Below are 57,671 nucleotides of genomic sequence, written 5' to 3' on the forward strand. Positions count from 1 at the left end.
GACTGCGACTGGGGGCGAGAATCATGCCGGGCCTGGCTGGCCAAAGCCCCAATTATCGGGGCGTGAAGATAGTAACGGGGGCGGCGTGGTTCGTATCCACCGAGCGCCGGTGGAGCCAGGTCGCGTTGGCCGTGTATGCGCGTCCCGCCTAATCGCGAAACGGCCGCGGACTGGATCGATCGACCCGGGAACCGCGTGCCGCCGAAGCTCGCGTGAGCAGGGTGGTGCGGCCGGGCGCGTTGCCGGCCGCCGCGACGCGTCAGTGCGACGCGCTGGGTACGTCGAGAATCAGGATGATCGTCCAGTCGGCATCGCCGTCGTGGTGATACTGGCGTTCAGCGACGATGAACGGTTGCTGCTTGCCTTGCGGGCCGAGGAAAAGCACGTCGCCCTCCATCGGCAGGCACTCGATCGGCGGCAGCGCGAGGAAGGCGTCCTCCGAGCCGCGCGGCATCAGTTGTTTGATCTTGCGAGTGGCTGCTTCGGTCCACTCGATGTCGAGTTGAATGTTGCTCATGCTGTCCTCCGCACCGGGGTGCGCACGGGTGGAAAATTTCGGTGCGCGACTTTAGCACAGCGCGCGGGCGCCGCAACCAAAAAAGCCGAACCCGGTTGCCCGGATTCGGCTTTTTCGCTTGTGCGGTGCCGCCGAACTTACTGGCTGGCAGCGTCTGCCGGAGCGGCCTTGGCGGCCTTCTTGCCAGCCTTCTTCGCTGCCTTGTGGTGAGCAGCCTTCTTGCCGTGGTGTTGCTCTTCCTGCGCCGCCGGCTGTGTGGCCTCGGCTGCTTGTTGCTGTTGCAGTGCCTGTGCGCGCTGCTCGATCTCGGCGATCTTGGCCGGGTCGGTGATGGTCTGGATTTGCGTGCTCTCTTGCGCATACGCTGCGCCAGTCAGCGCCGACATCGCGACCAGAATAGCCAGGGACGTCTTCTTCATTGCTTTACCTCCGCTAAGTGGTGATGAACCCGAATGTTGCCGTTTCGTCTGGCGACTGCAATCGAGTGCGTGTCGAGTGTAACAAAAGTGACGGATCAATGTGCATCGGATCGCGGCGCAGCGCAAGGCCCCGTTGAAGTCGCGCAACACTTCGGGCATTCCGTCATGTGCATGCCATCCCGGGCGGTTTCGTCGTTTTCGCCTTCGGCGCACGCATTGCCATCAAAACCAGCCGAGCCATCGATAGACGTGGAATTGCGCGATGCCGATCAGCTCGTGCAACGCCTGATCTGCGTCTTCCAGATTGCGCCAACGGGGTAGCCAGCCCGTTTGCGCGCGCCGGCGGTTCGAATAAACGGGTTGCGGATCGATGCCGAAACGGCGGAAATCGAGCAATGCGCGGCGCATCTGATAGGACGACGCGACGAGAATGCGCGTGTCGTCATGTTGTGAGCGTAGTATAGATGCAGTGAATTTCGCATTTTCGTAGGTGGTACGGCTGTTCGGCTCGAGAACGAGGTCGCCGCAAGTGACGCCCTCCGCGACCAGCCGGCGCCCGTAGACGGCCGCCTCGGTTTCGCCGTGATGTTGCGGGTCGCCGCCCGACATCACCACGGTGCAGCGGGTGGCCTGCTGCCGGCACGTGCGGTAGAGCGCCGCGGTCGTGCGGATGCGTGCTTCCCCGTCGGGAGGCGCTCGCAGGCCGGTGTCGCTGCGCCGCGTGCCGGCGCCGATGATGATCAGCGTGGTCCGGCCGTGCATGTCGGGCTGCTCGACCGGTGTCACGCCTGCCTCGGTCCACGCGATGAGCGGCGCGGCGAGCCAGCCTGTCGCGAGCAGCCAGAACAGCGCAATGCTCGCGATCGCGATGAGTCGCCGCCGCTTGCGGCAGAGCATGAAACCGATGAAGAGAAGTACAAATGAATCGAACAGAATCAATTTGATTGGGGTATGGTGTCTTTTTATGGACGGCTGACGATCCGGCCCTGACGCGACGCCGAACGTCGGCCTCCAGAATCGGTGGCGGTATCGGCGGGCGGAGCTCCCGCCCGGCGCGCCGCTTCGCATTGTCGCTGCACTTTAAGAAAGAATCGAGATGGCCACGTATTCCAACGAAGCGGTGCTCGACGCATTGAGACGAGTGCAGTACCGCCAGGTACCGTGGGCGCGCCGCCCGGGTGTGTTCGAGTATCTCCGGTCGCTGGGGCTGATGGACACGGTCAGGCAGAAGACCGTTGCACCTGCACCGGGTTTTCATGCGCCGGTCGATATCGCCGTGCTGACCGATAGTGGTCGGGCCGAATGCGCGCGCCTCGAGCGCGACGAGAAATTACTTTCCTGGACCGATCGCCGTATGGACGACTACGCATTGAGCGAAGCGAGCGCCGTGGCGATTCTCGAAAGCCGCCTGTAGCGGTGCACGCTTGCTCTCGCGTGCCGCCCACTGGCGGCATCCCAAAAAAAAGCCCGTATCGCGAGGATACGGGCGTACCGGATACTTTTGCTGTTGCCACGCTGTGCTCATGGCAACAGATGTGACTCGTCGCATGTCGAGCAGTTCCCGAATCCGGTAATTTTCTTTGACGAAATCCTGCGGACTACGGATGACGCGGCAGGTCGGACGGCTGCGAGCCAATGCGCGCACGCGCGTTGCTGGCGATGTCTCCGCGCAAATCGCCGCGCGGCACGGTCTGCCGGTTGGGTGGCGTGACGGGAGATTGCTGGCGAAGGGTGTTCCGATGATCCTGCTGGCGGTGGGGCGGCTTCGCGCGATCGTCGGCGCGAGCGGGGGCGGTCAGCGCCAGCGAAATGACAATGCCGCATGCGACGAGCAGTGACATTGGTTTCATGGCGGGGCTCCCTTCAAGCCATCGGCGCGGCTTGTTGATATTTCGCTAAGGTAAGCGTGGGAGTGCAGGCCTGCTGTAAATAATGGTAAATAGATGTATCGCGGCACGACAGCGGTAATCGACGACGGCGCGGGCGCCGTGCAAGGCGCGTGGCGCTGAAAGAAACCGGGCGGCCGAAGCCGCCCGATCGAGCATTCATGCGTTACGCCATCTTCACGGGGGCGCGCCAGGATTCCGGGTTGGTCCAGAAGGCGCCGCGCAGCCGGTCGCGGCTCGGCGGTGCGGGCGGCTTCGTCGCGCTCGCCCCGATGCGCCCGCGCAGCGAGATCTGGCGGCCGCTCGTGCCGAGTCGCTTGACGATTTCGGCGAGCGTGCCGTCTGCCTGCCATTCGTCGAAGCGACGGCGGCAGGTCGGCGGCGACGGATAGCGGCCCGGCAGCTTCGACCAGCCTTCACCCGTCGACAGTACCCACAGCACGGCGTTTACCACCGAACGGGCCTCCACGCGGGGACGGCCGCGCCGTTCACTGCGTGCGGGTTCCGAGCAAAACAGACCCTCGACCAGCGCCCACTCGTTATCTCTCAAATCGTCGAACAGCATCATGTCCTCACCTCAGCGAAGCTAACTCCGGTGCGCTGCCCTGCGCCGCGCACTCTTCAAGCACTCGAGCGTCGAGTGCCGGGTGGGGGCGTCCGGTTGGCCGGCAGCGGCGTTTCTGCCTTCCGCCCGACTAAACCTGCGCCCTGTGCGCCAGATAAAGCACGATATGTGCCACGTCGGAGGCGATTCCCTCGAGAGCCGCTTGGCAGCGGGCTAACGGCTAAGTCAGCTAGGGGCGTATAAGACGCCAAAATAGCCCGCCAGCAAATCAGGACAATCACCAATCTTGTGCAATTCGCCCGTGCCACGTGCGTTAGCGCGGATATTGCACCGCAGCGAAACATGTGCGGCCGGTGCCGGATTCGCACATCGAAGCCGATCTCGCGCATTAAAATCGCGCATCGGTATCGACGATTGATGAGGTGAGGGGATGAACGTTACGCTGCGCCAGCTTCGCGTATTCATCGAGGTTGCGCGGCTCCGGAGCTTCAGCCGCGCGGGCGACGAGATCGGGCTCACGCAGTCCGCGGTCAGCCGTTGCGTGCGCGAACTCGAGGCCGAGCTCGGGCTGAAGCTGATCGACCGGACGACGCGCGACGTGCAGTTGACCGACGTCGGGGCGAACCTGATCGCGAGCGTGTCCCGCCTGATCGACGATCTCGACGACACGCTGCGCGAGATTCGCGAGATCGGCGAGCAGCGGCGAGGGCGCGTGATCGTTGCCGCGAGCCCGACGATCGCGTGCCGGCTGATGCCGCGCGTCGTCGCGTCGTGCGAGCGCCAGTTCCCGTTCGTCACGCTCGGCCTGCGTGACGACGTGCAAAGCGACGTGCTGCGCAAGGTGAAGTCGAGCGAGGTCGATTTCGGCGTCGTCATCGGGCCGCTCACGGTTGCCGATCTCGTGTGCGAACCGTTGATGACCGACTCGTTCTGCCTGGTCGCGCGCGCCGATCATCCGCTCGCGGCGCGGGCCGAGGTGCCGTGGACGGCGCTCGACGGCGAGCGTCTCGTCCTGCTCGACCATGCGTCCGGAAGCCGGCCGCTGATCGACGCCGCGCTGGCCGCCCATCGGGTGAATGCGACGGTCATGCAGGAGCTCGGGCATTCGGCGACGGTATTCGGACTCGTCGAAGCCGGCGTCGGCGTGAGCGTGCAGCCGTGGCTGTCGCTGCCGCTGCCGGCCGGATCGACGCTGGTCGCGCGGCCACTGACGCCACGTACCGAACGCACGGTCGAGCTGGTGCGCCGCCGCGACCGCTCGCTGTCGCCCGCCGCGCAGGCGATCTGGGAGCTCGCGCGCCAGATGCCGGCGAGGGCCGAGGATCTCGACTGAGGGTGCGGATCCGGCGTGCACGCCGGTACACTACGCGGATCGTGTTCCTCGGTGGCGGTTCTCGATGACGCATTCCGCAGATGTCGGCCCGGCAACGGGCGAGCCGGCGGCACGCAGCGCAGTCCAGGCGCTGCGCCCGTCGCTGATCAGGGAAGTGGCGAACGCCGGCTTCGGCGTGTCCGACGTGCTGCCGTTCTGGTTCGGTGAATCCGATCGCGTGACGCCGGCATTCATTCGCGACGCGGCTGCCGCGGCGCTGCGCGACGGCGCAACCTTTTATACGCACAACCTCGGCACGGTACCGCTGCGCAACGCAATTGCGGCTTACGTCAGCGCACGTCACGGCGCGACGGCGGCCGATACGATCGCCGTGACGAGTTCGGGCGTGAGCGCGCTGATGCTGGCCGCGCAGTTGCTGGTCGGTCCGGGCGATCGCGTCGTCGCGGTCACGCCGCTCTGGCCGAACCTCGTCGAGATTCCGAAGATCCTCGGTGCACAAGTCGAATGCGTGCCGCTCCGCCATCGCGATGCGGGCTGGCGGCTCGACGTCGACCGGCTGCTCGCGGCGCTGACGCCCGGCACGCGGATGCTGTTCGTCAACTCGCCGAACAATCCGACCGGCTGGACGATGTCCCGCGACGACCAACGGGCCGTGCTTGCTCATTGCCGGCGCCACGGCATCTGGGTGGTCGCCGACGAGGTGTACGAACGGCTCGCGTTCGGCACGGACGGCGCACCATCGTTCCTCGATATCGCGTCGCGCGCCGAGCGGGTAATCGTCGTGAATTCGTTTTCGAAGGCCTGGGCGATGACGGGCTGGCGGCTCGGATGGCTGGTCGCGCCGGCATCGGTCATGGGCGATCTGTCGAAGCTGGTCGAATACAACACGTCGTGCGCGCCGGGTTTCATCCAGGCCGCGGGCGAAGTCGCGCTGCGCGACGGCGAGCCGTTCGTGCAGTCGTTCGTCGCCGCACTGCGCGGCGCGCGTGACCATCTGGTTGCCGCGCTGCGCACGTTGCCGGGCGTCGACGTGCCGCCTCCGTCTGGCGCGATGTACCTGTTCCTGCGCTTGCCGGGCGCGGACGACAGTCTCGCGTTCTGCAAGTCGCTGGTGCGCGAGGCCGGGCTCGGACTGGCGCCGGGACGCGCCTTCGGTCCGGAGGGGGAAGGGTTCGTGCGCTGGTGCTACGCGTGCGATCCGGCGCGGCTCGATGCGGGCGTCGAGCGCTTGCGGGCGTTCCTTGCGCGCGGCGCGGGCCTGCATTGAAACGGGGACGAAGCGCCTGCGGCGTGCGGGCGGCGGGCCGTTCGGCTCATCTTTACGCACAGGGCAATTTTGCGTAAGATGGCGTTCAGTCACGCGGTTCCGTCGTTGAGCCGTGCTGTTCCGTCCGGTTTGGGCCTGGCTTGAAGTTGGTTCGCCGCCCCCGGTTCGTGCTCCCATCAATATGACCGATCAGAATCGGGCGAGCGCGTCTTCCGTTCCTTTCGTCTGTTTGTTGATCCGGTTCGTTTGACCACAGGGTCTGGCCTAGCTGCATGAATACCCAAGAGGCGAAGATCGTCCTCGAGACTGCTTTGATCTGCGCGCAGGAACCGCTGAAGCTCGGCGATTTGCGCAAGCTCTTTGCCGACGGCGTGTCGGCTGACACGGTCCGCACGTTGCTCGAAGATCTGAAACAGGATTGGTCCGGCCGCGGTGTCGAACTGGTGGCGCTGGCAACCGGATGGCGCTTTCAGAGCAAGCCGGCGATGCGCCATTATCTGGACCGACTGCATCCCGAGAAGCCGCCGAAATATTCGCGCGCGGTGCTCGAAACGCTCGCGATCATTGCGTATCGGCAGCCCGTCACGCGCGGCGACATCGAAGAGATTCGCGGCGTCACGGTCAATACGCAGGTGGTCAAGCAGCTTGAGGATCGCGGCTGGATCGAGGTGATCGGGCATCGCGACGTGCCGGGCCGTCCGGCGCTGTACGCGACGACCAAGCAGTTCCTCGACGATCTCGGCCTGAAGGCGCTTGACGACCTGCCGGCGCTCGAGGAGCCGGCCGCGAACATCGAGGCCGCGCTGCTCGCGCAGCAGGCGATGGATTTCGACGGCGAAGCGCCGGTGGCGGACGCGATGCCGGAAGCCGGCGAAGCGGCGGCCGACGAGCCGCACATGCAGCCGGATGAATTGCCGGGCGACGCCGCAACGGAAGTTACGTCGACGCAGGAAATGCCGAACCGCGATACGCTGGAAGCTGATCGCGTTCAGATGGAACAGGGCGGCGCCGAAGCAGCGCCGGCCGGCGGGCAGCCCGAGCCGCTGCGCTCGGAATGGAACGAGGAAGATCGCAAGCCGGCCGCCGACGTGGTTGCCGGAGACGGAGCGGAAGCGGCCGGCGACATGCCGGGCGAGGCTGGCCAGGCCGACGCCTCACGCTCCCGTCCCGCGGACGGCGAGTTGCTGGACGATACGTCCGACAGCCTCGCCGATGCCGTACGCAGTGCCAGCGCGCCCATCGGCGCCGACGCGCTGCCGGACGACGAAGCAGAACCCGAACAGCGCCGCGCCTGATCGCGGCCGACTTCTTGCCGCGCCCGAGTCGGGCGCGAGACCTGACATTTTGAGGTTGTTTTGACTGATATCCACGATATTGAATCGTCCGCGCCTGCCGTGCAGGCCGCGCGTGCCGACGATGCGCCGGAGCAGGACGCTCCGGCCGCGGGTGGTGACGAGCGTCCCCGCCGTGGCCTGCGGCGTGGCCCGCGCAGCCTGATAGCGCGTCGCCGCGCGGCGGCCAAGTCGAAGGGCGATGGCGAGTCGCAGGGCGGCGAAGGCGCGGACGCGCAGCCGGCCGAGGCGGCGGAAGCGCAGCCCGCGCGTGCGCCGCGCAAGGAAGGCGCGGCCAAAGGCGGCCGCAAGCCGGCCGGCAAGCGCGAAGGCGCGGCCAAGGGTGCTCAGGGCGGGCAAGGCGGTCAGGGACGGCGCGGCGGTTCGGCGAAGGCCGAAGGCGGCGCGGCGAAGGCCGACGGCGACGCAGCGTCGCAAGACGATCTGTTCGCGTATGTGACGTCGCCTGCATTCGACGCGGACAACTCGGCGGGCGGCAGCGGCGTGCGTGCGCCGATGCTGCGCCGCGGCCGCAGCCAGCCGACGAACAAGCGCGTGCTGTCGCCGGACGACGACGCACCGAAGCTTCACAAGGTGCTCGCGGAAGCCGGCATGGGCTCGCGCCGCGAAATGGAAGAGCTGATCGTCGCCGGCCGCGTGTCGGTGAACGGTGAGCCCGCGCACATCGGCCAGCGCATCATGCCGACCGACCAGGTCCGCATCAACGGCAAGCCGGTCAAGCGCAAGCTGCCGAACAAGCCGCCGCGCGTGCTGCTGTACCACAAGCCGACGGGCGAAATCGTCAGCCACGCGGACCCGGAAGGTCGTCCGTCGGTGTTTGACCGCCTGCCGCCGATGAAGACGGCGAAGTGGCTCGCGGTGGGCCGACTCGACTTCAACACCGAAGGTCTGCTGATGCTGACGACGTCGGGCGATCTCGCGAACCGCTTCATGCATCCGCGCTACAGCGTCGAGCGTGAGTATGCGGTGCGCGTCGTCGGCGAGCTGTCGGAAGGGATGCGGCAGAAGCTGCTGCATGGTGTCGAGCTCGATGACGGCCCGGCGAACTTTCTGCGCATCCGCGACGGCGGCGGCGAAGGCACGAACCACTGGTATCACGTTGCGCTGGCCGAAGGCCGCAACCGCGAAGTGCGCCGGATGTTCGAAGCGGCCGGCCTGATGGTGAGCCGCCTGATCCGTACGCGCCACGGTCCGATCCCGCTGCCGCGCGGCCTGAAGCGTGGTCGCTGGGAAGAGCTCGACGAGGCGCAGGTGCGCAAGCTGATGGCGACCGTCGGCCTGAAGGCGCCGTCCGAGGAAAAGGGCAAGCGCGGTGGTAGCGGGCAGGCCGAGCGCCGCCAGCCGGATCCGATGCAGACGTCGATGGGCTTCATCGGCCGCGAGCCGGTGCTGACGGCGCATGGTCAGCTCGACCAGCCGCGTCGCGGTGGCGGCCGGCGCGGCGCCCCGGGTCTGCCGGGCCTGAGCGGCTACGGCAGCCTGCCGGTTTCGCCGTCGGGCCATGGCAACCGCTCGGGTGGCGGTCGCGATGTCGACGGCAATCGCGCGTCGTATGGCGCAGGCCCCAAGCGTGAAGGCGCTGGCGCCAAGCGCGGCGGCGGCAAGGGCGGCAACCGTAATCCCAACGGCAATCGCGCCGAAGGCGCCGGCAACGGCGGTGGTGGTGGCGGTGCGCGCGGCGGCCAGCGTCCGCAACGCAATCGCTCGCGCGGTCGCTGAGCGTTTCTGGCGTACGGCGGCGTGAAGTCGCCGGTGTGCCGGCGAAATCGACGTGAGTCCGGTTGGGTCGGCACTTCGCCTTGCGTGGGTTGCTTTTGACTGTATATATCGCGCTGCCGGATTGTGCCGCTTGGTCGGACAGTCCGGTTTCGCATTTTTAGTCGGTAAAGGCGGGCTGGACGCTGCTTTTACCGGCTGGCTTGGCGTTTGCGCCAAAAATCGCTATAATCGCGGAGTCGCTGGGCGTACGGATTCAATGTGCGGCTCAGGTGCGACCACCAGTAAGAAGATGGGCGTTCCGCCCATTTTTTTTTGCTGAAACGGTTAGGCATCTCGGGTAGCGCTTCCTGCGCCGGCTAAGGCGCGCGCCCGCGGGTGAATCGCGAGCGGCGGGCGCGAACACCTGAGAGGACACTGTGCAACTGACGGAACTGATAGAAACCACGGTCACCGGGCTCGGCTACGAGCTGGTGGATCTCGAGCGCACCGGGCGCGGCATGCTTTGCATCTATATCGATCAGCCTGCCGGCATCTCGCTCGAAGATTGCGAAAAGGTCACGCGTCAGCTCCAGCACGTCTTGACGGTCGAAAACATCGATTACGAACGGCTCGAAGTCTCGTCCCCGGGGCTCGACCGCCCGTTGAAGAAGCTGGCCGACTTCGAGCGCTTCGCCGGCAGCGAAGTTTCCGTGACCTTGAAAAAGCCGCTGGACGGGCGCAAGACGTACCGGGGCATTCTGCACGCGCCGAATGGCGAAACGATCGGTTTGGAATTTGAGAGGAAGAAGGGCGAGGCGGCCATGCTGGATTTCACGCTGGCCGATATCGACAAAGCCCGCCTGATTCCGCAAGTTGACTTTAGGAGCCGCAAATAATGAGTCGCGAAGTGTTGATGCTGGTGGATGCGCTGGCGCGCGAGAAAAACGTCGACAAGGATGTGGTGCTGGGCGCCCTCGAGGCTGCGCTCGCTTCCGCTTCCAAGAAGCTGTTCGACGAAGGCGCCGAAATCCGCGTCCATATCGATCGCGAAAGCGGCGAGCACGAAACCTTCCGTCGCTGGCTCGTCGTGCCCGACGAGGCAGGCTTGCAGGAGCCGGATCGCGAGATCCTGCTGTTCGAAGCACGTGAGCAGAAGCCCGACGTCGAAGTCGGCGAGTTCATTGAGGAGCCGGTGCCGTCGATCGAGTTCGGCCGTATCGGTGCGCAGGCCGCGAAGCAGGTGATCCTGCAGAAGGTGCGCGATGCCGAACGCGAGCAGATCCTGAACGATTACCTCGAGCGCGGCGAAAAGATCATGACGGGCACGGTGAAGCGCCTCGACAAGGGCAACTTCATCGTCGAATCGGGCCGTGTCGAGGCGCTGCTGCGTCGCGATCAGTTGATCCCGAAGGAAAACCTGCGCGTGGGCGACCGCGTGCGTGCATACATCGCGAAGGTCGACCGCACCGCGCGCGGCCCGCAGATCGAACTCTCGCGCACGGCGCCCGAGTTTCTGATGAAGCTGTTCGAGATGGAAGTGCCGGAAATCGAGCAGGGTCTGCTCGAGATCAAGGCAGCCGCTCGCGATCCGGGCGTGCGCGCGAAGATCGGCGTGATCGCCTACGACAAGCGGATCGATCCGATCGGCACCTGCGTCGGCATCCGCGGCTCCCGCGTGCAGGCCGTGCGCAACGAGCTCGGTGGCGAAAACATCGACATCGTGCTATGGTCCGAGGATCCCGCCCAGTTCGTGATCGGCGCGCTCGCGCCGGCAGCCGTCCAGTCGATCGTCGTCGATGAAGAAAAGCACTCGATGGACGTCGTCGTCGACGAGAACGAGCTGGCTGTCGCGATCGGCCGCAGCGGTCAGAACGTTCGCCTTGCCAGCGAATTGACCGGCTGGCAGATCAACATCATGACGCCGGACGAATCCGCCCTGAAGCAGGGTGAGGAGCGCGACCGACTGCGTTCGCTGTTCATGGCGCGTCTCGACGTCGACGAAGAAGTTGCCGACATCCTGATCGACGAAGGCTTCACGAGCCTCGAAGAGATCGCTTACGTGCCGCTCAACGAAATGCTCGAGATCGAGGCGTTCGACGAGGACACCGTGCACGAGCTGCGCAACCGCGCACGCGACGCACTGTTGACGATGGCGATCGCGAACGAAGAAAAGGTCGAAAACGCAGCGCTGGATTTGAAGGGCCTCGACGGCATCACGCCGGAGTTGCTCGCGAAGCTGGCCGAACGCGGCATGCAGACGCGCGACGATCTCGCCGAGCTGGCCGTGGATGAACTGGTCGACATGACCGGGATGGAAGAGGATGCCGCTAAGGCGTTGATCATGAAAGCACGTGAACACTGGTTCCAGTGAGAAATGACCATGGCGCACTGATTTGATGGCGGCCGTATGGCCTGACCCGATGCTAACCGCAAGGAATCGGTCCTTGCACTAAGAGGAATGAATGGCGAGTAACAACGTAGCCCAATTTGCCGCGGAACTGAAAATGCCTGCTGGTGTGCTGCTCGAACAGCTGCAGGCAGCGGGCGTCCAGAAAGCGAGTGAAGACGATGCGCTGTCCGAGGCGGACAAGGCGCGTCTGCTCGATCATTTGCGCAAGTCGCACGGCGCAACCGACGGCGACAAGCGCAAGATCACGCTGACCCGCAAGCATACGTCGGAGATCAAGCAGTCTGACGCGACGGGCAAGGCTCGCACCATTCAGGTCGAGGTCCGCAAGAAGCGTACGTTTGTCAAGCGCGACGACGTGGCCGAGGGTGCGGAACAGGGTCAGGCGCAGGTCGCCGAAGCGGACGACGATGCAGAACTGAAGCGTCGCGAGGAAGAAGCGCGTCGCGAGGCCGAACTGCTCGAGAAGCAGGCGCAGGAGCTGCGCGAGCGCCAGGAGCGCCTCGAGCGCGAGGAAGCCGAGCGCCGCGCCCGCGAGGAAGCGGCCGAAGCCGAGCGCCGCCGTGCCGAGGAAGAAGCGGCGGCGAAGCGTGCCGCGGCCGAAGCCGCAGCGGCGCAGCAGGCTGCTGCCCAGCAGGCCGCCGAGGCCCAGCAGGAAGCAGTCGGTGCACAGTCCGCGCAGGACGAAGCACGCGCGGCCGCCGAACGTGCGGCCCAGCGCGAAGCGGCGAAGAAGGCCGAGGATGCTGCACGCGAGGCGGCGGACAAGGCGCGTGCCGAGCAGGAAGAGATCAGCAAGCGTCGCGCGGCGGCAGAAGCCGAAGCACGCGCGATCCGCGAAATGATGAACACGCCGCGCAAGGCCGTGGTCAAGGCAGTCGAGCCGCCGAAGCCGGTGGAACCGCCGAAGCCGGCCGAAGCGAAGGGCACGCTGCACAAGCCGGCCAAGCCGGCAGGCGCAGGCGCGCAGGCACGTCCGGCCGTGAAGAAGCCGGCCGGCGCAGCGCCGGCGACGACGCAGGCGCCGGCAGGCGCGGGCGACCGCAACAAGAAGCCGGGCGGCGGCAAGGGTGGCTGGCAGGACGACGCGGCCAAGCGCCGTGGCATCAAGACGCGCGGCGACTCGAGCGGCGGCGTCGACCGCGGCTGGCGCGGCGGCCCGAAGGGTCGTGGCCGTCACCAGGACAGCGCATCGACGTTCCAGGCACCGACCGAACCGATCGTGCGTGAAGTGCACGTGCCGGAAACCGTCTCGGTTGCCGATCTCGCGCACAAGATGTCGATCAAGGCCTCCGAAGTCATCAAGGTGATGATGAAGATGGGCCAGATGGTCACGATCAACCAGGTGCTGGACCAGGAAACGGCGATGATCGTCGTCGAGGAACTGGGCCACCGCGCGGTTGCCGCGAAGCTGGACGATCCGGAAGCGCTGCTGGTCGAAGGTGAGACCGGTACCGATGCGGAGCAACTGCCGCGTCCGCCGGTCGTCACGGTGATGGGTCACGTCGACCACGGCAAGACCTCGCTGCTCGACCACATCCGCCGCGCGAAGGTCGCAGCGGGCGAAGCGGGCGGCATTACGCAGCACATCGGCGCATACCACGTCGAAACGCCGCGCGGCGTCATCACGTTCCTCGATACGCCGGGTCACGAGGCGTTCACGGCAATGCGTGCACGCGGCGCGAAGGCGACCGACATCGTGGTGCTGGTGGTGGCTGCCGACGACGGCGTGATGCCGCAGACGAAGGAAGCCATCGCCCACGCGAAGGCGGGTGGCGTGCCGATCGTCGTGGCGATCAACAAGATCGACAAGCCGGAAGCGAACCCGGACCGCGTCAAGCAGGAACTGGTCGCGGAAGGCGTCGTGCCGGAAGAATACGGTGGCGATTCGCCGTTCGTGCCGGTGTCGGCCAAGACGGGCGCCGGTATCGACGACCTGCTCGAGAACGTGCTGCTGCAGGCCGAAGTGCTGGAACTGAAGGCACCGGTCGAGGCGCCGGCCAAGGGCATCGTGATCGAAGCGAAGCTGGACAAGGGCAAGGGCCCGGTCGCGACGATCCTGGTGCAGTCCGGTACGCTGAACCGCGGCGACATCGTGCTGGCAGGCACGGCCTATGGCCGCGTGCGCGCGATGCTCGACGAGAACGGCAAGCCGACGAAGGAAGCCGGCCCGTCGATTCCGGTCGAAATCCAGGGTCTGTCGGAAGTGCCGGGTGCAGGCGAGGAAGTGATCGTGCTGCCGGACGAGCGCAAGGCGCGCGAAATCGCACTGTTCCGCCAGGGCAAGTTCCGCGACGTCAAGCTGGCGAAGCAGCAGGCCGCGAAGCTGGAAAGCATGCTCGAGCAGATGGGCGAAGGCGAAGTGCAGAACCTGCCGCTCATCATCAAGGCGGACGTGCAGGGCTCGCAGGAAGCGCTCGTGCAGTCGCTGCTCAAGCTGTCGACCGACGAAGTGCGCGTGCAGATCGTGCACAGCGCGGTGGGTGGCATCAGCGAGAACGACGTCAACCTGGCAACGGCATCGAAGGCGGTCATCATCGGCTTCAACACGCGTGCGGATGCACAGGCGCGCAAGCTGGCCGAAGCGAACGGTATCGACATTCGCTACTACAACATCATCTACGACGCAGTGGATGAGGTGAAGGCCGCGATGTCGGGCATGCTGGCGCCGGAGAAGCGCGAAGTCGTGACCGGCATGGTCGAGGTGCGCCAGGTGTTCAAGGTGCCGAAGGTCGGTACGGTTGCCGGTTGTATGGTCACCGACGGTATCGTCAAGCGCTCGTCGTCGGTTCGCGTGCTGCGCAACAACGTCGTGATCTTCACGGGCGAACTCGAATCGCTGAAGCGCTTCAAGGACGACGTGAAGGAAGTCAAGCAAGGCTTCGAGTGCGGTATGTCGGTGAAGAACTTCAACGACATCATCGAAGGCGACCAGTTCGAGGTCTTCGAAGTGACCGAAGTCGCACGTACGCTGTAATCGTCGCGTATCGGCTCATGGGGCGGGGCAGGCTTGGGCCTGTCCCGCCCATTTTCATGGTGGCGTGCCAACGGCGCGCCGCTTTATCCTGATAAACGGATCACGGATCGATCATGTCCAGGAAACGTACTTCCCCCAATCGCAACGTTCAGATTGCCGACCAGATTCAGCGCGATCTGTCCGAACTCATCATGCGCGAGGTCAAGGACCCGCGCATCGGTATCGTGACCATCCAGAGCGTCGAACTCACGCCGGACTATGCGCACGCGAAGGTCTATTTCACGGCGCTCACCGGCGATCCGGACAAGACGCAGGAAGCGCTGAATCATGCGTCGGGCCACCTGCACAACCTGCTGTTCAAGCGCCTGCACATTCATACGGTGCCGACGCTGCATTTCCATTACGACCAGACGATCGAGAAGGCCGTGGAAATGTCGCGTCTGATCAAGGAAGCCAACTCGACACGCGCGAAGGACGACGACGAAGCCGACGTGCCCGCGAAGGACGATTGAGCGCGCGCGCCCTATGACGACTGCAGCCCCCCAGCGTCCACGCGTGCCGCGGCGCGCGCTGGACGGCGTCCTCCTGCTCGACAAGCCGGTCGGTCTGTCGAGCAACGACGCCCTGATTCGCGCGAAGCGCCTGCTCCTCGCGAAGAAAGCCGGCCATACCGGTACGCTCGATCCGCTGGCCTCGGGCCTGTTGCCGCTGTGCTTCGGCGAGGCCACGAAGTTCTCGCAGGACTTGCTGGAAGCGGACAAGACCTACGAAGCGACGATGCGTCTCGGCGTGCGCACGACCACCGGCGACGCGGAAGGCGACGTGCTCGACACGCGCGCCGTCGAATGCGACCGGCCGGCGGTGGAGGCGGCACTCGCGCGCTTTACCGGCGAGATCGTGCAGGTGCCGCCGATGTATTCGGCGCTCAAGCGCGACGGCAAGCCGCTATACGAATATGCGCGCGCGGGCCAGACCGTCGAACGGGAAGGTCGCAACGTGACGATCCATGCGCTCGACCTGCTGGCCTGCGAACTGCCGGACGTGACGTTTCGTGTGACCTGCAGCAAGGGCACGTATGTGCGCACGCTCGCCGAAGATATCGGTGAAGCGCTCGGTTGTGGCGCGCATCTGACGATGCTGCGCCGCACGGGTGTCGGCGCGCTGACGCTCGAACACGCGGTGACGCTTGACGCGCTGTCCGATGCCGCTGAAGCGGCGCGCGACGCGTGGCTCCAGCCGGTCGACGCGCTGTTGTCGACGTTTCCGCTGGTGCGTCTCGACGAAGCCTGCGCGAAGCGGTTCCTGCACGGCCAGCGCTTGCCGCTGTCGGCGCTCGATTCGATCGACGCGGCGGAGGGCGAGCGTGTGCGCGTGTACGACGCGGTACGCCTGCTCGGCGTGGCTCGCAAGGCCAACGGCGTGCTCGCACCCGAACGCCTCGTCGTGACGGCTGCATGATATGCGGCGCGCAAGCGCCGTCGGCACGAAAAAAGCCCGGTCGTCGACCGGGCTTTTTGTTGGGGCGCGTGTTCGAGCTTGACGCTCAGTGTGCAGCCGATGCCGCCGCACCCGCATCGCCGCCGCCCGCGCGTTCGGGCTTCGTGATCCAGATCAGCCCGATCAGCAGCACGAAGATCGCGGCCGAGATGTAGAACAGATCGTTCACGCCGAGTTGCGCGGCCTGCTGCGTGGCCATGTTGTTGATGAGGCCGTGCGCCTGGTCCTGCGTCAGCCCGAGGTTGCCCATCTGCGTGACGGCTTGGTTGAAAGTCGGGTTGTACGGGTTGGTCTGCTCGACCAGCTGCGCGTGGTGGAAGTTGTTCCGGTGGTCCCACGCGGTCTGGAAGATCGACGTGCCGATGCCGCCGCACATGATCCGAACGAAGTTCGACAGGCCCGATGCCGCGGGAATGCGGTGGCCGGGCAGGCCGGACAGCGTGATCGATACGAGCGGGATGAAGAAGCCGGCCATCGCGATGCCTTGCACGAGCGTCGGCAGCGTCAGCGACCACTCGTCGACACCGGTGGTGTAGCGCGAGCGCATCCAGAAGCACAGCGCGAACGTCAGGAATGCGGCGGTCGCGATGTAGCGCGGGTCCGTACGCGGCAGGAACTTGCCGGTGAGCGGCGACAGCAGGATCGCGAACAGCCCGACGGGCGCCATCACGAGGCCGGCATCGGTCGCCGTGTAGCCGATCTGGGTCTGCAGCCACAGCGGCAGCAGCACGAGGTTGCCGAAGTAGAGCCCGTAGCCGACCGCGAGCGCGATCGTGCCGCCCGTGAAGTTGCGCATGCGGAATAGCGACAGGTCGACGACCGGATGTTCGGCGGTCAGTTCCCAGATCACGAAGAACGCGAACGAGATGACCGCGATCAGCGCGAGCGCGATGATCGTCGTCGACGCGAACCAGTCGAGATCCTTGCCCTTGTCGAGCATGATCTGCAGCGAGCCGACCCACAGCACGAGCAGCGCGAGGCCGACGCCGTCGATCGGCGCGCGGCGCACCGTCGATTCGCGCGTGCGATAGATCGACCACGTGGCCAGCGCGGCAGCGATACCGACCGGGATGTTCACGTAGAAAATCCACGGCCACGAATAGTTGTCCGAGATCCAGCCGCCGAGGATCGGGCCCGCGACCGGTGCGATCAGCGTCGTCATCGACCATAGCGCGAGCGCCATCGGCGCCTTCGCGCGAGGGTAGCTCGACAGCAGCAGCGATTGTGACAGCGGAATCATCGGCCCGGCGACCGCGCCCTGGAGCACGCGCGACGCGAGCAGGAACGGCAGGCTCGGCGCCAGCCCGCACATCCACGACGAGATGACGAACAGGATGATCGACGCGAGGAACAGGCGGACCTGGCCGAAGCGGTCGGTCAGCCAGCCCGTCAGCGGCACGGAGATCGCGTTCGCGACCGCGAATGACGTGATGACCCATGTACCCTGGTCGGACGACACGCCGAGATCGCCCGAGATGGTCGGGATCGCGACGTTCGCGATGGACGTGTCTAGCACATTCATGAACACCGCGAGCGATACCGCGATCGTTCCGAGTACGAGTTGCCCGCCCTGCAGGGGCGGGTGGGAGACGGGAGCCTGTGCCATGTCGGTAGTTTTTCCGGAGTCGGAGCCGTTACATCATCTTCGCGGCGCCGTTCGACTTCGCCGCGGCCGGTGCCGTCGCGTTGCCGCCGGCGTTCTCGGCGATGATGCGCGCGATCTCGGCGTCGGCTTCGTCGCCGTACTTCGCGAACACGTTCGTTTCGTAGACCGTGTTCTGCGCGTTGGCGAGCTGGTCGCCACGCTCGTCCTTGATGTTGACGTCGACCTGCATCGACAGGCCGATGCGCAGCGGATGCTTCTCGAGTTCCTTCGGATCGATCTCGATACGCACCGGCAGGCGCTGCACGACCTTGATCCAGTTGCCCGTCGCGTTCTGCGCCGGCAGCAGCGAGAACGCCGAACCCGTCCCGGCCGAGAAGCCGACGACCTTGCCGTGGTAGACGGCCGACGAGCCGTAGATGTCGGCGGTCAATTCGACCGGCTGGCCGATGCGCATGTGCTTGAGCTGGACTTCCTTGAAGTTCGCGTCGACCCACACCGCGTTCAGCGGCACGACCGACATCAGCGGGTTGCCCGGCGACACGCGCTGGCCGACCTGCACCGAGCGCTTCGCGACATAGCCGGTGACCGGCGCGGGCAGCACGTTACGCGCGTTCGCGAGGTACGCGTCGCGTACCTTCGCTGCCGCGGCCATCACGTTCGGGTGCGACGCGATCGTCGTGTTCGCGGTCAGTGCGCGGTTCGATGCGAGTTGCTGTTGCGCCGCGTCGACCGACGCCTGCGCGGCGCGCACCGCGTCACGTGCATGAGAGATTTCTTCCTGCGACACGGCGCCCGTTTGTGCGACGGCCATCCGGCGGCGCAGGTCGTCGTCCGCCTTCGACAGGTCGGACTGGCGCAGCGCGACTTGCGCGCGGTACTGATCGTCGTTGACGAACAGGCCGCGCACCTGGCGCACCGTCTGCGCGAGGTTGGCCTCGGCCTGCTGCAGCGCGACCTGCGAGTCGGCCGGGTCGAGCACGACCAGCGGATCGCCGGCCTTGACCGTCTGCGTATCGTCGGCCTTCACGGCGATCACGGTACCCGTGACCTGCGGCGTGATCTGCACGACGTTGCCGTTCACGTACGCGTCGTCGGTCTCTTCATGGAAGCGCGCGACGAGGAAGTAATACAGACCGTACGCGATGGCCGCGATCACGATGACCGCGATCAGCAGCGTCATCATCCGCTTGCGCTTCCCGTTGTTCTGCGGCTGTGCGCTGGCGGCGTTTTGTTGAGGGTCGCTCATGGCGATTTTCTCCGTCCGTTATTTCGAGTGTCTGCGTAGTAGTGGCGCCGGATCAGTTCGCGGCCTGGCTTGTCTGCTTGTCGGCGTCGGGCGCGGCGAGCCGCGTGCCGGTTGCGTCGAACCCGCCGCCAAGCGCCTTGATCAACGCGAACTGCATGTCGCGCCGGCGCATCTTCAGGTTGGTCACCGTCTGTTCCGATGCGAGGCGGTTGCTGTCTGCGGTCAGCACCTGGAGTTGCGGCGACAGGCCGGCCTTGTAGCGGATCACGGCGAGGTCGTACGCACGCGTCGACGCATCGAGCGCACGCTGGGCGTCGTCCATCTGGCGATCGACCGCGCGGATCGACGCGACCTGCGTCGCGACGTCGTTCAGCGCGCTGATCAGCGTCTGGTTGTAGTTCGCGACCGACAGGTCGAAGTCCGCATAGCGGCCCTTGAGCTGCGCGCGCAACGCACCGGCATCGAAGATCGGCAGGTGGATGGCCGGGCCGAACTGCGCCTGGCGGCTTGCGAAATTCAGGAATTTGCCCCAGCCGAACGCATCGAAGCCGAAGCCGGCCGCGAGGTTCACGTCGGGAAAGAATTCGGCCTTCGCTTCCTTCACGTCGTGCATCGCGGCCTCGACCTGCCAGCGCGCGGCGACGATGTCGGGGCGGCGCGACACGAGGTCGGCCGGCAGGTTGCCGGGCAGTGCGACTTCGCCGGTCGGGGTCACCACCGGCGCGGCGATCTGCAGCCCGCGGTCCGGACCCTTGCCGAGCAGCGCGGCGAGTTGGTAGCGCACGGTCGTGATCTGGCCGTCGAGGTCGGACAGGGACGCCTGGGTCGTCGCGATGTTGCCGCGCGCCGTCTGGCGTTCCACGTTGGTGTCGAGACCAGCCGACACGCGGCCGTCGGTGATCTTGCCGACCGTCTGGCGGTTGGTGATCTCGCGCTGCGCGATATCGCGCAGCGCATACAGTTGCGCGAGCGAGTTGTAGGTGCGGGCAACCGACGACGCGAGCGTGATGCGCGCCTGCTGCATGTCGGCTTCGGCGGCCTTTTCCTGCGACACGGCCATATGCAGGCGCTCGCGGTTCTTGCCCCACAGGTCGAGATCCCACGATGCGCTCGCGAGCGCGTTGTTCTCGCTGTACCACTGGCCGCCGAAAGGGGGTGGGAACAGTGCGTTCGACGAATACAGCTCGCGCGTCCACGAATAGCTGGCTTCGGCCTTCGGCATCAGGTTCGAGCGCGACGATTCGATGTACGACGACGCCTTCGCGATGCGCGCCTGCGCCTGGGCGATCGACGGGTTGCCCTGGAGCGCTTCGTCGATCAGTTTCGGCAGCTGCGGATCGCCGAACTGGTTGGCCCAGTCGAGCGCCGGCCACTGGCCGCCCTGGGCGGGCAGGCTCTGGGTGGTTTCGAATTGCGATGGGGGCGCGATCTGCTTGTCACTCTTTATGCCGATGTAGTTTGCGCAGCCCGCCAGCGCCAGCGCGGCAACCGCGGCGGCGACGGCGGCGCGGCACGACCCGGCGCGCACGGACAACGGGGAGGATTTCATCGCGCGGTTCCCTGGCTCGGAATGAATGATGGACACTGCAAGGATTTCCTTACATTAATCTGTCAAAAGTAATTGTTATGGCAACTATTGCGTGACGCTACCGCCCGCAGTCTCGCAGTAGTTGCTGAGAATGCGGCGCAGCATGCTCTTCAGGAAGCCGACTTCTTCGGGCGTAAACCCGTCCAGCAGTTCGTCGAGCACACTTCGGAACACCGGGGGCAGCCGCTCGGCAAGCGCGCGGCCTTCGTCGGTCAGCTCGAGGCGCACGACCCGCCGATCCTCGATGCTGCGCACTCGGGACAGCAGGCCGCGCTTCTCGACCCGGTCGAGCAGGCGGGTGACCGCGCTTGCGTCGATCCCGTATTCCCGCGCGAGCTCGGCGGCCGTCGAGCATTTGCCGACCGCGATCATGAACAGCATGCTCGCCTGCGTGCCCGTAATGCCGAGCTCTTCCTGCGTGCGCTGCGTGACGAGGTTGGTCATCGCCGATTTCACGCGTGACATCAGATAACCGACGCTGTCGTTCATCTGATACGAGGACAGTGGTGAAACGGGAGATTGGGAAGGAGAATCCGACATAAAACCCTGAGGCTGCAATAGTTGACTAGGCAGTAGTATAGGCACAATTGCTTGCCGCGGCAAATGTTAATCGAACGGGCAAGGGCGCGCTCCGTGGCCCGCAATTCCCTTGTCGGGTTCAGGGTCTTCGGCTCACGGGCGGCGATGCCGGCCGGTTTGCCTCGTTTGCAGCAAAGGGCAGCGAGGCATCGTTTGCAGCGTTGCAACCGCTGGTCCGGCTTTCGACATTCGTACGTGCTATAATTTGTGGCTTTCCAAGCTGCAACGCGCGCGCACGTGTCCCGGTGACTGACGAGCGTGCGCGTTTGCGCGTTCAACGATTTCCAGGTTTCTATGACCCGCGCCCTTCGCAACATCGCCATCATCGCTCACGTCGACCACGGCAAGACCACGCTCGTCGACCAACTGCTCCGCCAGTCCGGCACCTTCCGCGAGAACCAGCAGATTGCCGAGCGGGTGATGGACTCGAACGACATCGAAAAAGAGCGCGGGATCACGATTCTCGCGAAGAACTGCGCGGTCGAATATGAAGGCACGCACATCAACATCGTCGACACGCCGGGGCACGCGGACTTCGGTGGCGAGGTGGAGCGCGTGCTGTCGATGGTCGACTCGGTGCTGCTGCTCGTCGACGCCGTCGAAGGTCCGATGCCGCAGACGCGCTTCGTCACGAAGAAGGCGCTCGCGCTCGGCCTGAAGCCGATCGTCGTCGTCAACAAGATCGACCGTCCGGGCGCGCGGATCGACTGGGTCATCAACCAGACCTTCGACCTGTTCGACAAGCTCGGCGCGACCGAAGAGCAGCTCGACTTCCCGATCGTCTACGCATCGGGCCTGAACGGCTATGCGTCGCTCGATCCGGCGGCCCGCGAAGGCGACATGCGCCCGCTGTTCGAAGCGATCCTCGCGCACGTGCCGGTTCGCCCGGCTGATCCGGAAGCGCCGCTGCAGCTCCAGATCACGTCGCTCGACTACTCGACGTACGTCGGCAGGATCGGCGTCGGCCGCATTACGCGCGGCCGCATCAAGCCGGGTCAGCCGGTCGTGATGCGCTTCGGTCCGGAAGGAGACGTGCTGAACCGCAAGATCAACCAGGTGCTGTCGTTCAAGGGCCTCGAGCGCGTGCAGGTCGAGTCGGCCGAAGCCGGCGACATCGTGCTGATCAACGGTATTGAAGACGTCGGCATCGGCGCGACGATCTGCGCGGTCGATACGCCGGAAGCGCTGCCGATGATCACCGTCGACGAGCCGACGCTGACGATGAACTTCCTCGTCAACTCGTCGCCGCTGGCCGGCCGTGAAGGCAAGTTCGTGACGAGCCGACAGATCCGCGACCGCCTGATGAAGGAACTGAACCACAACGTCGCGCTGCGCGTGAAGGACACGGGCGACGAAACCGTTTTCGAAGTGTCGGGCCGCGGTGAACTGCACCTGACGATTCTCGTCGAGAACATGCGCCGCGAAGGCTATGAGCTCGCCGTGTCGCGCCCGCGCGTCGTGATGCAGGAAATCGACGGCGTACGGCACGAGCCGTACGAGCTGCTGACCGTCGACGTCGAGGACGAGCACCAGGGTGGCGTGATGGAGGAGCTCGGTCGCCGCAAGGGCGAGATGCTCGATATGGCGTCGGACGGCCGCGGCCGCACGCGTCTGGAATACAAGATCTCGGCGCGCGGCCTGATCGGTTTCCAGAGCGAATTCCTGACGCTGACGCGCGGCACGGGCCTGATGAGCCACATCTTCGACTCGTACGCACCGGTCAAGGACGGCTCGGTGTTCGAGCGCCGCAACGGCGTGCTGATCTCCCAGGACGACGGCGCGGCAGTGGCATACGCACTGTGGAAGCTCCAGGATCGCGGCCGCATGTTCGTGAAGCCGGGCGACGCGCTGTATGAGGGCATGATCATCGGCATCCACAGCCGCGACAACGACCTCGTCGTGAACCCGATCAAGGGCAAGCAGCTGACCAACGTGCGTGCGTCGGGTACCGACGAAGCCGTGCGTCTCGTGCCGCCGGTCCAGATGTCGCTCGAATACGCGGTCGAATTCATCGACGACGACGAGCTCGTGGAAGTGACGCCGCAGTCGATCCGCCTGCGCAAGCGCTTCCTGAAGGAGCACGAGCGTCGCCGCGCGAGCCGCGAAGGCGCGGTCGACTAAGTATCGTTCCCGTGCATGACGGAAAAGGCTGCCTTCGGGCGGCCTTTTTTGCTTCCGCCTGATGCGCAATCGGGCGGGCTGCAAAACACTGTTCCCGCGGGTCGTGGCAATCCGGCACAACCCCGTCGCGCGGTGCTTTCAGGCACATTTCGTCGTGAACTCCGGTAACGGTTCTGTGATATGCTGCGCGCACGCAAGTTTTAGGTCCTTCCAAGCAAGACTTGATTCGCAATCCGCTAAACGGTCAGGCCGTGTCGCGGAAGGTTGAGTAACCCGCTATTTCTCGAGAAGCTCGAAGAAAGGTGAGCGTAAAATGTCAGATGTAATGAAGCAGTTTCAGCTGAACTCCTATCTGTTCGGCGGCAATGCTTCGTACGTTGAAGAACTGTACGATGCATACCTCAACAATCCGGCATCGGTGCCGGAGAACTGGCGAGAGTATTTCGACGCGCTGCAGAACGTGCCTGCAACCGACGGCTCGAATGCCAATGACGTTGCTCATTTTCCGATCGTCGAATCGTTTGCCGAGCGTGCGAAGGCCAATGCCTTCATTCCGCGCGAAAGCACCAGCAATCTGGCGACCGCGCGCAAGCAGGTCCACGTCCAGTCCCTCATCAGCGCATATCGCTTCCTCGGCTCGCAATGGGCCAATCTGGATCCGCTGAAGCGTCGCGAACGTCCCGCCATTCCCGAACTCGAACCCGCGTTCTACGACTTCTCCGAAGGCGACCTCGACCAGACGTACAGCGCAAGCAACCTGTATTTTGGTTTCGACCAGGCTTCGCTGCGCGACATCGTCAAGGGCCTGCGTGATACGTATTGCGGCACGATCGGCGCCGAGTACATGTACATCAGCGATCCGGAGCAGAAGCGCTGGTGGCAGGAGCGCCTGGAGTCGACCCGCGCGACGCCGTCCTTCTCGATCGACAAGAAGAAGCACATCCTGAATCGCCTGACGGCAGCGGAAGGCCTTGAGCGCTATCTGCACACCAAGTACGTCGGCCAGAAGCGCTTCTCGCTCGAAGGCGGCGAAAGCTTCATCGCGGCGATGGACGAAGTCGTCCAGCACGCAGGCAAGACCGGTGTGCAGGAAATCATCATCGGCATGGCGCACCGCGGCCGCCTGAACGTGCTGGTCAATACGCTGGGCAAGATGCCGGCCGACCTGTTCGCCGAATTCGAAGGCAAGCACGTCGACGACCTGCCGGCCGGTGACGTGAAGTACCACAAGGGCTTCTCGTCGGACGTGTCGACCGAAGGCGGTCCGGTCCACCTGTCGCTCGCGTTCAACCCGTCGCACCTCGAAATCGTAAACCCGGTCGTCGAAGGTTCCGCGAAGGCGCGGATGGACCGTCGCGGCGACGAAGACGGCCTGCAAGTGCTGCCGGTGCAGATCCACGGCGACGCGGCCTTCGCTGGCCAGGGCGTCGTGATGGAAACGCTGAACCTCGCGCAGACGCGCGGTTACGGCACGCACGGCACGCTGCACATCGTCATCAACAACCAGATCGGCTTCACGACGTCCGACCCGCGCGACGCGCGCTCGACGCTGTACTGTACCGACGTGGTCAAGATGATCGAAGCGCCGGTGCTGCACGTGAACGGTGACGATCCGGAAGCCGTGGTGCTCGCGATCCAGATCGCGATCGACTACCGGATGCAGTTCCACAAGGATGTCGTGATCGACATCGTCTGCTTCCGCAAGCTGGGTCACAACGAGCAGGACACGCCGGCGGTCACGCAGCCGCTGATGTACAAGAAGATCGCGCAGCACCCGGGCACCCGTGCGCTGTACGCCGAGAAGCTCGTGCAGCAGGGCGTGATCACCGCCGAAGACGCCGACAGCTTCGTGAAGGCGTACCGCAAGGCGATGGACGACGGCCACCACACCGTCGATCCGGTCCTGTCGAACTACAAGAGCAAGTACGCGGTCGACTGGGTTCCGTTCCTGAACCGCAAGTGGACGGACGCAGCCGATACGGCCGTACCGCTCGCCGAACTGAAGCGTCTTGGTGAACGTATCACGACGGTCCCGGAAAACTTCAAGGTTCACCCGCTCGTCGAGCGCGTGATCAACGACCGCCGCAACATGGCGCGTGGCGACCAGCCGCTCGACTGGGGCATGGGCGAACACCTCGCATTCGCGTCGCTCGTCGCATCGGGCTACTCGGTGCGCCTGACGGGCCAGGACTCGGGCCGCGGCACGTTCACGCACCGTCACGCGGTGCTGCACGACCAGAACCGCGAGCGCTGGAACGACGGCACGTACGTGCCGCTGCAGAACATCGCCGAAGGTCAGGCGAAGTTCACGGTGATCGACTCGGTGCTGTCGGAAGAGGCGGTGCTGGGCTTCGAATACGGTTACTCGACAGCCGAGCCGAACACGCTCGTGCTGTGGGAAGCCCAGTTCGGCGACTTCGTCAACGGCGCGCAGGTCGTGATCGACCAGTTCATCTCGTCGGGCGAAGTGAAGTGGGGCCGCGTGTCGGGTCTCACGATGCTGCTGCCGCACGGCTACGAAGGCCAGGGTCCGGAACACTCGTCGACGCGTATCGAGCGTTTCCTGCAGCTGTGTGCCGATCACAACATGCAGGTCGTTCAACCGACGACGCCGGCGCAGATTTTCCACCTGCTGCGTCGCCAGATGATCCGACTGTTCCGCAAGCCGCTGATCGTCGCAACGCCGAAGTCGCTGCTGCGCCACAAGGAAGCGGTGTCGGACCTGTCGGAACTCGCGAAGGGTTCGTTCCAGCCGGTGCTGGGCGAAACCGACGGCGGCATCGACGCGAAGAAGGTCAAGCGCGTGCTGGCTTGCTCGGGCCGCGTGTACTACGACCTCGTCGCGCATCGCCGCGAAGCGAAGGCGAACGACGTCGCGATCATCCGTATCGAGCAGCTGTATCCGTTCGCGCACAAGCAGTTCGAAGCCGAAGTGAAGAAGTACGAGAACGCGACTGAAGTGGTCTGGGTGCAGGACGAGCCGCAGAACCAGGGCCCCTGGTTCTACGTCGAGCACCACCTGAAGGAAGGCATGAAGGAAGGGCAGAAGCTGGCATACAGCGGCCGTCCGGCTTCGGCCTCGCCGGCGGTTGGCTACTACGCGAAGCACTACGAGCAGCAGAAGGCCCTCATCGAAGGTGCGTTCGGCCGCCTGAAGAGCGCATCGATCGCGAAATAACCGACGGAAGCGAAACGGGAAGGCGCACTGCGCTTTCCCGTCTCTTTTGGCCTGCCGGGCGCGTCGCGCGCCGCACCGGCCGAAGGAATCGCACGAACCTCGTCATTACCCAGATTAAGCATCCAGGAAAATCACATGGCTATCGTAGAAGTCAAAGTCCCCCAGCTTTCGGAGTCGGTTTCGGAAGCCACCATGCTGCAGTGGAAGAAGAAGCCGGGCGAAGCAGTCGCGCAGGACGAAATCCTGATCGAACTCGAGACCGACAAGGTCGTGCTCGAAGTGCCGGCACCGGCCGCGGGCGTGCTCGCGCAAGTGCTCCAGAACGACGGTGACACCGTGGTCGCCGACCAGATCATCGCGACGATCGACACCGAAGCGAAGGCCGGTGCTGCCGAAGCAGCGGCAGGCGCCGCCGAAGTGAAGCCGGCGGCAGCTCCTGCTGCAGCCGCACCGGCAGCACAGCCGGCTGCCGCGGTTGCATCGAGCTCGGCCGCCGCATCGCCGGCCGCAGCGAAGCTGCTGGCCGAGAAGGGCCTGTCGGCGGGCGACGTCGCAGGTTCGGGCCGCGACGGCCGTGTCACGAAGGGCGACGCGCTGGCCGCAGGCAGCGCACCGAAGGCTGCTCCGGCCGCCGCACCGGCGAAGACCGCTGCTGCGAAGCCGTCGCTGCCGGAAGTGAAGGTGCCGGCGTCGGCCACGACGTGGCTCAACGACCGTCCGGAACAGCGCGTGCCGATGTCGCGTCTGCGTGCGCGTATCGCAGAGCGTCTGCTTGAGTCGCAGCAGACCAACGCGATCCTGACGACGTTCAACGAAGTCAACATGCAGCCGGTCATGGACCTGCGCTCGAAGTACAAGGACAAGTTCGAGAAGGAACATGGCGTGAAGCTCGGCTTCATGTCGTTCTTCGTGAAGGCGGCCGTGCACGCGCTGAAGAAGTTCCCGCTGGTGAACGCGTCGATCGACGGTAACGACATCGTCTACCACGGCTACTTCGACATCGGTATCGCGGTCGGTTCGCCGCGCGGCCTGGTCGTGCCGATCCTGCGCAACGCGGATCAGCTGAGCCTCGCCGAGATCGAGAAGAAGATCGCCGAGTTCGGTCAGAAGGCGAAGGACGGCAAGCTGTCGATCGAGGAAATGACGGGCGGTACGTTCTCGATCTCGAACGGCGGCGTGTTCGGCTCGATGCTGTCGACCCCGATCATCAACCCGCCGCAGTCGGCCATCCTCGGCGTGCACGCGACGAAGGAACGCCCGGTCGTCGAAAACGGCCAGATCGTGATCCGTCCGATCAACTACCTGGCACTGTCGTACGACCACCGGATCATCGACGGCCGCGAAGCAGTCCTGTCGCTCGTTGCGATGAAGGATGCGCTGGAAGATCCGGCACGCCTGCTGCTCGACCTGTAAGCCGAGAGTTTCACTGCATTGACCCGCCCCGCACGCTCGCGCACGCGCGCGACCGTGCGGGCGTACAAGTAGAAAGGATTGTCATGTCCAAGGAATTTGACGTCGTCGTGATCGGCGCCGGCCCGGGCGGCTACATCGCCGCGATTCGCGCCGCGCAGCTCGGCAAGACCGTTGCCTGTATCGAGAAGTGGAAGAACCCGGCCGGCGCGCTGAAGCTCGGCGGCACCTGCCTGAATGTTGGCTGCATTCCGTCGAAGGCGCTGCTCGCGTCGTCGGAAGAGTTCGAGAACACGTCGCATCACCTGGCCGACCACGGCATCACGGTCGACGGCGTGAAGATCGACGTCGCGAAGATGCTCGGCCGCAAGGATGCGATCGTCGAGAAAATGACGAGCGGGATCGAGTTCCTGTTCAAGAAGAACAAGATCACCTGGCTGAAGGGCCATGGCAAGTTCACCGGCAAGACCGACGCCGGCGTGCAGATCGAAGTGAGCGGCGAGGGTGAAACCGAAGTCGTCACCGCGAAGAACGTGATCATCGCGACGGGCTCGAAGGCGCGTCACCTGCCGAACGTCCCGGTCGACAACAAGATCGTGTCGGACAACGAAGGTGCGCTGACGTTCGACTCGGTGCCGAAGAAGCTCGCCGTGATCGGCGCAGGCGTGATCGGCCTCGAACTTGGCTCGGTATGGCGTCGCCTGGGTGCCGAAGTGACGGTGCTCGAAGCGCTGCCGGCGTTCCTCGGCGCGGCCGACGAAGCGCTCGCGAAGGAAGCGGCCAAGTTGTTCAAGAAGCAGGGCCTCGACATCCATCTCGGCGTGAAGATCGGCGACGTGAAGACGACCGCGAACGGCGTGTCGATCGCTTACACGGACAAGGACGGCAACGCGCAGACGCTCGACGCCGACCGCCTGATCGTGTCGGTCGGCCGCGTGCCGAATACCGACAACCTCGGCCTCGAGGCGATCGGCCTGAAGGCGAACGAGCGCGGCTTCATCGACGTGGACGACCACTGCCGTACCGCAGTGCCGAACGTCTACGCGATCGGCGATGTGGTGCGCGGCCCGATGCTCGCGCACAAGGCGGAAGACGAAGGCGTGCTGGTCGCGGAAGTGATCGACGGCCAGAAGCCGCACATCGATTACAACTGCATTCCGTGGGTGATCTACACGTACCCGGAAATCGCATGGGTCGGCAAGACGGAACAGCAGCTGAAGGCCGAAGGCCGCGAGATCAAGTCGGGCAAGTTCCCGTTCTCGATCAACGGTCGCGCGCTCGGCATGAACGCGCCGGACGGTTTCGTGAAGATGATCGCGGACGCGAAGACCGACGAACTGCTCGGCGTGCACGTGATCGCCGCAAACGCGTCGGACCTGATCGCGGAAGCCGTGGTGGCGATGGAATTCAAGGCGGCGTCGGAAGACATCGCCCGCATCTGCCATCCGCACCCGTCGATGTCGGAAGTGATGCGCGAAGCGGCGCTCGCCGTCGACAAGCGCTCGCTGAACAGCTGAGCGTGGTTTAGCGGCGGCCGGCCGTCGGCCGGCGAAGCCGTCTCATGACGAAGGCGGGCGGGGGTTTCCCGCTCGCCTTCGTTTTTTCCGGTTTGCCCGATGAACGTCACCGAATACTACACGCGCGAATTGACCACGCGCGGCTATCAGTCCGATCCCGCGCAGCGCGCGGCCGTCGATCGTCTGCAGTGCTGCTTCGACGAATGGGTCGACTACAAGGCGCGCCGCTCGAACGCGTTCAAGAAGCTCATCAATCATCCGGACCTGCCGCGCGGCGTCTACATGTGGGGCGGCGTCGGCCGCGGCAAGAGCTTCCTGATGGACAGCTTCTATGCGGTGGTGTCCGTGCAGCGCAAGACGCGCCTGCACTTCCACGAATTCATGCGTGAAGTCCACCGCGAACTCGAGGAACTGAAAGGGCAGGCCGATCCGCTCGACGAGCTCGCGCGACGCATCGCGAAGCGCTACCGGCTGATCTGTTTCGACGAATTCCACGTGTCGGACATCGCGGACGCGATGATCCTCTATCGGCTGCTCGATCGCCTGTTCGACAACGGCGTGCAGTTCGTGATGACGTCCAACTACGATCCCGACGATCTGTATCCCGATGGCCTGCATCGCGACCGCATGCTGCCGGCGATTGCGCTGATCAAGCAAAAGCTCGACGTGTTGAACGTCGACGCGGGCGTCGACTATCGCCAGCGCACGCTCGCGCAGGTGCAGATGTACCACACGCCGCTTGGCGCGGACGCGGATCGCGAACTGCGTCATGCCTTCGCGAAGCTCGCCGCGGTACCGGACGAAAGTCCGATCCTGCATATCGAGAAGCGCGAGTTGAAGGCGTTGCGCAAGGCCGACGGGGTCGTCTGGTTCGATTTCGCGACACTGTGCGGCGGCCCGCGTTCGCAGAACGACTATCTCGAGCTGGCCAGCCGCTTCCACGCGATCGTGCTGTCCGAAGTGCCGCAGATGTCGCCGCGGATGGCGTCCGAGGCGCGGCGCTTCACCTGGCTCATCGACGTGCTGTACGACCACAAGGTCAAGCTGCTGATGTCCGCGGCGGTGCCGGCGGAGCAGCTGTACGTCGAAGGGCCGATGGCGAACGAGTTCGCGCGCACGGTATCGCGGATCGTCGAGATGCAGTCGAAGGAATACCTCGAGACGCCACGCCGCATCGTCGATACTTCGCTGACCTGATCGCAGTGTTCGACAAGTGACGGGCATCAAACGTCAATTCCGGTCAAATTCTCGCGGTCTCGGGGTATTTTCGGACTTGTCTTATATTCACGGTTGAGGTCAGCCGATATCGTTGTGTCATGGTTCCTAAGGCTGGAGATGTCCATGACACCGTATCGCGATCTGACCGACCATGAGTGGCGCTGCGTCGTGCCGCTTCTGCCCGAAATGCAGCCGCGCACCGAGTTGCGCGGCCGACCGTTGGCCAACACGCGCGCCGTCCTGAACGGCGTACTCTGGGTGATTTATAGCGGCGCGACCTGGTCCGCGATGCCGCGTCGTTACCCTTCGTACCAGACATGCCATCGCCGCTTCAAGGTCTGGCATGAGACCGGCACGTTGATGCAGGTGATGCGCGAGCTGTACGGCGACGCAGGCGTGAATCTGTGCAACGCACTGTCCGCACGGATGCGCAAGCACACGCAATCGAAGGCGGCGGAGGTGCGGAGTGCGGCAGCGCCGGTGTATCGTGCACCGGGCAGCTATGCACCGGATACGCTGAAGCATGCGGCGTGATATCGATCGATTTCATTCACGCCCGCACCAAAACGAAATCGGCCTGACGACGTCGTCGCAGGCCGATTTTTCATTGCGTCGCGCGTATCGACGCGCGTCGCGTTATTGCGCGCGAACCCAGGTCTGCGACCGGCCGAGCAGCGATACGCCGATGTAGCCGCGCACGACGAGCTTCTGGCCGCCGTCTTCCAGCGACATCTTGCACTTGTAGACCTTGCCGTTTTCCGGGTCGAGGATGTTGCCGCCGTCCCAGTGGTCGCCGTCCTTCTTCATCGCCTTGATGATCGTCATGCCCTTGATGAGCTGATCCTTGCGCTCGTCCGTGCATGAGGTGCAGCGGCGATCGGGCGTGTCGTTGGCGCCGAGGCCCTTGACGACCTTGCCCGACAGCGAACCTTCGCCGTCGTCGGCGATCTGCACGAGCGCCTTCGGTGCATGGGTATTGTCGTCGATCGTCTGCCACATGCCGATGGGGCTGTCGGCCTGGGCGAAGGTGGGGGCGGCGCAAGCGAGCAGTGCACTTGCGATAGCCAGTGCGCGCAACGGGCGGGTCAGTTGAATCATTGTCTTCCTCCTTGTTTCATGTCGTGTTCGATGCGCTCGCACGACCGTCTGCATGGGGCGGTGGCATGTTGCGAGCTTTGCCAGAATACGTGAAACCGCGCGCTGCGTTTGATAGAGGGGACTCTAATCGAAACAGCCCGCGAGACGCGGGCTGTTTGGTGACCGATCAGTTGAGCTGATACGAGAACGCCGCATTCACGCGCGGGCTGCGCGATGCGCTTTCGACGGGCGCATCGCCAACCGGCTTCGCGATATTCAGGTCGAGGCTGTAGTAGCGACTGTCCGTAAACCGCACGCCGATACCGACCGACGACAGGCGGCTCGGTGACGGCGTGCCCGTGTGCAGATATACACGCGCCATGTCGTACGCGACGTACGGCGTGATCGATTTCATGTACGTCCAGCCCGGTGTGAACCCGCGGTTGACTTCCAGCGACATCCCCCAGCCCGAGTCGCCCGACGTTTCGCCCGGCTGATAGCCGAGCGCGTAGCGCGTCGAACCGAACGAGATCTGTTCCGACGTCGGAAGCGAGTCGGGGCTGTACTGGCCGGTCAGCGAGACCGACGTGCCGATCTTGAACGGCCATTCGTTGGTCTGCGTGAAGGTCGCGCCGGTGCGCACGAAGGTCAGCGAGATCGGGCTGTCCACCGACGTCGTGTTCGAGCCGATCGTGATGTCCTGCGATTTCGATGCGCCGAGGATGTTGAAGCCCTTCGCGACGTTCACGCTCAGTTTCTGTACCTGCCTGGCCGACACGCTCGTGTAGTCGAGCTGCATCTGCAGCACGCGGACCTGCGAGCGGGTGTCGATGCTGTTGCCGGTGATCTTGTTCTGGTAGCGGTCTTCGTTGTGCGACGCATAGCCCGACACGGTGCCGAGCAGGCTGCGCTGGTTATTCAGCAGCAACGGATAGGATGCCGAAAGACCGAGCTTCTCGTTCTTGACCGTGCGCTCGACGGTCGACGGCAGGCCCGGATTGTCGGTCGGCTTGCCGCGATACGTGCTGGCGTCCAGGCGCGTGACCAGTCCGCTGCTGCCGACCGGCACCGCGCCGCTGAATGCGACGTAGGTCTGCTTGTCGCGTCCGGGCGGCACCAGCGCGGAAATGCTCAGTTGCTCGCCGAACGACGTGAGGCCGTTCTCCGTCGCGGTGATGAGACCCTGGACGCCCGGGTGATTGAAATCGATGCCGGTGCTGATGTTGAATGCCTTGCGGTCGACGGCCAGTTCGAGCGTCGTTGCGCCGTCGGTCGTCTGCGGTGGCGGAACATTGGCCTTCACAGTCACGCCGGGCAGGAGACCGAACGTGTTCACATAGCGTTCGAATGTCGCGCGGCGCAGCGGGCGATCGGCCGTGATGTGCGCGGCGATCGCGCGGATCTTCGGTTCCATCGCGCCGGGCTTGCCGGTGACCTTGACGTCCGACACGTAGCCTTCGACGACCGTGACGCGCACGACGCCGTTCTCGAACGTCTGCGCGGGAATGAACGCGAACGACAGCGCATAGCCGCGATCCTGGTACAGCTTGGTCACGCCGTTGGCGGTTTCGATCAGCTCTCCGATTGTGATGTCCTTGCCGACGAGGGGCGTGAAGCGACGCGAGATTTCGTCGAACGGCACCGACTTCACGCCTTCGACCTGGAACGTCGTCGGCGTCAGGTGCCGTGACAGCAGCTCCTGCAGTTGCGGTGCCTGGGGCGCGACCTGCACAGTGACGCTCGGGCCTTTCTGCGGCGCGTTGATCTGGGGGAGGGAGTCGAGCGGGTTACCTGCCGCGCGTGTCTGTGCATGTGCCGTGCCTGCTGCCGCGATGGCGAGCAGCATCATCCAACTGTCGAGTCTGGATTTCATTGTTATTCCTCGTAGGCCTTGCTTTTCGTCTTCTTTCTAATGCGGGCGCGCGACACCAGGATGTCGCGCGCCGCGTGCCGCGTTGCCGGTTGTGTTTGTACGGCCGTGCCTCGTGCTCCGGCTGCAAAGGCGCGACCGTCCTCCTTATTTGCCGACGCTACCCAGCGTGCCGAGCAGTCCCGTGACCGGTGCCAGCAGACCCGTCGAGCTGCCCGACGATGCCGCACCGGTCACGCTGCCGACCAGCGACGTGACCGGTGCGAGCGGGCTCGACGACCCCCCGGTTCCCGTGGCACCGCCGACTGCTCCGGTGACAGTATTCAGCAAACCGGTGACGGGCGCGAGAGGGTTTGCCCCGCCTGCACCACCTGTTGCGCCGCCCAGCGTGCCCGTGACCGTCGACACGAGGCCCGTAACCGGTGCGAGTGGATTGCTGCCCGAGCCGCCCGTCGCGCCGCCGACTGAACCCGCGAGCGAACCGAGCGGCGTCGAGCCGAGCCCGGATAGCAGGCCGCCGAGCGGGTTCGTCGAGCTGGAGCCTGACGACGTACCGCTCTGGGGTGTTGCCGTCGAGCTGCCGACGAGGCTCGTGATCAGGCCGGGGATCGGTGCCGCGCCGTTCGGGCCGTTCGGGTTCACGAGGCCGCCCGCGTTGGTCACGGTGTTGCCGACCGCGGTGACGAGCTGCCCGACGTCGCCGACGAGCGGCTGGTTAGACGTGCTTGCGACCTTCGTGCCCGCCGAGCTGATTGCGCCGCCGACCTGGCCGAGCAGGCCCGACACGGGTTGCCCGAGGCCGGTGGTCGTGCCGACCTGTTGCGTGACCTGGCCTGCGGTGATCACCAGCGGCGTGATCGCCGAGCTGAGCGGTTGCGTAACCTGCTGCACGGCACCCGACGACAGCGTCGAGCCGATCGTCGTACCGGCGGCCGACAGGCCGTTGGCAACCGTGTCGAGCACGGTGCCGACCGGCGTCGTGACAGGGGCGAGCGGTGCGAGCTGACCCGTGCCGAGCGCCTTGACCGTCGAACTCAGCCCGGACACGGTGTTGCTTGTCGCGCCGACGACATTCCCGAGGCCGGCGACCGTCGTGCCGACGGGATCCTGGATCGAGCCGGTCTGTCCCAGCCCGTTGCTCAACGCATCGGCGGCCGCATTGATGATCGTGCCGGTGCTCGAGACGGTGCTGCCGACGCCCTTCGTCACGCCGTCGCCGAGGCCTGGCACGCTGACGTTTCCGATCGTGCTGCCGAGGTCGGTCGCGGTCTGGCCGGTCGTGCTGACAGCGCCCTTGGTGCCGGTCGTCGTGCCGCTGGTGCCGCTCGTGCCGCTGGTACCGCTCGTGCCGCTGGAGCTGCCGGCGTTGCTGCTGGTCGGCGGCGTGCTGACGCTGTTGCCGCCGCACGCGGCCAGCAGGCATGCCGTGGCGAAGGCGGTGAGGGGCACGCGCCACTGGTGCAGGGCGGCCGTCGTGATCGAACGTTGCTGGGACATGATGGACTCCTCGCTGTCTTGTCGATGAATGGATGTCGGATTACTTGCCGTGCGTGCCGCCGAGCAGGCCGCCGATCAGCGACGTGACAGGCGCGAGCAGATTCGAGCCTGAACCGGAGCTCGTGACGGCACCTGTGCCGCCGCTCAGTGTCGGTGCGCCGGCCGTGCTGGTGACCGCGGGAACCGGAGCGGCAATGGGGTTGCCACCGCCCGTTGCACTGCCGAGCGCGCCGGTGACGGCGGAGACAAGGCCCGTGACCGGGGCGAGCGGGCCGCCGCTGCCGCCGGTAGCGCCGCCGAGTGCGCCGGTGACGGTCGAGACCAGGCCGGTGACCGGAGCCAGCGGGCTGCCGCTCGTGCCGCCCGTAGCGCCGCCGAGTGTGCCGGTGACGGTCGAGACGAGGCCGGTGACCGGAGCCAGCGGGCTGCCGCTCGTGCCGCCTGCTGCGCCACCGAGTGTGCCGGTGACGGTGGAAACGAGGCCGGTGACCGGAGCGAGCGGGCCGCCGCTGGTGCCGCCTGCTGCGCCGCCGAGGCCACCAACGGTCCCGAGGAGGCCCGTGAGCGGTGCGAGCGGGTTGGCCGCGCCGCCGGTGCTGCCCGTGAGCAGGCCGCCGACGGTCTTCACGGTATTGCCGGCCGACGAAACGGTGTTGCCGAGGCCGGTCGTGACCGGGTTGCCGCCGGTCGACGCGATGATCGCGCCACCCTGGTTCAGGCCGTTGCCGATCGTGCCGAGCAGCGTGTTGACCGGGGCGCCGAGGCCGGTGGCCGTCCCGATCGTCTGCGTTGTCTGACCGACCATCGTTGTGATCGGCGTGATCGCCGAGCTGACCGCTTGCGTGACCTGCTGGATCGGGCCGGTCGACAGCACGTTGGACAGCGTGGTGCCGCCGTTCGATACCGCGTTGCCGACCTGCGTCACGAGGCCGCCGACGGCGCCGGTGACGGGGGCGAGCGGCGACAGCGGGCCGCTGCCGAGGCTCGTGACCAGGTTGCCGGTTTGCGTGACTGCGCCGCCGAGCTGGTTCACCACGCCGCCGGTGCTGGCGACCGTGACGCCGACCGGGTCTTTCGTCGCGCCGAGCTGGCCGAGGCCGTTGCCGAGGCCATCGCCGAGTGCAGTGACCGCGCCGCCGACGTTCTGGACGATGCCGCCTGCCGCCTGCGTCGTGGCCGGGTTGACGCCGGGCAACGACTGGCTCGCGACGACGCCGCCGAGGTTCGACACGGTGCCACCGAGATCGGTGACGAGATTGCTGCCGCTTGCGAGGAGATTACCCACTGCGTTCGACGACACACCGGAGGTGCCGCTCGTGCCGCTGGACGTTCCGCTCGTCGTGCCGCTGGTGCTGCCGCTCGTCGTGCCGCTCGTGCTGCCGCTGGTCGAGCCGCTGGTGCTACCCGACGTGCTGCCGCTGGTCGAGCCAGACGTGCCGCCCGAGGTGCCGCCGCCCGACGTGGAGATCGAGTCGCTACTGCCGGAGCTGGGGCTGCCGCTGAGCCCCTTGCTGATGGAGCCGGAACCGCCGCACGCGGAGAGGGAAAGCATGGCTGCCACGGTGGCCGCGATCATAGTCGTCCGGAGCGTGCCATGAGGGATAACCTGAATGTCCATTTCGTCCTCGCATTGAAACTGATGTTGTGTTGAGTGATGCGGGGATTACTCTGCAACTGTCGTGCCATTTCGATGGTCGACGGTTCGACGATTGGTTTTAAACGGGGCAATTCCTTGTCGGAAAAGGAGTTTGTGGTAATTGAAAGATTGTTGAGATTGTTTAAAAACAGTCAGACAAGAACGGTTTCGGCCGTTTCGTAACGTAACGTCACAACATTGGCGTTACGCGTGCGGCGTAACGTGGGGCGTACAGGCCTGGCGGGCGGTCTGGTTGTTTTACTGGTGGATTAGGTGTGCACATCTAACCTATCGTAAATCCTATGTGTAAGTCGTACCGAAACACCGTACAAATACGCAGTGCTCCCGGAAGGTTTTTTCGATCCGGTCTTAAAAGAGGTTGGAGGTTAAATAGGATCGGATATAGAATCCGGAGCAAGTGTAAGGAAATGTACAGTTCGGTACACGACGTTCGAGGAGGGTCACTATCGCGAATGTTAACTTGCATCAAATTGTGATACATGCCCCTCGGGGTGACATATAAAGAAAGCGCACCCGGTCGTCGTTACTCAGGTTAACGAACAGCGCGGGGCAAGGGCCAGATATGCGGGGTTGCACAACGTATAAAAGGCCAAAAAACGTACATACAGGCACGAGGAATTAAAAAATGAAAGCACTCTTCAAGCGCTTCCTCAAGGAAGAAGACGGGGTTACCGCGATCGAGTATGGGCTGATTGCGGGTCTGATTGCAGCCTTGATCATTGCCAGCGTGACGACCATCGGCACGAAGATCTCGGCTCTGTTCTCCACGATTGCCAGTTCGTTGCCCTGACCGTTGCAGTTGGTTGGGGGCGAGCGAGCCGCGGTTGCGGCTCGCTCGTCGTTACATGGACATGCGCAGTCGATCGCGATATGGCACATCTGGTCAGCACCAGCATTTTTTTTGCTTGGGCCGCTCTCGTTGCTGCCGGTGATATTCGATTTCGGCTCGTTCGGAATTCGCTTGTCATCTGCGGAGGCATTGCTGCACTCGTCAGTTCACTGATAAACGCAAATCCGTTTGGTATTTCAGCCGAGCAGGCACTGATCGGGATGCTGGTCGGTTTGGTCAGCTTCTTTCCGCTTTTTGCGATGCGAGTCATGGGTGCGGCAGACGTCAAGGTATTCGCGGTTCTCGGCGCGTGGTGTGGCTTGCCGATATTGCTTTGGCTGTGGGTTATTGCGAGCCTTGCCGCCGGATTGCATGTTCTTGGACTGATGCTGCTAACGCACACGCCGCTCGGGGCGTTATGGGTGCGTGGACTGCCGGCAATGGCGCTCGGCGAGCGGCGCTCGACACCGTACGCAGCGTGTCTCGTTTTTCCCGCGGCAATTTGGTTGGCCTATTTGGTCGTTACCTGGAGCGGGCGATGAAACGACAGTATCGACTGGGCGCGCGCTTGCGGGAGCGAGGGGCGACTGCCGTCGAGTTCGCGCTGGTATTTCCGCTGTTTTTCCTGATTCTGTACGCGATCGTGACGTTCGGGCTGATCTTTGCGGTTCAGCAGAGCCTGACGCTCGCCGCGACTGAGGGGGCGCGTTCGGCGCTGAACTACGTCTACGAGGCCAACGGGTCGGGTACGCAGGCACTGACGGACCGGGCGAGTGCGGCAAAGGCGACGGCGGTCGGTCTCACTTCGTGGCTGACCAATGTCCAGATCTCGGCTCCGGTATCGGGAACATGCAGCTACGACCCGACGATGTATTGCGTGACGGTCACGGTGACCTATCCGTACCAGGCCCATCCACTGGTTCCGTCGCTGCCGTTGCTCGGTCTCGTCACGCCGACACAGCTTACGGGTACGGCCACAGTCCAGATTAATCCGGCGACCATCCTATGAGCCGGGCAGTGCGCATAGCGGGTCACATGCAGACGGCGGTGTCCGCGCTCGAACGTAACTACATCAATCTACGGCACCGACATTCACCATGGCCAACAACTTGACGAAGATCATCGCCGGGCTGCTGATCGCAATCGCTGTTCTGCTCGGGATCTATGCCTGGACGCTTGGTCACGCACCTGCCCATCCGCCGGTTGCGGCCGCGCCGACTGCAGCGGCGCAGTCGGTGCCGATCGTCGTGGCGGCGCGCCTGCTGCCGGCCGGCCAGCCGATTCCCGCCGATGCATTGAAGCTCGCTCAGGTTCACATGATGCCGATGGGCGGGTTCAACGATCCGGCGCCCCTCGTCGGTCGCGTGCCGGCGAACGATATTCTTGCTGCAGCACCCGTGCTCGAAGGCGGGTTGACCTCCGGGCTGGCCGACCAGGTGGCGCCCGGTGAGCGCGCGGTCGCCGTCAAGGTCGACGAGACGAACGCGGTCGGCAACCGGTTGCGGCCCGGCAACTTCGTCGACGTGTTCCTGAACCTGCGGCGCGACGGCTCCGGCGGCGCGCAGGCGAACTCGGAGATTCCCGGTACGCAGGCACGCCTGCTGCTGTCGAAGGTCCGCGTGCTTTCGTTTGGCGATGCGACCTCGGATCGGGACGGCGGCGGCGGGCCGAGCGGCGCGGTCCGGACCGCGGTGCTCGCCGTGCCGACGGCACAGGTCGATGCGCTCACGCTTGCCGAAGCAAGCGGTCGTCTGACGCTCGCGCTGCGTAATCCGCGCGACACTGATATCGCGACACAGACGGTCGCGGTTCGTACGGTGGTCGGGGACGCGACGCCGTCGGCGCAGGCCGCGAGCGGCGTATGGCTGGACGATCTGTCGGGCGGACGTGTGCGCGGTACACCCCGTGCGCCGGTTGCCCCGCGCGTGCCTGTTGTCATGGCCCGGGGGGGCGGCAGCAGCATCGAAGTCATTCGTGGCGGGCGTGCCGAAACGGTCGCCTATTGACATCAACGTACGATCATCGACAGCAGCTACGGAAGAGAGAAGGCCGCGTGACGGCCTCCGACACAATGACAAACAAACTGATTGCATACGCGATTGCGATTTGGGCCATGACCTTTGCCGTCCTGACGGACGCTGCCGGCACAAACGGGTCGATTGACCTTGCGGTCGGCTCGCAACGCCAGGTCGCTGCCGGCCCCAGGTTGCAACGGATAGCGGTTGGCGATCCGTCCGTCGTCGACGTGCTGGTCATGAAGGGGAGCCATGCCGGATCGGTGCTGCTGGTTGCGAAGGCACCTGGTTCGACGAACGTGCTGTTGTGGGAACGGGGCCGTGACGAGCCGACTGTGTGGAACGTCAATGTCGTCGATGCGGCCGCTCAGGCAGTACTCGATGGCTCGGGGCCGAAGGTCAAGGCATACGGCGGAGCTGCAGTCGTGTCGGGCTCCGCGACGTCGCTCGATGCCCATGAACGCGCTGTGGCCGTCGGCAAGCGGATGGGTGGCAAGGACGGCGCAGTGATCGACGCATCGACGGTCGGTAACCGAAGTGTCGTGCAGGTCGACGTGCGCGTCGTCGAATTCAGCCGCTCGGTGCTGAAGGAAGCAGGGCTGAACTTCTTCAAGCAGAGCAACGGGTTCGCGTTCGGCGCATTTTCGCCGGGTGGTCTTCAGTCGGTGACGGGCGGCGCGACGTCGGGTTTCGAGGCGACGGCCGGCATTCCGATCGCGTCGGCGTTCAACCTGGTCGTGAATTCCGCCGGCCGCGGTATCTTCGGCAATATTTCGATTCTTGAAGCGAACAACCTGGCCCGCGTGCTTGCGCAACCGACGCTGGTGGCGCTGTCGGGGCAGAGCGCGAGTTTCCTCGCGGGCGGCGAAATTCCGGTACCGGTGCCGCAGGCACTGGGCTCGACGGCGATCGACTGGAAGCAGTATGGCGTCGGTCTGACGCTGACGCCGACCGTGCTGAGCCAGCACCGGATTGCGCTGAAGGTCGCACCCGAATCGAGCCAGCTTGACTTTCAGCACGGAGTAACGATCAACAGTGTGTCGGTGCCGGCCATCACGACACGGCGCGCGGACACGACGGTCGAACTGGGCGATGGCGAGAGCTTCGTGATCGGCGGCCTGATCGACCGCGAAACGATGTCGAACATCAACAAGGTGCCGGTCCTGGGGGATCTGCCGATCATCGGTGCTTTCTTCAAGTCGTTGAATTACCAGCAGAACGACAAGGAACTGGTGATCATCGTGACGCCGCATCTGGTGGCGCCGATCGCGAAGGGTGCGCCGCTGCCGGCGACGCCGGGCGAGTTGTCCGAGCAGCGTGACGGGCCGGTTTGGCGCTCGTATCTTGGCGGCATCGCGTCGCCCGATGCTGCACCGGGATTTTCGAAATGACCGCACGGCGCGGTGTCGCGCGATATGGATTCGGGGGTATTCAACGTGAACGCGAGAACCCATTCATTGGCTGAGCCCGCCGTGACTGACTATTTTGTATGCGCATCGCACCAGGACGAGCATCTCCGTTGGCTGGGGGGCACGCTCGTCTCGGCCGGTACGGTGGAGGCGGTGTCGCTGGAGCCTGGCGCGCTGGCCCAGCGCATCTCGGGCCTCAATCCCGCGATCGTCTTCATCGATTTTTCCCGCGCTCAGGCCGAGGCAAGTGCTGCCGCGGCGGCGGTGCGTCTCGCGCATCCGAGCCTGCCGGTCGTCGCGCTCGGTACGCTGGCTGAGCCGGAAAGCGCACTCGCTGCGCTGCGGGCCGGCGTGCGCGATTTCATCGATGTGTCCGGCAGCGCGGAAGACGCGTTGCGTATCACGCGCGGCCTGCTCGATCATGCCGGCACGGAACCTGCCAATCGCCACGGCAAGCTGGTCGCGCTGCTCGGCGCACGCGCCGGGATGGGCGTGAGTACGCTCGCATCGAACCTGGCCGTATGGCTGCACAAGCGCAGGGCGGCCGGTAACGTCGCAGGCAACGCGTCCGCGTTCGGTGTCGCCACGCCGCATACCCGTCAAACCGCGCTCGTCGACCTCGGCCTGCCGGCGGGCGATAGCGCGCTCTTCCTCAACACGCGTTGCGAATTCCACTTTGTCGAGGCCGTCCGCAACCTGCGCCGCATCGACCGGACGTTCGTCAACACGGCCCTCGCACGACACGCGAGTGGCGTCGCGCTGACGACGCTGCCACCGAATCTCGCCGATTTGCGTGACGTGTCGTATTCGGCGTGCGTCGGCCTGCTGAACCGATTGCGCGCATTCTTCGATCAACAGATCGTCGATCTGGGCGGTTTCACTAACCTCGAGTTCGTCGCGCAGATCGCGGCGGTTGCCGATGAGGCGTGGCTCGTCTGCGACCAGGGCGTCGCGTCGATCGTCTCCGCGGTCGATCTGCTCGAAGGGCTGCGGGATGCGGGAGTTGACCTCGGCAAGATGCGTCTCGTCGTCAATCAGTACGATGCGGCGCTGAGCCTGACGCCGGCCCAGATCGCGGACCGGCTCGACATCGCGTTGCTGACGACGCTGCCTGCGCGGCGCGTGTCGATCGGACAGGCCGCGAACCAGGGGCGACTCATCGTCGACATGGCCGAGCGCGATCCCTATGTGCGCGCGCTCGAGCCGCTCGCGGAGCGACTGACAGGCGCGGTGGCGGCCGGAAAGAGTACCGCTTCGGGCCTGTCCGTGCTCAAGCGTTTCATTCAACCTTCCTCCAAGCGTTCGTAAGCGATGGCACACGACATTCAATTTGCCGACGGCGCCGCGCCGTTCTCTCAGTCGCAGCAGTTCCATGACATCAAGAATGCCGCGCACGAACACTTGCTGACGCGCATCGAGGAACTGGGAGCCGAATTCGGTCGTTGGTCGCGCCAGGCGATCAACCAGTTTGTCGATCTGGAAATCGACAGCTTCGTGCGTTTGCGGCGCATTCCGCTCAACGAGAACGAGGTCAGGACGATTGCCGAGGCGTTGACCAAGGAGCTCGCCGGGTTCGGGCCGATCGAGGATCTGCTTGCCGATCCGCATGTCGAGGACATCCTGATCAACGGCTACAACGACATCTACGTGTCGCGCCACGGGATTCTGGTCAAACTGCCGATTCGCTTTACCGACAACGCGCACCTGCTGCGTATCGTGCGACGCATCCTTGCGCCGATTGGCCGCCGCCTCGACGAATCGAATCCGATGGTCGATGCGCGGCTGCCGGACGGTGGGCGTGTCAACGTGGTGATCGAGCCGCTGTCGATCGACGGGCCGGTCGTGTCGATCCGGAAATTCCGCAAGGATCCGCTCAAGCCGGCCGATCTGCTTGGCAATGGCACGTTCAATGCGGAGATCGGGGCGCTGCTCGAGGCGGCGGTCGAGGCACGCTGCAACATCCTCGTGTCGGGTGGTACGAGCTCAGGCAAGACTTCGCTGCTCAATGCGCTCGCGTTCCATATCCCCGAGCCGGAACGTGTCGTGACGATCGAGGATACGGCCGAACTGTCGTTGAATCACCCGCATGTCGTACGCCTCGAAAGCCGGCCCGGCGGTTTCGACGGGACCGGCGTCGTGTCGATTCGCGATTTGCTGCGCAATACGTTGCGGATGCGTCCGGACCGGATCATCGTCGGCGAAGTGCGCGGCGGCGAGGTGCTCGAGATGCTGCAGGCGATGAACACGGGCCACGACGGGTCGATGGGGACGGTGCATGCGAGTTCGCCGCGCGAGTGCCTCTATCGTCTCGAGATGCTGGCTGGCTTTGCCGGGTTCCAGGGCACGGAATCGAGCCTGCGCCGGCAGATCGCGAACGCAATCGACTTCATCGTGCAGATCGGCCGTCTGTCGAACGGGCGACGCCGGATCCTGTCGATCACCGAGGTCACCGGACTGTCGGACAACATCATCGCGACGCAGGAACTGTATCGCTACGAGGCGCGCGTGACGTCCGAGGGCGAAGAGGTCGACAACTGGGAATCGCTCGGCATTCATCCGCATTCGCCGAAGCTTGCACGCTTCCGTCAGACGCTGCAGGGCGGGTTCGGCGGGAATGGTGGCGGCGGCTTCGGAGGCGGTGGCGGTTTCGGGGGCGGGTTCGGCCGCGGAGGTGGGGGTTTCAATGTATAGCGTGCTGGCAATGGCGCTTCTGCTTGTGGCCGCCGCGCTGATGCTGTGGCGGCACGGGGAGATGAAGCGCGATCGCGCCGACGTCCAGCGCTTCATCGACAGCCGGATCGAACCCGGGGCGCGAGCAGGTGCCGTGCCGCTGCGGGATGCCCGGGCGACGTCTGCGGCAGCGCCCGCCGCGGCACGCGTGTTATCCGGTGATCCGGCTTCGCAATGGGGGCGCTGGCGCGCGGTCGCGACCGAATATTTCGTCAACGTGGCAAGCCGCGCGGGAATCGAGGATGCGCGCGGGAAGGCGCTGCTTGCGGTACTCGCGCTGACCGTGGCCGCGCTCGCGGCAGGCGACCGGGGCGGCTGGCTCGGCGGCATCGCCGCGCTCGTCTGCGGTGCCGCGGTGCTCGTGTTCTGGCTAGTTTCGCGCATTCAGCGGCGGCACCTGATGATCGTTCGTCAGCTGCCGTCGTTTCTGGACGGGATCGTGCGGCTCGTGACGCTGGGTAATAGCGTGCCGGCTGCGTTCCAGGCCGCGCTGCAGACGACCGAGGCGCCGTTGCGCGGTTGCCTGGACCACGTGTCGCGGATGCTGCGTACGGGTGTCGAGATCGATCGCGCGATGATGCATGTCGCGAGCGTGTATCACACCAAGGAGTTCGAACTGGTCGGGTCGGTGTTGCGGCTATCGGTACGGTACGGCGGTCGCGCGGACATCATGCTCGACCGGATGTCGACGTTCATGCGCGACCTCAAACAGGCCGAGCGCGAACTGGAGGCGATGTCGTCGGAAACGCGGTTGTCTGCATGGGTGCTCGTGATGCTGCCGATCGCGATCGGCAGCTTCGTTATTGCGACCAATCCGCTCTATCTCCAGTCGATGTGGAACGACTATACCGGTCGCCAGTTATTGGTCCTCGCCTTCATGCTGCAGATCGCGGGCGGGATCTGGCTTTACCACATGGCCAAACTCAGGTGACGGCATGACAGCCAATCAACTTGGTTCGCTCGCACTGGTGCTTGGCGCGCTGGGCATCCTGATGCTGGCGCTGCTCGCAATCCGCAGTGCGAAAGCGCAATCGCGCAGCGGCCGGACACTGACAGATGCGCTCGAGCGGCGACTCGCCACGCTGGCGGCCGCAAGTGGGCGGGCAGCGGAGGATACGGACGAGCCGTTGCTGAAAGATTCGGATTTGCGGCAGGCAACCGGTCAGCCGTCGCGTTTCGCGCAGGTGCGGGCGCGCCTGTCGGCGCTCGGGATGCGCTGGCTGGATACCGGTATCGGTCGTCTTATCGTTGCCGAAGAGGATCGGCTGCTGCTCGAGCAATGCGGTTTTGTCGATACGCGTACGCGCGGTTTGTTCCTGAGTGCGCGGATCGCCTGCTCGATTCTCATTCCGTTGGCCTACATTGGCGTGGTCGGGCCGCATGTGAGTGGCACACAGTGGTGGCTCGGCGTGGGCATTTCGTTCATCGTCGGATTCATGGTGCCGAAGCTCTACCTGCAGCGCCGTGCCGCGAAGCGTCGACAATCGGTGATCGACGAACTGCCATTGCTGGTCGACATGTTGCGTTTGCTTCAAGGGGTCGGTCTGTCGCTCGATCAGAGTATCCAAGTCGTCACGAACGACTTCAAGGGCATGATGCCCGTGCTCTCGTCTGAAATGGAGATTGCCCAGCGGCAGTTCGCGGCGGGCCGCACGCGCGAGCAGTCGTTGCTGCGGTTGTCGTCGGGCTTTGAAAACGAGGATCTCCGCGCCATCGTGCGATTGCTGATCCAGGTCGACAAGCACGGCGGCGCAGTCCAGGAGCCGCTCAAGCAATTTGGCGAACGCTTGCGCGAGGCACGTCGTGCAATGCTGCGCGAGCGCATCGGCCGGCTGACGGTGAAGATGACGGGTGTGATGATCGTGACGCTTCTGCCCGCGCTGCTGATCGTGACGGCCGGACCGGGGATGATTTCGGTGTTGCGTGCGCTGAGCCAGGCGCAGCACTGACGCAGGGAAGGGGAAGGACGGAAGATGAAACGCATCGATGAAGTCGCGAAAGTGGCCGGTGTGGTGGCGATGGCGAGCCTGCTTTGCGCGTGTTCGGCGTTCAAGGAAAGCGGGTACGGCGTCGGTCCGCAGGCAGAGCGTGCGGCATTGATGGACGCCGCGGCCCAGAAACAGGCGGCACCCGACACGCCCGGCATGTATCTGGGCCTGATCGAGCGGATGCAGTCACAAGGACTCTATTACGCATCGCTGGCGCATATCGACGCGTACGAGAAGCAGTACGGTGCGTCACCACAGACCATCCTGCTGCGTGCCGATGCGTTGCGCATGACCGACCAGCCAGCCGCGAGCACGTCCGTCTATACGCAACTGCTCAATACGCCGCTGGCAGCACGCGGATATCGCGGGTTGGGGCTGATCGCCGGTGCGGCGGGAGATTTCCCGCGCGCCGCGCAGGCGCTGTCGCAGGCTTCGGTGCTGGCACCGACCGATGCCGCGACGCTGTCGGATCTCGCCTATGCAAAACTGCGCAGCGGCGATATCGACGGTGCGCGCATCCCGCTGATGAAGGCGGCCGAACTCGGCCAGAGCAATCCGAAGATCATCAGCAACCTGGTGCTCTACCTGCTCGCATCCGGCCGTACGCACGATGCGCAGCGGCTTATGGTGCAGCAGAAGCTGTCGGCCGAGATTCGCAGCGACATCCGCGGCGACGCGGTGAAAATCGCGACGGCAGCGCGTGCATGGCGCCGCGCGGCGCCGTCATCGGCCGCGGCGACGCCTGTCGGCTCGGGCAGCGTGGTCAACGTGTCCGGCGCCGATGTCGCACGGCGGCCGTCGCCAGTCGCAAACATTCAGGGCTTCGATCCCACTGCGCCGCTGCTGCAGCGGTTCGCACAATGACAAAGCATTCGGGGGAAGGAACATGACTAACGACAAACGCTTCAATCGCCGCCTGGCATGGCTGCACCGCGGTATCGCAGTGGTTGCGTTGATGGGGGCTGCAACAGCAGTACATTGCGAGGAATCTATGCCGCCTGCGTCGGAAATCGGCCATTCGACTGACGCGCTGCTCGCGCTGCAGCGAGACAACCGCGCAGCCGGACCGGCGTTGCCGATGCTTGGCGATTCCGCGTCGCTGAGCTACCAACGCTATCTCGATTCGTTCAAGCACAAGATTCCGGAGTCGATGGGGTCACCGGTCAATACGAACGGCAACGGCGGGTCCGGCGGACAGCAGTCCATGCAATCGTATTGAGCGAGGCGACAATGATCGCGGCTCGCCATTCATCCCATCGCGTGACCGGCCAGGGTCATGCCGCACCACGACGCCAGCGCGGCGCCGTCGTCGTCATGGCGTCCGTATGGATACTACTGGCGATGGTGATTCTCGGTTCGGTCGACATCGGCAACGTGTTCCTGGCACGTCGTGACATGCAGCGCGTTGCCGATCTCGCGGCACTCGCCGCGGTCCAGCGACTGGACGACACATGCGCGAACGTGACGAGCGTGGCGACGAACAACGCATCGAAGAACGGCTTTTCCGTCGGCGGCACCACGACGCTGTCGGCCGATTGTGGCTACTGGGCACCGATGGCCACCGGGACGTCGAGCACTTTCTATACGTCGAAGACGTCGATCCCCAAGCTCACCCAACTCAATGCGGTCCGGGTGACGATTTCCAAGGTGATGCCGTATTTCTTCTTCGGCCCGACGCGCACGGTCACCGCCACTTCAACCGCGAAGGCGACCAACATCAACACGTTTTCGATCGGTGCGACGCTGGCTGCCGTCGGCGGCGTCGGCTGCTCGGGCGTGCCGACCGGCAACCCCGGCCTGGTGAATGCGCTGCTGGGCGCGCTACTTCAAGGCCAGGGTGGTACGCCGCTGACGCTCAATCTCGCGTCTTACCAAGGGCTCGCGTGCGCGAACGTCAAGCTGGGCGATATCGCTGTCGCACTGCAGTCGCTGTCGGTCGGTAACGGAACGATGGGCGGGCTGGTCAATGCGCAGGCATCGGTCGGTACGCTGCTCAAGGCGATGGTGACGGCCGTCGGGAAGACCTCTACGCTCGGCGCCACCGTGCAGTCGAGTGCCACAGGCGCGTTGAACAATATCCTCGGCCTGAGCCTGCTCAGCAATTCCACTATCAACGTCGCGAGCCTGACCGGGCAGAGTGCCACGTCGTTGCTGAAGCTCGGTCTCGCTAATGCGCAGGCGGCGGCCGACGCAACCGTGAACGTGCTCGATCTCGTGATGGCGATGGCGCAGATCTCGCAGAGCGGCAAGCCGGGCGTCGTGATCGGCGCCAATGTGCCGCTGACATTGCCGAACGGCAATTCCGTATCGATCGTGCAACTGCAGGCGCAGGTCATCAGTCCACCAACCATCGCGGTTGGCGAAGGCGGGAAGGACGCGACCGGCGCGTGGCGCACGGTCGCGACGAATGCGCAGATCGGCCTTTATCTCCTCGTCAACCTCGGTGTGAACCCGCTGCCGGTCGTGTTGTCCGCGAACGTGTACCTGCCGCTTTACGTGCAGCTCGGTGCCGGCAGTGCGACGCTGCTGTCGACCAATTGCCTGACCTCACCGAATTCTGCAACGATCAGTGCGCAACCGAGCGTCGCGAATCTCTGTATCGGCCAGCCGCCGCTCAGCGGTAATCTGCTCAACTTGCCGGCGACCTACAGCTGCTCGACGCCGGCCCAGGTGGTTGACGTGCTGGTCCTGGGCGGTGCGGTCGAGGTTTCTGCAACCGTCTCGAACGTATCGGTGAATCTGGCCGGAAACACCGCGACCAATACATTCTACGGGCGGGGCGGAAGCGATCCATCGTACTACTGGACGACCAACACGAATGCACTGGGTTCCGCCGTGAATAACGCATTGGCTGGCCTGACGTCGGCCACGATCACGCCGACCGTGAAGGTGCTGTTCGGGCTGATCTCGGTCACGATCACTCCGGATTTCCTTTCGTCGCTGCTGTCGGTCTTGACCACCGTTCTGAGCCCGCTGTTGACCGCGCTGGACGGTATCATCGACCCGCTGCTGGATCTGCTTGGCGTCCAGCTCGGTGCCGCCACTGTGCATCAGATGTCGCTGACCTGCGGCGCTGCTCAAACTGTCAGTAATTAAAGAAGCAAGACCACCCGATGAGAACCACCTCCGCAATCGCAGAACTCGACCTGTACGTCTGGGAAGGCAAGGCGGACATTGTCGACCGCGTTGCCCGCTGCATGGCGAGCTTCGACGTCGAAGTGATCCGCGCCGACAATGCGGAAATCTCGCCGGAGCGCGCCGCATTGCGGCCGTCGCTCGCGATCATCAGCGTGACGATGATCGAAACCGGTGCGGCGTTCCTGCGCGACTGGCAGGCCAACATCGGCATGCCGGTCGTCTGGGTCGGCGCGGCGCGCGAACATGACGCGTCGCAGTATCCGCCCGACTATTCGCACATCCTGCCGCTCGACTTCACCTGTGCCGAACTGCGCGGGATGGTCGGCAAGCTCGTCACGCAGCTGCGCGCGCACGCTGCCGAAACGCTGCAGCCGTCCGAACTCGTCGCGCACTCGGAGTCGATGCAGGCACTGCTGCACGAGGTCGACACGTTCGCCGACTGCGACACCAATGTGCTGCTGCACGGCGAAACCGGCGTCGGCAAGGAGCGCATCGCGCAATTGCTCCACGAAAAGCATTCGCGCTACCGGGACGGCGAATTCGTGCCGGTCAACTGCGGTGCGATTCCGGACGGCCTGTTCGAATCGCTGTTCTTCGGGCATGCGAAAGGCTCGTTCACCGGTGCGGTTGTTGCGCATAAAGGCTATTTCGAGCAGGCGGCGGGCGGCACGCTGTTCCTCGACGAAGTCGGCGATCTGCCGTTGTATCAGCAGGTCAAGCTGTTGCGCGTGCTCGAGGACGGCGCCGTGCTGCGGGTCGGCGCGACGACGCCGATCAAGGTCGATTTCCGTCTCGTCGCGGCCAGCAACAAGAAGCTGCCGCAGCTCGTGAAGGAAGGCCTGTTCCGCGCCGATCTTTACTATCGGCTCGCGGTGATCGAGTTGAGCATTCCGTCGCTGGAAGAGCGGGGCGCGGTCGACAAGATCGCGCTGTTCAAGTCGTTCGTCGCGGAGGTGGTGGGCGACGAGCGGCTCGCGCAGCTGTCCGACCTGCCTTACTGGCTCGCGGACGCGGTCGCGGACAGCTATTTCCCCGGCAACGTGCGCGAACTGCGCAACCTTGCGGAGCGCGTCGGCGTGACGGTCCGCCAAACGGGCGGCTGGGATGCCGCGCGACTGCAGCGGCTGGTCGCGCATGCGCGCAATTCGGCGCAGCCGGTGCCGGTGGAGAGCGCGGCGGAGGTCTTCGTCGACCGCAGCAAGTGGGACATGAACGAGCGCAGCCGCGTGATCGCGGCCCTCGACGCAAACGGCTGGCGGCGCCAGGATACGGCGCAGCAGCTCGGCATCAGCCGGAAGGTACTGTGGGAAAAGATGCGCAAATATCAGATATTCGACGAAGAGCCCGAGACCCGCGAAAGCGAGTAATTAATGAGATAAAATCGCGCAGAATTACAACGACACGGGCGGGAATCAAAATTCATGAGCCATATGACGGGGTTGGGGCGGGCGTGTGTGTTGCTCGCCATGATGGGAGGCATGCAGGGCGCGTTCGCGCAGGGGTTGGCGGGCAATGCATCGCCGGCGGTACAGCAGGCGTCGGCACCGGTGGCGGCGATTCCGGTGATCGATCAGCAGGTTCAGACGTCGGTGCAGCCGCAGGCGGGCGAGACGACTGGGCAGAGCACGGTCGATGAGCTGCAGCGCCAGATCCAGGCGCATTCGCTGACGGAAATGCGCACCAGCTATAACGGCAGCTACGGCGCGAGCCAGCTGTTCAGCGTGAAGGATGGTTCCTATTTCGTCGCGCTGTTCCAGCAGAAGGCGTTCTGGCGCGTGATCAAGACTTACGACGAAACGCGGGCGGAAGCGATCTATCGCGATTTCTCGCGTCAGGCGGAACGGCTGGCCGTCAACGAGCTGCGTGCGGCGAAGCTGGAATCGCAGAAGGCACAGACGGACCGGCAGATCGAAGTCACACAGGAGCGGGCGCGGCGTCTGCAGGCCGATATCTCGATCGCACGCGAGCAGCAGGCAGCGGTGACGGATCGCCAGAAGAGCGTTCGCAACGAAACGGCGGCGTTGCAGGCGCAACAGGCGGCGCTTCAGTCGCAACTGCGCGCATTGCAGCAGCAGGTGCGTTCGCTGCAGCGCGAGGCCGACGCAGGCTTGCCGACGACGGCGCACTGAGCGATCACGGCACGGCCGGTGCGGCGACATGCCGCGCCGACCCACCAGGAAAAAGGGCAAGCCGCTTGGCTTGCCCTTTTGTTTTACTGGCCGTCCGGCACGATTCGCCGGCGGCGCGTGACGATCACCGGCCCGTTGCCGCCGCGTGCGTCCGACGGCGACGTGTTGCCCGATGCGTCGCCGGCATCGCGCGGTGCGCCATAGCTTTCGCGCGGGGCGCCGTAGCCTTCGCGGGGCTCGCGCGGCGCGCCATAACCCTCGCGCGGTTCGCGGGAGCCATAGCCTTCACGCGGTTCACGGGAACCATAACCTTCACGCGGTTCACGCGAGCCGTAGCCGCCGTCGCCGCGCGACTCGCGGGGGCCGCCGTGCGAGCCGTACGGGCTGTGGCCGCCGCCTTCGCGGCCGCCCGGCCGACCGCCGGTACGCGGGCCGCGGGGACCGCCGCCGCCCGGGCGCGAGCCGCCCGTGTCGAGCTGGATCGTGGAAATCGCACGCTTGTAAATGCCTTGCAGACCCACGGGGGTGCGCAGCATCACCAGGTACTGGTCGAACGACTCGATACACCCCGTCAGACGAATGCCGTTGACGAGATAGATTTCAACACGCTTACGTTCCTTGCGCGCCGAATTGATGAAGTCGTTTTGCGGATGGGATTCTGCGGGATTGGCCATTGAGGTGCGGCAGGAGCCTGCGTCAGAGAATATGTTGTGCGTGCGTGTGTGGCGTGGTCGCCCACCAAGTGTTTGGCGGGATTTTACCCTGTTCGTTCCACCAGCGCCCAGTCGCGATTGTGTCGAACCGTAACCCACTATAGACGTTCCCGTGCATTTTCGCGATTCGGTCAAATGGCTAGTGCCGTTTCGTTACGTCGCGTTACGACTCTCGCAACGGCGTAGCACCTGGCGGCGCGCGGCGGGATTACATTCGACGCCCATGCCGGGCAGGCCGGCGGATCCGGGAAGGGGAACATGAACAAGAGGGGATTGGCGGTGTGGATCGGGAGCGTGGCGTTGCTCGCTTCCGGCAGTGCAATGGCGGGGCACGTCGACCTGTCGGTGGGTATCGGCGTGCCGGTCGCGCCGGTCTATGTCGAGCCGGCACCGGTCTATGTGGCACCGCAGCCGGCGGTGGTCGCGTATCCGGGTTACGGATACGGCTACTACGGTGACGAGGACGACGACGGCTACCGGAAATGGCGCAAGCACTATTACAAGCATTGGCGCAAGCATCACGACGATGACGATGATTGACCGCGACGTGCGTGGCGCCGGTGACGATCAGAACGCGTAGTCCGGGTTCTTTGGGTCGAACGCGGATTCGTCGAGCGTCGCCGGCGCGATCTTCTCGATGACGATTCGCTCGAAGAGCTTGCCGTCGTTGTCATAGGACTCGACGGTGCGGAAGTAGGGCGCGTGCAGGTCGAGCCCGAGGATTTCCTTCTTCGCATAGAACCGCGGTCGGCCGGTCGGCGTCTCGTAGGTGAGCGCGACGACGCGCACGCCGCCGATCGTCTTCGTTTCCACCTGCGTTGGCCGCTGCACGCCGGCTTCCTGGTATTTCTTTCCTTCGGTCAGGTACAGGTTCGTGATGAACTCGGTGCCGAGATCCTTCACCTGGTGATTCGACTGCGCGCGCGCGAGTGCGCCGTCGAGCGCCGTCCACAACGGAATCTTGCCGAGCAGGCCGCCGAGATGGCCGTACATCTCGTCCTTGCGCTGTGTCGTGTCGTAGATCGTTTCCTGTCCCGCATGCGCGCCGCCCGGCAGCCATTTCGCATAAACCCGCAACGGCTCGCGGGTCGTCTTCACGAGCATGCGGTCGGGCGTGTCGGACCATTTGCCGCTGACGCGCTCCTGACGCACCATCGTGAACTGGTACGACGGATAGCCGTTAGGACCATTGCGGATATAGAGCGGTACGGCGAGCGGATCGAGTGCCTTGAACAGCGCCGTGAGCGTCGCGTCGTCGAGTTGTGAGAGCGTGCCGCGCTGTGCGGCCGTGCGCAGCCAGCGCGCCTGCTGCGCGACCGGCTCTCGCGCGACCTTCGCCAGGTCCGCCGGCAGTGCGGCCTCCTGTACCGCGCTCGCGGCATCGGCGGTTTCCTGCGCATGCAGGCCGGCTTGCGCGAGCGACAGCATGCACGCGATTGCCGCGGCGGCGTGCCGCGTGCGGTGCCTCGTTCCTTCGTTCATCGACAGCGTCTCCGGGGGGCGTTGGATCGTTCAGCCTTGCTTAGCCGCCTTGATCTTGGCGAGTTCCTCGTCGCGTAGCGCGCGGCGCAGGATCTTGCCGACGTTCGTCTGCGGCAGCGCGTCGCGGAACTCGACGAACTTCGGCATCTTGTAGCCGGTCAGGTTCTTGCGGCAGTGCGCGAGCACGTCGTCGACCGTCAGCGTCGGGTCGCGGCGCACGACGAAGACCTTGATCCGTTCGCCCTGTATTTCGTCCGGGATGCCGATCGCAGCGGCTTCGCTGATGCCCGGATGCGTGACCAGCACTTCCTCGATCTCGTTCGGATATACGTTGAAGCCCGAGACGAGGATCATGTCCTTCTTGCGGTCGATGAGGCGGATGAAGCCGCGCTCGTCCATCACGCCGATGTCGCCCGTGCCGAGCCAGCCGTCGGCGTCGATCACCTTCGCGGTCTCGTCGGGCCGCTGCCAGTAGCCGCGCATCACCTGTGGACCGTGCACGCACAGCTCGCCCGGCTCGCCGACCGCGGCCCAGGTGCCGTCCTCGCGGCGAAAGCGCACGAGTGTCGACGGGGCGGGCAGGCCGATCGAGCCGCTGAACGCGGCCATGTCGTTCAGGTCCACCGGATTCATCGTGACGATCGGCGAGCATTCGGTGAGCCCGTAGCCTTCGACGACCGGCCGGCCCGTGACCTGCTGAAAGCGCTCCGCGACCGCGCGCTGCATCGCCATGCCGCCCGCCATCGCGAGCTTGAGCTTCGAGAAGTCACGCTTGCGGAATTCCTCGTTGTCGAGGAACGCGTTGTACAGCGTGTTGATCCCGGTGATCCCGGTGAACGTTTCGTTGCGGATGATCTTCATCACCATGTTCATGTCGCGCGGGTTCGCGATCAGGATGTTGCGCCCGCCGAGCCCCATGAAGATGAACGCGTTCACCGTCAGCGAATAGATGTGATAGAGCGGCAGCGGCGTCAGTACGGTCTCGACGTCGCCCGAGACCTGGTCGGCGATCCACGCCTTGGCCTGCAGCAGGTTCGCGATCAGGTTGCCGTGCGTGAGCATTGCGCCTTTCGCGACACCGGTCGTGCCGCCCGTGTATTGCAGGAATGCGAGATCGTCGCGCGTCATCTGCACCGGTTGTGGTTTGACGCGTGCGCCGAGCGCGAGCGCGGAGCGCAGCCGGATCGCCTGCGGCAGGCTGTAGGCCGGCACGAGCTTCTTCACGTGCTTCAGCACGAAATTGATCAGGCGTCCCTTTGCATTGAAACCATCGGCGAGCAGGTCGCCGAGCGCGGTGACGACGATGTTCTTCACCTGTGTTTCGGGTAGCGCGTCCTGGAGCGTGCGGGCGAAGTTCTCGAACACGACGATCGTTTGCGCGCCGCTGTCCTTCAACTGGTGCGCGAGTTCGCGCGCAGTATAGAGCGGGTTGACGTTGACGACGATCGCGCCGGCCTTCAGCGTGCCGAACAGCGCGACCGGGTACTGGAACGTGTTCGGCAGCATGATCGCGACGCGGTCGCCCGGCTTCACGCCGGTGCTTTGCAGATACGACGCGAATGCATCGACTTTCTGCGCGAGCGTGCGGTAGGTCATCGATGCGCCTGCGCTCACGTAGGCGACCCGTTCGGCGAAGCGTGTCGTGCATTCGTCGAAGAACTGCACGAGCGATGCGTATTGCGTGACGTCGATCTCGTGCGGCACGCCGGGCGGGTACGATGCGTACCAGATGCCGTCGCTGTTCGGCGGGAGCTGGGCCGGTTCGGTTACTGCGGATGATGACATGATGTGTCTCCGTGTCGGTGAGAGTTAGCGCTTTAGCGCTTACTCTCACCCCATGCTTTGCGGTCGGTGAGAGTTAGCGCTTTAGTGCTTACTCTCACCCCATGCTTCGCGGTCGGTGAGGGTTAGGGTTTCGGCGCTTACTCCCACCCCATGCTTCGCGTTCGGTGAGAGCTAGCGCTTCATCGCTTACTCGTACCCATGTTTTTCGTCGGCGAACGCAAGCCAGCCTTGGCTCCCGCCGCACGACATTCGTTCGGCCCGGACCGGCGTATCACCGCCGGCCCGAGCCGCCTGTATCCGGGAATCGCCGCCTGCGCGGCCTCGCGCGATCAGCTCGCCGGATGCGCCGTCGCCGTATCGGCCGCGGTCGTACCCGACGCCAGACCGAACGCTTCGCTCGCGCCGGCATCGTCGAGCACGGCCGCGAAGATCGACAACTGCGCGCTGTCGGGCATCGGCGCCTTCAGCGCGGCGACGATCAGCGAGGACAGCCGCGCGATCATCTGCACGTCGTTCATCGTGCGGCCTTGCGAGAATTCGTCGATCAGGCTTTCGGTTTCGGCACCGGCCAGCGCGCCGGACAGCGCGCCGATCGCGAAATGCAGCCGCCAGCCGAGCTCCGTGCGCGGCAGATGCGGCAGGGCGCGCTGGAACGAGTCGAAGAAGCGGCCGGCGACGCTCGCATAGTGCGCGGTCAGGAAGTTGCGGACGAACGGCGACGGATCGGTGTACGCGCGGCCGATCAGCCGGAGGAACGCGGGGCCGCCGCGCTCGGGGTCGCGCGACGCCTTCAGCGCGGGAATGAACATCGCGCCGAGCACGTGCTCGCAGGTGATGTGCGCACCGAGCTGCGCATCGAAGCGGTCGAGGATGCCGAGGCGTTCCTGGTTGAGCTGATCGAGCCGACGCGACAGCATCGCGTGGATCAGCGCTTCCTTGCTGCCGAAGTGGTAGTTGACCGCGGCGAGGTTCACCGCCGCGCGCGACGTGATCTGCCGCATCGACATCGCTTCGAAGCCATGTTCGATGAACAGGTCCTCGGCCGCATCGAGAATGCGCGCCTTCGTCCCGCCGGTCTGCCGATTGCCGGATGACCGCGTCCCGGACGGCCGTCCCGCGGACGGTCGCCCCTCCTGACTTACTGCCATGTCCCGCCTCCCAATGCCGGTCGCCCGGCCGCGAACAGGTGATTTGATTATCTGATTCAAACAGTCGTTTTTATTAAGATAAAAAAACGCGGGCGGCGCGGGCAAGCGGGGAATCTGGACAAATTCCTCTAGTTCGATGTGCGGATGCGGAAAGTATTTCGCGCGGCCCCGGCGGGACGGGGCACGCGCGATGGTGCGATGCGGCAATACGCGGGTTCAGCCGACGCTGGTACGCGTATTGACCGATTGCGTCATGTCGATGCCGCGCCGTTCGCGGCTGAACAGGATCAGCACGGCGATCACGATGGCGACGGTGCCGGCCACGAGCGCCAGCGCGAAACTGTAGTTGTTGCCCTGGGAAACCGCGAGCGATGCCTGCATCGTCGCGTTGCCCGACGCGAGCAGGTTGCCGAGCTGGTAGACGACGCCGGGGAAGGTCGCGCGGATCTCGTCGGGCGAGATCTCGTTCAGGTGGACGGGGATCACGCCCCACGCACCCTGTACCGAGATCTGCATCAGGAACGCGCCGGCAGCGAGCGCGACCGGGCCGCTCGAGAACGCCCACAGCGGCAGCACCGGCAGCGCGATCAGCGCGGCGATGAAGATCGCGCGACGGCGGCCGATGCGCTCCGAGATCGCGCCGAACGACAGGCCGCCGACGATCGCACCGATGTTCAGCACGATCGTGATCCACGACACGGTGTGCGGATCGAAGTGATGCTGTTCGCGCAGGAAGGTCGGGTAGAGATCCTGCGTGCCGTGCGAGAAGAAGTTGAACGCGGTCATCAGCACGATCGCGTAGATCGTGAGCTTCCAGTTCTGTTGCAGCGTGGCGCCGAGGCTCGGCCGAGGACGCTTTTCCATCTGCTTCCAGGCCGGCGATTCGGGCACGTGCGTGCGCACGTACAGCACGAGCAGCGCGGGCAGCACGCCGATCATGAACATCCCGCGCCAGCCGATGTACTGGTAGAGCAGGCCGAACACGACGGACGCGAGCAGGTAGCCGCTCGGATAGCCGGCCTGCAGCAAGCCCGACACGAAGCCGCGCGCATGGGTCGGCACGGTTTCCATCGTTAGCGCGGAGCCGACGCCCCATTCGCCGCCCATCGCGATGCCGAACAGCGCGCGCAGCACCAGCAGCGCGGTGAGGCTCGGCGCGAAGCCCGACGCGAGTTCGAGCAGCGAATAGCATGCGATGTTGATCATCAGCGTCGGACGGCGACCGAAGCGATCGGCGAGCCGGCCGAAGATCAGTGCGCCGATCGGGCGCATTGCGAGCGTCAGCGTGAGTGCGAACGCGACGGCGGGGATCGTCGACGCGAATTCGGCGGCGATGTCCTTCAGCACGAAGACCATCAGGAAGAAATCGAACGCGTCGAGCGTCCACCCCAGGTAGGCGGCGATCGTGACGTTGCGTTGTTCGCGGGTCCAGCTCATGTCCGGGTCTCCTCGTTGGCTTGCGCGCTCACGATCTGCAGGCGGATGCCGGCCCGGCTTGCGCGCGGCGCGGGGGCATGGATCGAGTGTAGGCCGCGGCGCCGTGCGATGTGGGGCGCGATAACCGCGAATCGGGAATAATCCCTATGAAATGAACTGTTGAGAAAACGGAAATGAGCGTGCGCGAGACAAGCGACTGGCGTCTGTATCATTCCGGAAGGCTTTTTGTATCAGTTATGTAATGCGTGCGATGCGCATCGCCACCGAATCAGGAGTCCCGATGACCGAACCATCCGTTGCCGCGTTGCCCGTCCTGGAGGCCGGGCGGCTGTGGCTGCGCCCGCGCGTGCTGGCCGACCTCGACGCGAGCATCGAGATGGATCGCG

The 57,671-nt window shown here is 64.9% G+C and carries 49 protein-coding genes and 1 pseudogene (1 of these 50 running past the window's edge); 32 read left to right on the forward strand and 18 right to left on the reverse strand.

Annotated features, from left to right (window positions below):
- Positions 1-259: 259 nt before the first annotated feature.
- From DIE23_RS31240 to DIE23_RS31250, 3 genes are all read right to left on the reverse strand, one after another.
- A complete protein-coding gene (locus DIE23_RS31240) occupies positions 260-517 on the reverse strand; it encodes a DNA-binding protein (RefSeq protein WP_096506837.1) in 258 nt (85 codons plus the stop codon).
- Positions 518-654: 137 nt separating this feature from the next.
- Positions 655-936, reverse strand: a complete 282-nt coding sequence (locus DIE23_RS31245) for a hypothetical protein (protein ID WP_124615678.1) — start codon at positions 934-936, stop codon at positions 655-657.
- A gap of 222 nt (positions 937-1,158) precedes the next feature.
- Positions 1,159-1,875, reverse strand: a complete 717-nt coding sequence (locus DIE23_RS31250; protein WP_124615766.1) for a YdcF family protein — start codon at positions 1,873-1,875, stop codon at positions 1,159-1,161.
- A 157-nt stretch (positions 1,876-2,032) separates the two neighbouring features.
- Between DIE23_RS31250 and DIE23_RS31255 the strand changes: the two genes are divergently transcribed.
- A complete protein-coding gene (locus DIE23_RS31255; protein WP_059510817.1) occupies positions 2,033-2,350 on the forward strand; it encodes a hypothetical protein in 318 nt (105 codons plus the stop codon).
- A 184-nt stretch (positions 2,351-2,534) separates the two neighbouring features.
- On the opposite strand, the gene DIE23_RS31260 is transcribed toward DIE23_RS31255, so the two are convergent.
- Together DIE23_RS31260 and DIE23_RS31265 are read right to left on the reverse strand one after the other, a co-directional pair.
- Positions 2,535-2,786 carry a hypothetical protein gene (locus DIE23_RS31260; protein WP_124615680.1) on the reverse strand — a complete coding sequence of 84 codons (252 nt, stop codon included), beginning with the start codon at positions 2,784-2,786 and terminating at the stop codon, positions 2,535-2,537.
- Positions 2,787-2,991: 205 nt separating this feature from the next.
- Positions 2,992-3,387 (reverse strand): annotated as a pseudogene (locus DIE23_RS31265) (transposase); the annotation flags it as partial.
- A 430-nt stretch (positions 3,388-3,817) separates the two neighbouring features.
- Here DIE23_RS31265 and DIE23_RS31270 point away from each other — a divergent pair.
- The 9 genes from DIE23_RS31270 to truB all read left to right on the forward strand — a co-directional run bounded on the left by DIE23_RS31270 (position 3,818) and on the right by truB (position 15,879).
- Entirely contained in the window at positions 3,818-4,720 is a 903-nt protein-coding gene (locus tag DIE23_RS31270) for a LysR family transcriptional regulator (RefSeq protein WP_124615683.1), read from the forward strand.
- Positions 4,721-4,784: 64 nt separating this feature from the next.
- On the forward strand, positions 4,785-5,987 hold the full coding sequence (locus DIE23_RS31275; protein WP_124615685.1) for a pyridoxal phosphate-dependent aminotransferase: 1,203 nt from the start codon (positions 4,785-4,787) through the stop codon (positions 5,985-5,987).
- Between the two features lie 272 nt (positions 5,988-6,259).
- Positions 6,260-7,282 carry an SMC-Scp complex subunit ScpB gene (gene scpB, locus DIE23_RS31280; RefSeq protein ID WP_124615687.1) on the forward strand — a complete coding sequence of 341 codons (1,023 nt, stop codon included), beginning with the start codon at positions 6,260-6,262 and terminating at the stop codon, positions 7,280-7,282.
- Positions 7,283-7,342: 60 nt separating this feature from the next.
- Complete coding sequence (gene rluB, locus DIE23_RS31285; RefSeq protein WP_124615689.1) at positions 7,343-9,058, forward strand: 23S rRNA pseudouridine(2605) synthase RluB; 1,716 nt, start codon at positions 7,343-7,345, stop codon at positions 9,056-9,058.
- A 416-nt stretch (positions 9,059-9,474) separates the two neighbouring features.
- Positions 9,475-9,933, forward strand: coding sequence for a ribosome maturation factor RimP (rimP, locus tag DIE23_RS31290; RefSeq protein ID WP_014897219.1), 459 nt, complete (start codon positions 9,475-9,477; stop codon positions 9,931-9,933).
- Positions 9,933-11,408: a transcription termination factor NusA gene (gene nusA / locus DIE23_RS31295; RefSeq protein WP_124615691.1), complete on the forward strand. Its 1,476-nt coding sequence runs from the start codon at positions 9,933-9,935 to the stop codon at positions 11,406-11,408. The genes rimP and nusA overlap by 1 nt, the downstream gene beginning before the upstream one ends.
- Before the next feature lie 91 nt (positions 11,409-11,499).
- Positions 11,500-14,421, forward strand: a complete 2,922-nt coding sequence (infB, locus tag DIE23_RS31300) for a translation initiation factor IF-2 (protein ID WP_124615693.1) — start codon at positions 11,500-11,502, stop codon at positions 14,419-14,421.
- 113 nt (positions 14,422-14,534) lie between these two features.
- A complete protein-coding gene (rbfA, locus tag DIE23_RS31305) occupies positions 14,535-14,933 on the forward strand; it encodes a 30S ribosome-binding factor RbfA (protein WP_124615695.1) in 399 nt (132 codons plus the stop codon).
- Between the two features lie 13 nt (positions 14,934-14,946).
- Positions 14,947-15,879, forward strand: a complete 933-nt coding sequence (gene truB, locus DIE23_RS31310) for a tRNA pseudouridine(55) synthase TruB (protein ID WP_124615696.1) — start codon at positions 14,947-14,949, stop codon at positions 15,877-15,879.
- 85 nt (positions 15,880-15,964) lie between these two features.
- On the opposite strand, the gene DIE23_RS31315 is transcribed toward truB, so the two are convergent.
- From DIE23_RS31315 to DIE23_RS31330, 4 genes are all read right to left on the reverse strand, one after another.
- Entirely contained in the window at positions 15,965-17,524 is a 1,560-nt protein-coding gene (locus DIE23_RS31315; protein ID WP_057924316.1) for a DHA2 family efflux MFS transporter permease subunit, read from the reverse strand.
- 28 nt (positions 17,525-17,552) lie between these two features.
- Entirely contained in the window at positions 17,553-18,770 is a 1,218-nt protein-coding gene (locus DIE23_RS31320; protein WP_124615698.1) for an HlyD family secretion protein, read from the reverse strand.
- 52 nt (positions 18,771-18,822) lie between these two features.
- Entirely contained in the window at positions 18,823-20,319 is a 1,497-nt protein-coding gene (locus DIE23_RS31325; protein WP_124615700.1) for an efflux transporter outer membrane subunit, read from the reverse strand.
- Positions 20,320-20,403: 84 nt separating this feature from the next.
- Entirely contained in the window at positions 20,404-20,898 is a 495-nt protein-coding gene (locus DIE23_RS31330) for a MarR family winged helix-turn-helix transcriptional regulator (RefSeq protein WP_124615702.1), read from the reverse strand.
- A gap of 333 nt (positions 20,899-21,231) precedes the next feature.
- On the opposite strand from DIE23_RS31330, the gene typA reads away from it, so the two are divergent.
- The 6 genes from typA to DIE23_RS31360 all read left to right on the forward strand — a co-directional run bounded on the left by typA (position 21,232) and on the right by DIE23_RS31360 (position 30,915).
- Positions 21,232-23,058, forward strand: a complete 1,827-nt coding sequence (gene typA / locus DIE23_RS31335; protein WP_124615704.1) for a translational GTPase TypA — start codon at positions 21,232-21,234, stop codon at positions 23,056-23,058.
- 313 nt (positions 23,059-23,371) lie between these two features.
- A complete protein-coding gene (locus DIE23_RS31340) occupies positions 23,372-26,236 on the forward strand; it encodes a 2-oxoglutarate dehydrogenase E1 component (protein ID WP_124615706.1) in 2,865 nt (954 codons plus the stop codon).
- A gap of 135 nt (positions 26,237-26,371) precedes the next feature.
- Positions 26,372-27,649: a 2-oxoglutarate dehydrogenase complex dihydrolipoyllysine-residue succinyltransferase gene (gene odhB / locus DIE23_RS31345; protein ID WP_124615708.1), complete on the forward strand. Its 1,278-nt coding sequence runs from the start codon at positions 26,372-26,374 to the stop codon at positions 27,647-27,649.
- 83 nt (positions 27,650-27,732) lie between these two features.
- Positions 27,733-29,163, forward strand: a complete 1,431-nt coding sequence (gene lpdA, locus DIE23_RS31350; protein WP_105789030.1) for a dihydrolipoyl dehydrogenase — start codon at positions 27,733-27,735, stop codon at positions 29,161-29,163.
- A 99-nt stretch (positions 29,164-29,262) separates the two neighbouring features.
- On the forward strand, positions 29,263-30,360 hold the full coding sequence (gene zapE / locus DIE23_RS31355; RefSeq protein ID WP_124615710.1) for a cell division protein ZapE: 1,098 nt from the start codon (positions 29,263-29,265) through the stop codon (positions 30,358-30,360).
- 144 nt (positions 30,361-30,504) lie between these two features.
- Positions 30,505-30,915 (forward strand): transposase, encoded by a 411-nt coding sequence (locus tag DIE23_RS31360; protein ID WP_185646573.1) that lies wholly within the window; start codon positions 30,505-30,507, stop codon positions 30,913-30,915.
- A gap of 102 nt (positions 30,916-31,017) precedes the next feature.
- On the opposite strand, the gene DIE23_RS31365 is transcribed toward DIE23_RS31360, so the two are convergent.
- The 4 genes from DIE23_RS31365 to DIE23_RS31380 all read right to left on the reverse strand — a co-directional run bounded on the left by DIE23_RS31365 (position 31,018) and on the right by DIE23_RS31380 (position 36,443).
- Positions 31,018-31,479 carry a DUF2147 domain-containing protein gene (locus DIE23_RS31365; RefSeq protein WP_124615714.1) on the reverse strand — a complete coding sequence of 154 codons (462 nt, stop codon included), beginning with the start codon at positions 31,477-31,479 and terminating at the stop codon, positions 31,018-31,020.
- A gap of 166 nt (positions 31,480-31,645) precedes the next feature.
- Positions 31,646-33,331 (reverse strand): ShlB/FhaC/HecB family hemolysin secretion/activation protein, encoded by a 1,686-nt coding sequence (locus DIE23_RS31370; RefSeq protein WP_124615716.1) that lies wholly within the window; start codon positions 33,329-33,331, stop codon positions 31,646-31,648.
- Between the two features lie 144 nt (positions 33,332-33,475).
- Positions 33,476-34,825, reverse strand: a complete 1,350-nt coding sequence (locus tag DIE23_RS31375) for a collagen-like triple helix repeat-containing protein (protein ID WP_124615718.1) — start codon at positions 34,823-34,825, stop codon at positions 33,476-33,478.
- A gap of 40 nt (positions 34,826-34,865) precedes the next feature.
- A complete protein-coding gene (locus tag DIE23_RS31380; RefSeq protein ID WP_124615720.1) occupies positions 34,866-36,443 on the reverse strand; it encodes a collagen-like triple helix repeat-containing protein in 1,578 nt (525 codons plus the stop codon).
- A gap of 664 nt (positions 36,444-37,107) precedes the next feature.
- Between DIE23_RS31380 and DIE23_RS31390 the strand changes: the two genes are divergently transcribed.
- The 14 genes from DIE23_RS31390 to DIE23_RS31455 all read left to right on the forward strand — a co-directional run bounded on the left by DIE23_RS31390 (position 37,108) and on the right by DIE23_RS31455 (position 50,720).
- The gene (locus DIE23_RS31390; RefSeq protein ID WP_124615722.1) at positions 37,108-37,272 is read left to right on the forward strand and encodes a Flp family type IVb pilin; all 165 of its coding nucleotides are present in this window, start codon (positions 37,108-37,110) and stop codon (positions 37,270-37,272) included.
- 80 nt (positions 37,273-37,352) lie between these two features.
- A complete protein-coding gene (locus DIE23_RS31395; protein WP_124615724.1) occupies positions 37,353-37,853 on the forward strand; it encodes a prepilin peptidase in 501 nt (166 codons plus the stop codon).
- Positions 37,850-38,320 carry a TadE/TadG family type IV pilus assembly protein gene (locus tag DIE23_RS31400; RefSeq protein WP_124615726.1) on the forward strand — a complete coding sequence of 157 codons (471 nt, stop codon included), beginning with the start codon at positions 37,850-37,852 and terminating at the stop codon, positions 38,318-38,320. The genes DIE23_RS31395 and DIE23_RS31400 overlap by 4 nt, the downstream gene beginning before the upstream one ends.
- An 88-nt stretch (positions 38,321-38,408) precedes the next feature.
- Positions 38,409-39,317 carry a Flp pilus assembly protein CpaB gene (gene cpaB / locus DIE23_RS31405; RefSeq protein WP_124615728.1) on the forward strand — a complete coding sequence of 303 codons (909 nt, stop codon included), beginning with the start codon at positions 38,409-38,411 and terminating at the stop codon, positions 39,315-39,317.
- 65 nt (positions 39,318-39,382) lie between these two features.
- The gene (locus DIE23_RS31410; RefSeq protein ID WP_124615730.1) at positions 39,383-40,717 is read left to right on the forward strand and encodes a type II and III secretion system protein family protein; all 1,335 of its coding nucleotides are present in this window, start codon (positions 39,383-39,385) and stop codon (positions 40,715-40,717) included.
- 45 nt (positions 40,718-40,762) lie between these two features.
- Positions 40,763-42,043 (forward strand): fimbrial protein, encoded by a 1,281-nt coding sequence (locus tag DIE23_RS31415; RefSeq protein WP_124615732.1) that lies wholly within the window; start codon positions 40,763-40,765, stop codon positions 42,041-42,043.
- A gap of 3 nt (positions 42,044-42,046) precedes the next feature.
- Positions 42,047-43,426, forward strand: a complete 1,380-nt coding sequence (locus tag DIE23_RS31420) for a CpaF family protein (protein WP_124615734.1) — start codon at positions 42,047-42,049, stop codon at positions 43,424-43,426.
- Positions 43,419-44,396 (forward strand): type II secretion system F family protein, encoded by a 978-nt coding sequence (locus tag DIE23_RS31425; RefSeq protein ID WP_124615768.1) that lies wholly within the window; start codon positions 43,419-43,421, stop codon positions 44,394-44,396. Before DIE23_RS31420 ends, DIE23_RS31425 begins: the two co-directional genes overlap by 8 nt.
- 4 nt (positions 44,397-44,400) lie before the next feature.
- The gene (locus DIE23_RS31430; RefSeq protein ID WP_124615736.1) at positions 44,401-45,414 is read left to right on the forward strand and encodes a type II secretion system F family protein; all 1,014 of its coding nucleotides are present in this window, start codon (positions 44,401-44,403) and stop codon (positions 45,412-45,414) included.
- 24 nt (positions 45,415-45,438) lie between these two features.
- The gene (locus DIE23_RS31435) at positions 45,439-46,317 is read left to right on the forward strand and encodes a pilus assembly protein (RefSeq protein WP_124615738.1); all 879 of its coding nucleotides are present in this window, start codon (positions 45,439-45,441) and stop codon (positions 46,315-46,317) included.
- A gap of 22 nt (positions 46,318-46,339) precedes the next feature.
- Positions 46,340-46,672 (forward strand): DUF3613 domain-containing protein, encoded by a 333-nt coding sequence (locus tag DIE23_RS31440; RefSeq protein ID WP_124615740.1) that lies wholly within the window; start codon positions 46,340-46,342, stop codon positions 46,670-46,672.
- 11 nt (positions 46,673-46,683) lie between these two features.
- Positions 46,684-48,549 (forward strand): TadG family pilus assembly protein, encoded by a 1,866-nt coding sequence (locus DIE23_RS31445; protein WP_124615742.1) that lies wholly within the window; start codon positions 46,684-46,686, stop codon positions 48,547-48,549.
- Between the two features lie 17 nt (positions 48,550-48,566).
- The gene (locus DIE23_RS31450) at positions 48,567-49,958 is read left to right on the forward strand and encodes a sigma 54-interacting transcriptional regulator (protein ID WP_124615744.1); all 1,392 of its coding nucleotides are present in this window, start codon (positions 48,567-48,569) and stop codon (positions 49,956-49,958) included.
- A 54-nt stretch (positions 49,959-50,012) separates the two neighbouring features.
- Complete coding sequence (locus tag DIE23_RS31455; protein WP_124615746.1) at positions 50,013-50,720, forward strand: DUF2968 domain-containing protein; 708 nt, start codon at positions 50,013-50,015, stop codon at positions 50,718-50,720.
- An 83-nt stretch (positions 50,721-50,803) separates the two neighbouring features.
- Here the strand turns inward: DIE23_RS31455 and hfq are convergent, their stop codons facing one another.
- Complete coding sequence (gene hfq, locus DIE23_RS31460; protein ID WP_124615748.1) at positions 50,804-51,394, reverse strand: RNA chaperone Hfq; 591 nt, start codon at positions 51,392-51,394, stop codon at positions 50,804-50,806.
- A 297-nt stretch (positions 51,395-51,691) separates the two neighbouring features.
- On the opposite strand from hfq, the gene DIE23_RS31465 reads away from it, so the two are divergent.
- Positions 51,692-51,973 carry a PXPV repeat protein gene (locus DIE23_RS31465; RefSeq protein ID WP_124615750.1) on the forward strand — a complete coding sequence of 94 codons (282 nt, stop codon included), beginning with the start codon at positions 51,692-51,694 and terminating at the stop codon, positions 51,971-51,973.
- 27 nt (positions 51,974-52,000) lie between these two features.
- On the opposite strand, the gene DIE23_RS31470 is transcribed toward DIE23_RS31465, so the two are convergent.
- The 4 genes from DIE23_RS31470 to DIE23_RS31485 all read right to left on the reverse strand — a co-directional run bounded on the left by DIE23_RS31470 (position 52,001) and on the right by DIE23_RS31485 (position 57,285).
- Entirely contained in the window at positions 52,001-52,915 is a 915-nt protein-coding gene (locus tag DIE23_RS31470) for a DUF1571 domain-containing protein (RefSeq protein ID WP_124615752.1), read from the reverse strand.
- Positions 52,916-52,945: 30 nt separating this feature from the next.
- Positions 52,946-54,700, reverse strand: coding sequence for an AMP-binding protein (locus DIE23_RS31475; protein WP_124615754.1), 1,755 nt, complete (start codon positions 54,698-54,700; stop codon positions 52,946-52,948).
- A gap of 329 nt (positions 54,701-55,029) precedes the next feature.
- A complete protein-coding gene (locus tag DIE23_RS31480; RefSeq protein ID WP_124615756.1) occupies positions 55,030-55,848 on the reverse strand; it encodes a TetR/AcrR family transcriptional regulator in 819 nt (272 codons plus the stop codon).
- Between the two features lie 216 nt (positions 55,849-56,064).
- Positions 56,065-57,285, reverse strand: a complete 1,221-nt coding sequence (locus DIE23_RS31485; protein WP_124615758.1) for an MFS transporter — start codon at positions 57,283-57,285, stop codon at positions 56,065-56,067.
- Positions 57,286-57,565: 280 nt separating this feature from the next.
- On the opposite strand from DIE23_RS31485, the gene DIE23_RS31490 reads away from it, so the two are divergent.
- A protein-coding gene (locus tag DIE23_RS31490; protein ID WP_124615760.1) for a GNAT family N-acetyltransferase crosses the window boundary here: on the forward strand, positions 57,566-57,671 show its 5' portion. It continues 437 nt past the right edge of the window; 106 of the gene's 543 nt are visible here — the first part of the coding sequence; its start codon is at positions 57,566-57,568; the stop codon falls past the right edge of the window.

The sequence above is a fragment of the Burkholderia sp. Bp9143 genome, from assembly GCF_003853645.1.
Taxonomy (GTDB): domain Bacteria; phylum Pseudomonadota; class Gammaproteobacteria; order Burkholderiales; family Burkholderiaceae; genus Burkholderia.

Excerpts from the sequence above, each read along its gene's own strand:
- DIE23_RS31325 (WP_124615700.1), bottom strand. The coding sequence starts at position 20,319 with ATGAAATCCTCCCCGTTGTCCGTGCGCGCCGGGTCGTGCCGCGCCGCC.
- DIE23_RS31375 (WP_124615718.1), bottom strand. The coding sequence starts at position 34,825 with ATGTCCCAGCAACGTTCGATCACGACGGCCGCCCTGCACCAGTGGCGC.
- nusA (WP_124615691.1), top strand. The coding sequence starts at position 9,933 with ATGAGTCGCGAAGTGTTGATGCTGGTGGATGCGCTGGCGCGCGAGAAA.
- DIE23_RS31480 (WP_124615756.1), bottom strand. The coding sequence starts at position 55,848 with ATGGCAGTAAGTCAGGAGGGGCGACCGTCCGCGGGACGGCCGTCCGGG.
- DIE23_RS31260 (WP_124615680.1), bottom strand. The coding sequence starts at position 2,786 with ATGAAACCAATGTCACTGCTCGTCGCATGCGGCATTGTCATTTCGCTG.
- DIE23_RS31370 (WP_124615716.1), bottom strand. The coding sequence starts at position 33,331 with ATGAAATCCAGACTCGACAGTTGGATGATGCTGCTCGCCATCGCGGCA.
- DIE23_RS31400 (WP_124615726.1), top strand. The coding sequence starts at position 37,850 with ATGAAACGACAGTATCGACTGGGCGCGCGCTTGCGGGAGCGAGGGGCG.
- DIE23_RS31390 (WP_124615722.1), top strand. The coding sequence starts at position 37,108 with ATGAAAGCACTCTTCAAGCGCTTCCTCAAGGAAGAAGACGGGGTTACC.
- DIE23_RS31485 (WP_124615758.1), bottom strand. The coding sequence starts at position 57,285 with ATGAGCTGGACCCGCGAACAACGCAACGTCACGATCGCCGCCTACCTG.
- DIE23_RS31330 (WP_124615702.1), bottom strand. The coding sequence starts at position 20,898 with ATGTCGGATTCTCCTTCCCAATCTCCCGTTTCACCACTGTCCTCGTAT.
- DIE23_RS31245 (WP_124615678.1), bottom strand. The coding sequence starts at position 936 with ATGAAGAAGACGTCCCTGGCTATTCTGGTCGCGATGTCGGCGCTGACT.
- lpdA (WP_105789030.1), top strand. The coding sequence starts at position 27,733 with ATGTCCAAGGAATTTGACGTCGTCGTGATCGGCGCCGGCCCGGGCGGC.
- DIE23_RS31425 (WP_124615768.1), top strand. The coding sequence starts at position 43,419 with ATGTATAGCGTGCTGGCAATGGCGCTTCTGCTTGTGGCCGCCGCGCTG.
- DIE23_RS31475 (WP_124615754.1), bottom strand. The coding sequence starts at position 54,700 with ATGTCATCATCCGCAGTAACCGAACCGGCCCAGCTCCCGCCGAACAGC.
- hfq (WP_124615748.1), bottom strand. The coding sequence starts at position 51,394 with ATGGCCAATCCCGCAGAATCCCATCCGCAAAACGACTTCATCAATTCG.
- DIE23_RS31435 (WP_124615738.1), top strand. The coding sequence starts at position 45,439 with ATGAAACGCATCGATGAAGTCGCGAAAGTGGCCGGTGTGGTGGCGATG.
- rbfA (WP_124615695.1), top strand. The coding sequence starts at position 14,535 with ATGTCCAGGAAACGTACTTCCCCCAATCGCAACGTTCAGATTGCCGAC.
- DIE23_RS31470 (WP_124615752.1), bottom strand. The coding sequence starts at position 52,915 with ATGAACGAAGGAACGAGGCACCGCACGCGGCACGCCGCCGCGGCAATC.
- DIE23_RS31270 (WP_124615683.1), top strand. The coding sequence starts at position 3,818 with ATGAACGTTACGCTGCGCCAGCTTCGCGTATTCATCGAGGTTGCGCGG.
- DIE23_RS31360 (WP_185646573.1), top strand. The coding sequence starts at position 30,505 with ATGACACCGTATCGCGATCTGACCGACCATGAGTGGCGCTGCGTCGTG.
- DIE23_RS31410 (WP_124615730.1), top strand. The coding sequence starts at position 39,383 with ATGACAAACAAACTGATTGCATACGCGATTGCGATTTGGGCCATGACC.
- zapE (WP_124615710.1), top strand. The coding sequence starts at position 29,263 with ATGAACGTCACCGAATACTACACGCGCGAATTGACCACGCGCGGCTAT.
- DIE23_RS31315 (WP_057924316.1), bottom strand. The coding sequence starts at position 17,524 with ATGGCACAGGCTCCCGTCTCCCACCCGCCCCTGCAGGGCGGGCAACTC.
- DIE23_RS31255 (WP_059510817.1), top strand. The coding sequence starts at position 2,033 with ATGGCCACGTATTCCAACGAAGCGGTGCTCGACGCATTGAGACGAGTG.
- odhB (WP_124615708.1), top strand. The coding sequence starts at position 26,372 with ATGGCTATCGTAGAAGTCAAAGTCCCCCAGCTTTCGGAGTCGGTTTCG.
- DIE23_RS31320 (WP_124615698.1), bottom strand. The coding sequence starts at position 18,770 with ATGAGCGACCCTCAACAAAACGCCGCCAGCGCACAGCCGCAGAACAAC.
- truB (WP_124615696.1), top strand. The coding sequence starts at position 14,947 with ATGACGACTGCAGCCCCCCAGCGTCCACGCGTGCCGCGGCGCGCGCTG.
- DIE23_RS31450 (WP_124615744.1), top strand. The coding sequence starts at position 48,567 with ATGAGAACCACCTCCGCAATCGCAGAACTCGACCTGTACGTCTGGGAA.
- DIE23_RS31465 (WP_124615750.1), top strand. The coding sequence starts at position 51,692 with ATGAACAAGAGGGGATTGGCGGTGTGGATCGGGAGCGTGGCGTTGCTC.
- DIE23_RS31365 (WP_124615714.1), bottom strand. The coding sequence starts at position 31,479 with ATGATTCAACTGACCCGCCCGTTGCGCGCACTGGCTATCGCAAGTGCA.
- DIE23_RS31455 (WP_124615746.1), top strand. The coding sequence starts at position 50,013 with ATGAGCCATATGACGGGGTTGGGGCGGGCGTGTGTGTTGCTCGCCATG.
- typA (WP_124615704.1), top strand. The coding sequence starts at position 21,232 with ATGACCCGCGCCCTTCGCAACATCGCCATCATCGCTCACGTCGACCAC.
- DIE23_RS31420 (WP_124615734.1), top strand. The coding sequence starts at position 42,047 with ATGGCACACGACATTCAATTTGCCGACGGCGCCGCGCCGTTCTCTCAG.
- DIE23_RS31275 (WP_124615685.1), top strand. The coding sequence starts at position 4,785 with ATGACGCATTCCGCAGATGTCGGCCCGGCAACGGGCGAGCCGGCGGCA.
- DIE23_RS31380 (WP_124615720.1), bottom strand. The coding sequence starts at position 36,443 with ATGGACATTCAGGTTATCCCTCATGGCACGCTCCGGACGACTATGATC.
- DIE23_RS31430 (WP_124615736.1), top strand. The coding sequence starts at position 44,401 with ATGACAGCCAATCAACTTGGTTCGCTCGCACTGGTGCTTGGCGCGCTG.
- DIE23_RS31340 (WP_124615706.1), top strand. The coding sequence starts at position 23,372 with ATGTCAGATGTAATGAAGCAGTTTCAGCTGAACTCCTATCTGTTCGGC.
- DIE23_RS31445 (WP_124615742.1), top strand. The coding sequence starts at position 46,684 with ATGATCGCGGCTCGCCATTCATCCCATCGCGTGACCGGCCAGGGTCAT.
- DIE23_RS31240 (WP_096506837.1), bottom strand. The coding sequence starts at position 517 with ATGAGCAACATTCAACTCGACATCGAGTGGACCGAAGCAGCCACTCGC.
- DIE23_RS31440 (WP_124615740.1), top strand. The coding sequence starts at position 46,340 with ATGACTAACGACAAACGCTTCAATCGCCGCCTGGCATGGCTGCACCGC.
- scpB (WP_124615687.1), top strand. The coding sequence starts at position 6,260 with ATGAATACCCAAGAGGCGAAGATCGTCCTCGAGACTGCTTTGATCTGC.
- cpaB (WP_124615728.1), top strand. The coding sequence starts at position 38,409 with ATGGCCAACAACTTGACGAAGATCATCGCCGGGCTGCTGATCGCAATC.
- infB (WP_124615693.1), top strand. The coding sequence starts at position 11,500 with ATGGCGAGTAACAACGTAGCCCAATTTGCCGCGGAACTGAAAATGCCT.
- DIE23_RS31395 (WP_124615724.1), top strand. The coding sequence starts at position 37,353 with ATGGCACATCTGGTCAGCACCAGCATTTTTTTTGCTTGGGCCGCTCTC.